General features: G+C 35.4%; 58 protein-coding genes and 1 riboswitch (1 of these 59 running past the window's edge). Of the genes, 48 read left to right on the top strand and 10 right to left on the bottom strand.

All coding sequences use genetic code 11. From position 1 onward, the window contains the following. From ACSVDA_RS04775 to ACSVDA_RS04730, 10 genes are all read left to right on the top strand, one after another. Positions 1-573, top strand: the final stretch of a protein-coding gene (locus ACSVDA_RS04775) for a sugar phosphate nucleotidyltransferase (protein WP_485881289.1). Its footprint begins 789 nt before the window's first position; the window shows 573 of its 1,362 coding nt (coding positions 790-1,362); the start codon falls outside the window, past its left edge; its stop codon occupies positions 571-573. Beyond that, a complete protein-coding gene (locus tag ACSVDA_RS04770; RefSeq protein WP_485881407.1) occupies positions 542-1,531 on the top strand; it encodes an ATP-grasp domain-containing protein in 990 nt (329 codons plus the stop codon). The genes ACSVDA_RS04775 and ACSVDA_RS04770 overlap by 32 nt, the downstream gene beginning before the upstream one ends. A 16-nt stretch (positions 1,532-1,547) precedes the next feature. Then, positions 1,548-2,273: a cytidylyltransferase domain-containing protein gene (locus tag ACSVDA_RS04765; protein ID WP_485881287.1), complete on the top strand. Its 726-nt coding sequence runs from the start codon at positions 1,548-1,550 to the stop codon at positions 2,271-2,273. Positions 2,274-2,305: 32 nt separating this feature from the next. Further along, positions 2,306-3,367, top strand: a complete 1,062-nt coding sequence (gene pseG, locus ACSVDA_RS04760; protein WP_485881286.1) for a UDP-2,4-diacetamido-2,4,6-trideoxy-beta-L-altropyranose hydrolase — start codon at positions 2,306-2,308, stop codon at positions 3,365-3,367. Beyond that, complete coding sequence (pseI, locus tag ACSVDA_RS04755; protein WP_485881285.1) at positions 3,368-4,417, top strand: pseudaminic acid synthase; 1,050 nt, start codon at positions 3,368-3,370, stop codon at positions 4,415-4,417. It begins immediately after the preceding gene. 102 nt (positions 4,418-4,519) lie between these two features. Further along, the gene (locus tag ACSVDA_RS04750; protein ID WP_485881405.1) at positions 4,520-5,548 is read left to right on the top strand and encodes a polysaccharide biosynthesis protein; all 1,029 of its coding nucleotides are present in this window, start codon (positions 4,520-4,522) and stop codon (positions 5,546-5,548) included. 14 nt (positions 5,549-5,562) lie between these two features. After that, positions 5,563-6,756 (top strand): UDP-4-amino-4,6-dideoxy-N-acetyl-beta-L-altrosamine transaminase, encoded by a 1,194-nt coding sequence (gene pseC, locus ACSVDA_RS04745; protein ID WP_485881283.1) that lies wholly within the window; start codon positions 5,563-5,565, stop codon positions 6,754-6,756. A 42-nt stretch (positions 6,757-6,798) separates the two neighbouring features. Beyond that, complete coding sequence (locus ACSVDA_RS04740; RefSeq protein ID WP_485881281.1) at positions 6,799-7,101, top strand: hypothetical protein; 303 nt, start codon at positions 6,799-6,801, stop codon at positions 7,099-7,101. Further along, positions 7,091-9,271 (top strand): motility associated factor glycosyltransferase family protein, encoded by a 2,181-nt coding sequence (locus ACSVDA_RS04735; RefSeq protein ID WP_485881279.1) that lies wholly within the window; start codon positions 7,091-7,093, stop codon positions 9,269-9,271. The genes ACSVDA_RS04740 and ACSVDA_RS04735 overlap by 11 nt, the downstream gene beginning before the upstream one ends. 78 nt (positions 9,272-9,349) lie before the next feature. Next, positions 9,350-9,673, top strand: a complete 324-nt coding sequence (locus ACSVDA_RS04730; protein ID WP_485881277.1) for a hypothetical protein — start codon at positions 9,350-9,352, stop codon at positions 9,671-9,673. A gap of 47 nt (positions 9,674-9,720) precedes the next feature. Here ACSVDA_RS04730 and ACSVDA_RS04725 read toward each other — a convergent pair whose 3' ends face one another. From ACSVDA_RS04725 to ACSVDA_RS04715, 3 genes are all read right to left on the bottom strand, one after another. Then, entirely contained in the window at positions 9,721-10,872 is a 1,152-nt protein-coding gene (locus ACSVDA_RS04725; RefSeq protein ID WP_485881275.1) for a C45 family autoproteolytic acyltransferase/hydrolase, read from the bottom strand. Positions 10,873-11,036: 164 nt separating this feature from the next. Beyond that, positions 11,037-12,311, bottom strand: a complete 1,275-nt coding sequence (locus tag ACSVDA_RS04720; RefSeq protein WP_485881273.1) for an MFS transporter — start codon at positions 12,309-12,311, stop codon at positions 11,037-11,039. 31 nt (positions 12,312-12,342) lie between these two features. Then, complete coding sequence (locus ACSVDA_RS04715) at positions 12,343-12,978, bottom strand: TetR/AcrR family transcriptional regulator (RefSeq protein WP_485881271.1); 636 nt, start codon at positions 12,976-12,978, stop codon at positions 12,343-12,345. Between the two features lie 425 nt (positions 12,979-13,403). Between ACSVDA_RS04715 and ACSVDA_RS04710 the strand changes: the two genes are divergently transcribed. Together ACSVDA_RS04710 and ACSVDA_RS04705 are read left to right on the top strand one after the other, a co-directional pair. Further along, a complete protein-coding gene (locus ACSVDA_RS04710) occupies positions 13,404-14,663 on the top strand; it encodes a Y-family DNA polymerase (RefSeq protein ID WP_485881269.1) in 1,260 nt (419 codons plus the stop codon). A gap of 202 nt (positions 14,664-14,865) precedes the next feature. Continuing rightward, positions 14,866-15,204, top strand: a complete 339-nt coding sequence (locus tag ACSVDA_RS04705) for a YolD-like family protein (protein ID WP_485881267.1) — start codon at positions 14,866-14,868, stop codon at positions 15,202-15,204. A gap of 77 nt (positions 15,205-15,281) precedes the next feature. Here ACSVDA_RS04705 and ACSVDA_RS04700 read toward each other — a convergent pair whose 3' ends face one another. Together ACSVDA_RS04700 and ACSVDA_RS04695 are read right to left on the bottom strand one after the other, a co-directional pair. Continuing rightward, positions 15,282-16,340, bottom strand: coding sequence for an oxidoreductase (locus ACSVDA_RS04700; protein ID WP_485881265.1), 1,059 nt, complete (start codon positions 16,338-16,340; stop codon positions 15,282-15,284). Between the two features lie 495 nt (positions 16,341-16,835). Next, a complete protein-coding gene (locus ACSVDA_RS04695; protein WP_485881263.1) occupies positions 16,836-17,033 on the bottom strand; it encodes a CDGSH iron-sulfur domain-containing protein in 198 nt (65 codons plus the stop codon). Positions 17,034-17,193: 160 nt separating this feature from the next. Between ACSVDA_RS04695 and ACSVDA_RS04690 the strand changes: the two genes are divergently transcribed. Continuing rightward, a complete protein-coding gene (locus ACSVDA_RS04690; protein ID WP_485881261.1) occupies positions 17,194-17,517 on the top strand; it encodes an iron-sulfur cluster biosynthesis family protein in 324 nt (107 codons plus the stop codon). Between the two features lie 27 nt (positions 17,518-17,544). On the opposite strand, the gene ACSVDA_RS04685 is transcribed toward ACSVDA_RS04690, so the two are convergent. The 3 genes from ACSVDA_RS04685 to ACSVDA_RS04675 form a co-directional block, all read right to left on the bottom strand. Further along, a complete protein-coding gene (locus ACSVDA_RS04685; protein WP_485881259.1) occupies positions 17,545-18,456 on the bottom strand; it encodes an alpha/beta hydrolase in 912 nt (303 codons plus the stop codon). Positions 18,457-18,693: 237 nt separating this feature from the next. Next, positions 18,694-18,822 (bottom strand): hypothetical protein, encoded by a 129-nt coding sequence (locus tag ACSVDA_RS04680; protein ID WP_485881257.1) that lies wholly within the window; start codon positions 18,820-18,822, stop codon positions 18,694-18,696. Positions 18,823-18,912: 90 nt separating this feature from the next. Then, a complete protein-coding gene (locus ACSVDA_RS04675) occupies positions 18,913-19,815 on the bottom strand; it encodes a hydroxymethylglutaryl-CoA lyase (RefSeq protein WP_485881255.1) in 903 nt (300 codons plus the stop codon). 148 nt (positions 19,816-19,963) lie between these two features. Between ACSVDA_RS04675 and ACSVDA_RS04670 the strand changes: the two genes are divergently transcribed. Beyond that, a complete protein-coding gene (locus ACSVDA_RS04670; protein ID WP_214480436.1) occupies positions 19,964-20,221 on the top strand; it encodes a YqkE family protein in 258 nt (85 codons plus the stop codon). A gap of 55 nt (positions 20,222-20,276) precedes the next feature. Further along, positions 20,277-20,795, top strand: a complete 519-nt coding sequence (locus tag ACSVDA_RS04665; protein WP_485881253.1) for a GrpB family protein — start codon at positions 20,277-20,279, stop codon at positions 20,793-20,795. A 106-nt stretch (positions 20,796-20,901) separates the two neighbouring features. On the opposite strand, the gene ACSVDA_RS04660 is transcribed toward ACSVDA_RS04665, so the two are convergent. Beyond that, positions 20,902-21,819, bottom strand: coding sequence for an aldo/keto reductase (locus ACSVDA_RS04660; protein ID WP_485881252.1), 918 nt, complete (start codon positions 21,817-21,819; stop codon positions 20,902-20,904). A 229-nt stretch (positions 21,820-22,048) separates the two neighbouring features. On the opposite strand from ACSVDA_RS04660, the gene ACSVDA_RS04655 reads away from it, so the two are divergent. From ACSVDA_RS04655 to sigF, 20 genes are all read left to right on the top strand, one after another. Further along, positions 22,049-22,588 (top strand): cysteine hydrolase family protein, encoded by a 540-nt coding sequence (locus ACSVDA_RS04655; protein WP_485881250.1) that lies wholly within the window; start codon positions 22,049-22,051, stop codon positions 22,586-22,588. An 11-nt stretch (positions 22,589-22,599) separates the two neighbouring features. Next, the gene (locus ACSVDA_RS04650) at positions 22,600-23,160 is read left to right on the top strand and encodes an NUDIX hydrolase (RefSeq protein WP_214480137.1); all 561 of its coding nucleotides are present in this window, start codon (positions 22,600-22,602) and stop codon (positions 23,158-23,160) included. Positions 23,161-23,184: 24 nt separating this feature from the next. Beyond that, positions 23,185-24,345 (top strand): endonuclease Q family protein, encoded by a 1,161-nt coding sequence (locus tag ACSVDA_RS04645; RefSeq protein WP_485881248.1) that lies wholly within the window; start codon positions 23,185-23,187, stop codon positions 24,343-24,345. A 100-nt stretch (positions 24,346-24,445) separates the two neighbouring features. Further along, a complete protein-coding gene (locus tag ACSVDA_RS04640) occupies positions 24,446-25,009 on the top strand; it encodes a hypothetical protein (RefSeq protein ID WP_485881246.1) in 564 nt (187 codons plus the stop codon). Positions 25,010-25,300: 291 nt separating this feature from the next. Continuing rightward, entirely contained in the window at positions 25,301-26,749 is a 1,449-nt protein-coding gene (locus ACSVDA_RS04635; RefSeq protein ID WP_485881244.1) for a NarK family nitrate/nitrite MFS transporter, read from the top strand. A gap of 321 nt (positions 26,750-27,070) precedes the next feature. Next, positions 27,071-29,494, top strand: coding sequence for a nitrite reductase large subunit NirB (nirB, locus tag ACSVDA_RS04630; protein WP_485881402.1), 2,424 nt, complete (start codon positions 27,071-27,073; stop codon positions 29,492-29,494). A gap of 11 nt (positions 29,495-29,505) precedes the next feature. Next, positions 29,506-29,811: a nitrite reductase small subunit NirD gene (nirD, locus tag ACSVDA_RS04625; protein WP_214480133.1), complete on the top strand. Its 306-nt coding sequence runs from the start codon at positions 29,506-29,508 to the stop codon at positions 29,809-29,811. Positions 29,812-29,821: 10 nt separating this feature from the next. Beyond that, positions 29,822-31,948: an assimilatory nitrate reductase catalytic subunit NasC gene (gene nasC / locus ACSVDA_RS04620; RefSeq protein ID WP_485881242.1), complete on the top strand. Its 2,127-nt coding sequence runs from the start codon at positions 29,822-29,824 to the stop codon at positions 31,946-31,948. A gap of 314 nt (positions 31,949-32,262) precedes the next feature. Beyond that, a complete protein-coding gene (locus ACSVDA_RS04615; protein ID WP_410628341.1) occupies positions 32,263-33,300 on the top strand; it encodes an anthranilate phosphoribosyltransferase in 1,038 nt (345 codons plus the stop codon). A 232-nt stretch (positions 33,301-33,532) separates the two neighbouring features. After that, positions 33,533-34,177, top strand: coding sequence for a stage II sporulation protein M (gene spoIIM, locus ACSVDA_RS04610; protein WP_485881240.1), 645 nt, complete (start codon positions 33,533-33,535; stop codon positions 34,175-34,177). Positions 34,178-34,286: 109 nt separating this feature from the next. Next, the gene (fur, locus tag ACSVDA_RS04605) at positions 34,287-34,736 is read left to right on the top strand and encodes a ferric iron uptake transcriptional regulator (RefSeq protein ID WP_485881238.1); all 450 of its coding nucleotides are present in this window, start codon (positions 34,287-34,289) and stop codon (positions 34,734-34,736) included. Positions 34,737-35,098: 362 nt separating this feature from the next. Continuing rightward, positions 35,099-35,323, top strand: a complete 225-nt coding sequence (locus ACSVDA_RS04600) for a YqzK family protein (protein WP_485881236.1) — start codon at positions 35,099-35,101, stop codon at positions 35,321-35,323. A gap of 6 nt (positions 35,324-35,329) precedes the next feature. Then, a complete protein-coding gene (gene xerD / locus ACSVDA_RS04595) occupies positions 35,330-36,223 on the top strand; it encodes a site-specific tyrosine recombinase XerD (RefSeq protein WP_485881234.1) in 894 nt (297 codons plus the stop codon). Between the two features lie 406 nt (positions 36,224-36,629). Next, the gene (deoB, locus tag ACSVDA_RS04590) at positions 36,630-37,814 is read left to right on the top strand and encodes a phosphopentomutase (RefSeq protein ID WP_485881232.1); all 1,185 of its coding nucleotides are present in this window, start codon (positions 36,630-36,632) and stop codon (positions 37,812-37,814) included. Between the two features lie 14 nt (positions 37,815-37,828). Next, positions 37,829-38,650 carry a purine-nucleoside phosphorylase gene (locus tag ACSVDA_RS04585; RefSeq protein WP_485881230.1) on the top strand — a complete coding sequence of 274 codons (822 nt, stop codon included), beginning with the start codon at positions 37,829-37,831 and terminating at the stop codon, positions 38,648-38,650. Positions 38,651-38,828: 178 nt separating this feature from the next. Further along, the gene (locus tag ACSVDA_RS04580) at positions 38,829-40,133 is read left to right on the top strand and encodes a pyrimidine-nucleoside phosphorylase (protein WP_485881228.1); all 1,305 of its coding nucleotides are present in this window, start codon (positions 38,829-38,831) and stop codon (positions 40,131-40,133) included. A 190-nt stretch (positions 40,134-40,323) separates the two neighbouring features. Beyond that, positions 40,324-41,502 carry a D-alanyl-D-alanine carboxypeptidase family protein gene (locus ACSVDA_RS04575; RefSeq protein WP_485881226.1) on the top strand — a complete coding sequence of 393 codons (1,179 nt, stop codon included), beginning with the start codon at positions 40,324-40,326 and terminating at the stop codon, positions 41,500-41,502. 104 nt (positions 41,503-41,606) lie between these two features. Further along, positions 41,607-41,957 carry an anti-sigma F factor antagonist gene (gene spoIIAA / locus ACSVDA_RS04570; protein ID WP_214480123.1) on the top strand — a complete coding sequence of 117 codons (351 nt, stop codon included), beginning with the start codon at positions 41,607-41,609 and terminating at the stop codon, positions 41,955-41,957. Next, positions 41,957-42,397, top strand: coding sequence for an anti-sigma F factor (gene spoIIAB, locus ACSVDA_RS04565; RefSeq protein WP_485881224.1), 441 nt, complete (start codon positions 41,957-41,959; stop codon positions 42,395-42,397). Before spoIIAA ends, spoIIAB begins: the two co-directional genes overlap by 1 nt. Before the next feature lie 13 nt (positions 42,398-42,410). Further along, positions 42,411-43,169 carry an RNA polymerase sporulation sigma factor SigF gene (gene sigF, locus ACSVDA_RS04560; protein WP_320256945.1) on the top strand — a complete coding sequence of 253 codons (759 nt, stop codon included), beginning with the start codon at positions 42,411-42,413 and terminating at the stop codon, positions 43,167-43,169. Between the two features lie 353 nt (positions 43,170-43,522). Here sigF and ACSVDA_RS04555 read toward each other — a convergent pair whose 3' ends face one another. After that, complete coding sequence (locus ACSVDA_RS04555; protein ID WP_485881222.1) at positions 43,523-45,463, bottom strand: AMP-binding protein; 1,941 nt, start codon at positions 45,461-45,463, stop codon at positions 43,523-43,525. Positions 45,464-45,678: 215 nt separating this feature from the next. Here ACSVDA_RS04555 and ACSVDA_RS04550 point away from each other — a divergent pair, with 215 nt between their 5' ends. The 13 genes from ACSVDA_RS04550 to ACSVDA_RS04490 all read left to right on the top strand — a co-directional run. After that, the gene (locus ACSVDA_RS04550; protein ID WP_214480118.1) at positions 45,679-46,299 is read left to right on the top strand and encodes a stage V sporulation protein AA; all 621 of its coding nucleotides are present in this window, start codon (positions 45,679-45,681) and stop codon (positions 46,297-46,299) included. Next, positions 46,289-46,714 (top strand): stage V sporulation protein AB, encoded by a 426-nt coding sequence (locus ACSVDA_RS04545; RefSeq protein ID WP_214480117.1) that lies wholly within the window; start codon positions 46,289-46,291, stop codon positions 46,712-46,714. The genes ACSVDA_RS04550 and ACSVDA_RS04545 overlap by 11 nt, the downstream gene beginning before the upstream one ends. 195 nt (positions 46,715-46,909) lie before the next feature. Then, positions 46,910-47,515, top strand: a complete 606-nt coding sequence (gene spoVAEA, locus ACSVDA_RS04540; RefSeq protein ID WP_485881220.1) for a stage V sporulation protein SpoVABEA — start codon at positions 46,910-46,912, stop codon at positions 47,513-47,515. Next, positions 47,493-48,968 (top strand): spore germination protein, encoded by a 1,476-nt coding sequence (locus ACSVDA_RS04535; RefSeq protein ID WP_214480116.1) that lies wholly within the window; start codon positions 47,493-47,495, stop codon positions 48,966-48,968. The genes spoVAEA and ACSVDA_RS04535 overlap by 23 nt, the downstream gene beginning before the upstream one ends. A 185-nt stretch (positions 48,969-49,153) precedes the next feature. Continuing rightward, positions 49,154-50,473, top strand: coding sequence for a diaminopimelate decarboxylase (gene lysA / locus ACSVDA_RS04530; RefSeq protein WP_485881218.1), 1,320 nt, complete (start codon positions 49,154-49,156; stop codon positions 50,471-50,473). A gap of 97 nt (positions 50,474-50,570) precedes the next feature. After that, positions 50,571-51,092 carry a histone H1-like repetitive region-containing protein gene (locus tag ACSVDA_RS04525; RefSeq protein WP_485881401.1) on the top strand — a complete coding sequence of 174 codons (522 nt, stop codon included), beginning with the start codon at positions 50,571-50,573 and terminating at the stop codon, positions 51,090-51,092. 663 nt (positions 51,093-51,755) lie between these two features. Continuing rightward, entirely contained in the window at positions 51,756-52,196 is a 441-nt protein-coding gene (locus ACSVDA_RS04520; protein ID WP_485881216.1) for a peptidylprolyl isomerase, read from the top strand. Positions 52,197-52,352: 156 nt separating this feature from the next. Beyond that, positions 52,353-52,504, top strand: a riboswitch (FMN riboswitch). Between the two features lie 275 nt (positions 52,505-52,779). Continuing rightward, positions 52,780-53,871, top strand: coding sequence for a bifunctional diaminohydroxyphosphoribosylaminopyrimidine deaminase/5-amino-6-(5-phosphoribosylamino)uracil reductase RibD (ribD, locus tag ACSVDA_RS04515; RefSeq protein ID WP_485881215.1), 1,092 nt, complete (start codon positions 52,780-52,782; stop codon positions 53,869-53,871). Between the two features lie 15 nt (positions 53,872-53,886). Further along, positions 53,887-54,546 (top strand): riboflavin synthase, encoded by a 660-nt coding sequence (gene ribE, locus ACSVDA_RS04510; RefSeq protein WP_485881213.1) that lies wholly within the window; start codon positions 53,887-53,889, stop codon positions 54,544-54,546. Positions 54,547-54,685: 139 nt separating this feature from the next. Next, positions 54,686-55,879, top strand: a complete 1,194-nt coding sequence (locus tag ACSVDA_RS04505; protein WP_485881211.1) for a bifunctional 3,4-dihydroxy-2-butanone-4-phosphate synthase/GTP cyclohydrolase II — start codon at positions 54,686-54,688, stop codon at positions 55,877-55,879. A gap of 127 nt (positions 55,880-56,006) precedes the next feature. Continuing rightward, positions 56,007-56,483 carry a 6,7-dimethyl-8-ribityllumazine synthase gene (gene ribH, locus ACSVDA_RS04500; RefSeq protein ID WP_485881209.1) on the top strand — a complete coding sequence of 159 codons (477 nt, stop codon included), beginning with the start codon at positions 56,007-56,009 and terminating at the stop codon, positions 56,481-56,483. A 260-nt stretch (positions 56,484-56,743) separates the two neighbouring features. After that, positions 56,744-57,094, top strand: a complete 351-nt coding sequence (locus tag ACSVDA_RS04495; protein WP_485881208.1) for a GNAT family N-acetyltransferase — start codon at positions 56,744-56,746, stop codon at positions 57,092-57,094. Between the two features lie 392 nt (positions 57,095-57,486). Further along, positions 57,487-57,671: transposase (locus ACSVDA_RS04490; protein ID WP_485881206.1), on the top strand; the 185-nt coding region annotated here is incomplete at its 3' end.

Genomic DNA, 57,671 nt, shown 5'->3' with positions numbered 1-57,671 from the left:
ACAGATGAAATGTCTAATAATATTGTAGGAAATGGGAAAATAAGTGAAGATTCAACGAATATACATCTAATAAATGAACTAGAGATTCCTACATATGTATTAGGAGTGTCGGATGCAGTTGTTGCAGCAAGTCCAGACGGGATTTTAGTAAGTAGCAAAAGAGCTAGTCCTCGATTAAAAGACTTATTAGATGGATTCGAACAACGACCTATGTATGAAGAGCGTCGTTGGGGGTGGTATCGGGTTCTTGATTATTTTAAGTTCGCAACTGGTATTGAAGTACTAACAAAAAGAATCTGTATTTATAAAGGGAAAAATTTAAGTTATCAATTTCATAAAAAACGAAATGAAACGTGGAAGATTATTTCAGGTAATGGAATATGTATATTAAATAATAAGGAGTTTCATGTAAAGGCTGGAGATATTGTTAATATTCAAATTGGTGATAAACATACGATAAAAGGGTTAACAAATATTGAATTTATTGAAATACAAATGGGCAGTGAGCTTGTTGAAGAAGATATTATTCGATTGTATATAGATTGGAACACGATTCAAAAGCATATTTTTTAGGGGGAAAGTAATAATTAATATACTTGTAACAAGTATTTCTAAAAAAGTACCGCTGCTAAAAGCAGTGAAATTAGCAACTGGAAAAATCGATAGTAACATGAAAGTGTTTGGAGCAGATAGCGATAATCATTGTATCGGTCGATATTTCGTTGATCGATTTTGGAAAATCCCTAAGCTTAATGAACTTGCAATTGATTACTTTCTTCAATATTGTCTAGAAAACCACATTACTTCAATTATTCCTACTCGTGATGGAGAATTAATATTTTTTGCTAAGCATAAAAATACATTAAATGAAAATGGTATCTATGTAATGGTTGCAACAGAAAAAGCTGTAACTATATGTTTAGATAAATACCTTTTTAGTAAATTTGGAATGAAGTATGGTTACCCTGTCGTTCAAACAGAAACGAGTTTCACAGACTTACGAGAAGCTAACCAATATGTAGTAAAAGAAAGGTATGGAGCTGGATCGAAAAATATTGGCTTGAAGTTAACAAAAGATCAGGCATTAACATATTCCGAAATAATAGCTACGCCTATTTTTCAACCTTATATTGCAGGGGAAGAGATTTCGGCAGATTTGTATGTAACGAGAAGTCGAGAAGTGAAAGGTATTATTACTAGAAAGCGTGAACAGATAGTTGATGGTGAATCACAAATAACGACTACATTTCGTAATGAACAATTAGAAAGGCTTTGTACAAATATGGTCATTGATTTAGAGCTATATGGTCATATCGTTTTACAAGTGGTAGTTGATGAGAATGGTTACTTTCATATTCTTGAATGTAATAGTCGTTTTGGTGGTGCTTCAACATTAAGTATAGCGGCAGGCTTAGATAGCTTTTACTGGTTTATATTAGAAGTAAGTGGGGATGATTTACACAAACACCCTTTTGTTCGCTCTAATAAGGAAATGATGCTTGTAAGGTATCCTGAAGATTTAATATTTTGAGCTAGGTGGTGAGCATTTGGAAACTCTAATAATTATCCAAGCTCGAATGGGCTCGACACGATTACCTGGTAAAGTATTAAAACCATTAGGTGAGAGTACGGTATTAAACTATGTTGTTGCTAGATGTCAGCAGATTAAAAATACTTTGGGTATCATTGTAGCAACTTCGACCCAAAAGCACGATGATCAAATTGAAGACTGGTGTAAAAAACTTGATATTATTTGTTATCGAGGAAGTGAAAGTGATGTATTAAGTCGTTACTATCATTGTGCAAAACAGTATAATCCCGACTATATTATTCGTGTTACTGCTGACTGTCCCTTTGTGGATTATGACTTTGCAAACCAAATCATAAATCGTATGGAAAAGAATCCGGGAGATATTGTAATTGTTCATGGGCATTTACCTCGCGGACTAGTTGTTGAAATGATTGCATTTACTGCCCTGGAGTTTTTTTATAGATATGGTCATGAAACCCGTCATCGTGAACATGTTACTTACTATGCTTATGAACATCCATCGAAGTTCAAGCATACAAAAGTAATCGCACCTAGTTTTCTGAATCATCCTGAGCTGAGGATTACCTTAGATACAATAGAGGATTATCAGTTGTGCTGTGTGGTAGCTGATTATTTTAAGGGAGAAATTCTAATCCCTTCTCAAGATGTGGTGGAATATTTAGTTACACATGCTAATGTAGCAAATATGAATGCTCATATCACTCAAAAACCTGTTGAATAAATCGTAAGGCTGAGCTCAAATGGAGGATATCTATGAACACTGTCTTTAGAGTAGACGCATCTACGCTAATAGGTACTGGTCATGTTATGCGTTGTTTAGTGCTTGCTGAACAATTAAGAGAAGAAGGATATCGTGTTGTTTTTATATCAAGGGAGCTTGAAGGGAATCTTAACTCATATATTGAATTACAGGGATTTCGTGTGATCCGTCTTTATAAGCAAATTCATTCAGAGCAAGAAGATGCAGATGAAACTTTGCAAGAACTACAAGTGATTTCTAACCAAATAGAATGGCTTATCGTTGATCACTATCATATTAGCGAAAAATGGGAGAGTATAGTGAGTAATCGCGTTTCTAAATTGATGGTAATTGATGATTTAGCTAACAGATGTCATCAGTGTGATATATTACTTGATCACAATCTTATTAGGAGCTACCAAACTCGTTATGACCTACTCGTTCCACCTCATTGTAAAAAAATCCTCGGACCAAAGCATCTACTCATTAGAAAAGAATTTATCCATGGAAGAATGCAAGTAAAAGCAAGAGATGGTCATGTCCGTCGGCTACTTATTTTCTTCGGAGGTAGCGATCCAACAGAAGAAACTGAAAAAGCTCTAAAAGCCGTGAAAAAAATTGATTTTGATTTACATCATGTAGATGTCGTCGTTGGGACTTCAAATCGGAAACAAGATGTGATTTATATGATATGTGAACAACAAGGTTATCAATACCATAGACAGATAACCGATTTTGCAAGATTGCTATCAAAGGTGGATCTCGTAATTGGAGCAGGCGGTATATCGATGTGGGAAAGATGTTATTTAGGTGTCCCATCTATCACTGCAATTGTTGCAAAAAATCAACAACAATCAGTTTGTGCTGCTCATCAATATGGGGCTGTATGGAAAATCGGTTGGCATGAGGATGTCAAAGTAAATGATTACGTTGCAAAAATTAACGATGCTTTAAGGTCACCTCAAAAGTTAATTAATATGAGTCAACGAGCGTTAGCTATTACAAATAGGTGTACGAATAATCAACAACATAGCGTTGTCAAAACAATATTACAAATGAAGGGAGGAGAAAAGTAGATGTATAAATGCAAAATAGCTAACCGTTACGTTGGTAAGGATCATCAACCGTTTATTATTGCGGAAATGTCCGGGAATCATAATCAATCATTAGATCATGCGTTAACAATTGTAGAGGCTGCAGCTAGAGTTGGTGTCGACGCTATAAAACTACAAACATATACAGCAGATACGATGACAATAAATATGAATAAAGAGGAATTTTTTATTAACGATTCAAATAGCTTATGGCAAGGTCAGTCATTGTATGAATTGTATAAGAAGGCGTATACACCATGGGAATGGCATGAAACGATATTTAAAAGGTGTGAGGAGCTCGGCATGGTTGGGTTTAGTTCCCCCTTTGATGCGACTGCTGTAGATTTTTTAGAAGCATTAAATGTTCCAGCTTATAAAATTGCTTCATTTGAAAATGTAGATATCCCGTTAATTAGAAAAGTAGCTGCAACCGAGAAACCTGTCTTCATTTCTACCGGCATGGCAACAGTCGCCGTGCTTGATGAAGCAGTTCAAACAGCGAGAGGTGTGGGGTGTGAAAATATAATTTTATTAAAATGTACGAGTTCCTATCCTGCATCAGAAATCCATTCAAATATTGCGACAATCCCCCATTTGGCTGAGCTATTCAATTGTGAGGTAGGGTTATCAGATCATACTATGGGGATAGGTGTTCCAATAGCTAGTGTTGCTTTAGGAGCAACAGTTATTGAAAAACATTTCACAATGTCTAGAACTGATGATGGGATAGATTCACCATTTTCTATGGAACCTGATGAGATGAAAATGCTCGTTACCGAGGTAAGAAAGGCTTGGAGATCAATAGGAAAGGTAAGCTATGGTCCAACAGAAGGAGAAAATTCATCATTATTACATCGTCGATCTATATATTTTACTGAAGACATATATGCAGGAGGAGTGATATCAACAAAAAACATAAGAATCATTCGGCCAGGTTATGGTCTTGAGCCAAAATATTATGACATGTTATTAGGAAAACGTGTAAAAGAAAGTGTTAAGAAAGGTACTCCTGTGTCATGGAAGATGTTTTAACTTAATTTAGATGTCCGTGTTCAAACAGTGGAAACAAGCACCTAATTTTATTCCAATTGTAGTGTGAAGTAAAAGTGAAATCTGTTAGGGGAAGTAGGTGTTATTTTGTTTGAAGGAAAAAAAATTTTAGTTACAGGAGGAACAGGAAGTATCGGTAAAGCACTTGTAAATATTTTGCTAACCTTTAATCCTACTGTTATAAGGGTTTTTAGTCGGGATGAAAATAAGCAATTTGAAATGCAAGAAGAGTGGAAGGCTCAAAAACAATTGCGCTTTTTACTTGGTGATGTTAGAGATAAAGAGCGCCTTATTTATGCGATGAAAGATATCGATTATGTGTTTCATTTAGCAGCGTTAAAACATGTCCCTGCTTGTGAATATAACCCATTTGAAGCTGTCAGAACAAATGTAATTGGTACACAAAATGTCATTGAAGCAGCTCTAGAAAACAAAGTGAAGAAAGTGTTATTTTCTAGCAGTGATAAAGCAATTAGTCCTACTAATACAATGGGAGCATCCAAGTTAATTGCAGAAAAGCTGTTTGTTTCTGCCAATTCATATAAAGGAAATCATAAAACTGTTTTTGCATCAGTCAGGTTTGGCAATGTAATTGGTTCGAGAGGATCAGTTATTCCTTTATTTTTGAAGAAAATAATGAAAGAAAGAAAAATAACAGTTACCGATTTAAATATGAAGAGATTTATGATGTCGCAAACTGAGGCTTGCTCGTTAATGCTAGATGCACTTCGAATTGCCAATGGTGGAGAAATATTCGTTTTAAAAATGCCTGTAGTTCAACTGAATGATCTAGTGGAAGCACTCATATCAATTGTTGAGGATAAATTTAATATATTAAAGGATGAGATTTATATTGAAGAAATTGGCTTACGACCTGGGGAAAAGGTTGTTGAAGAACTTTTAATGAATGAAGAAATCCCACTTGTTTATGAGAAAGATAACATGTTTATTATTTCAAGTGATTATCCAAAAGTTGAAGAAGTGAGTAATTCTGTTAAAAGTAATCATTTTCGAGCTGACTGTTGTGAGTGTAATCAGTTAACTGTGAAAGATATAAAGGACATTATATTAAAAGAGGTAAATCTATTAGACCATATATGGTCTGATAGATGATAAGGGAGGATGTTGTGATAAATAAATTAGCCATTCACGGTGGAAACCCAGTTCGAAGTAAATTTCTCCCTTACGGACAGCAATGGATTGATGACCAAGATATTAACATAGTTATCGATGTTTTGAAAAGTGAATATTTAACTACCGGACCTATTCTTAAAAAGTTTGAGAAAGAGATTTCAACATATGTAAATAGTAAATATGCTGTTGCTTTTTCAAGTGGAACTGCTGCACTTCATGCTGCTGTTTTTGCTGCGGGTATTTCTGAGGGAGATGAAGTAATAACAACGCCAATAACGTTTGTAGCAACCTCGAATTGTATTTTATATCAAAGAGGCTCTCCAGTTTTTGCTGATATTAATCTTAATACGAATAATATTGCATCTGAAAATATAGAGGCGTTAATAACATCACGAACAAAGGCAATTATCCCTGTAGATTTTGGTGGTCTGCCTGCTGACCTGGATGACATTATGAATATTGCTAGGAAATACGATTTAATCATTATTGAAGATGCAGCTCATGCACTAGGTGCTAAGTATAAGGGAAGACAGATAGGGTCAATTAGTGATATGACAATGTTTAGCTTCCATCCAGTAAAGCACATTACTACTGGTGAAGGTGGGGTTATTACAACAAATAATTCAGACTATTATGATAAGCTCATCCAATTCCGTAATCATGGAATTACTAGAAACTGTGAAAAGATGGGGGAGAATGAAGGAGCGTGGTATTATGAAATGCAATTTCTAGGTTTTAATTATCGTATGACTGATATTCAGGCTGCGCTAGGAATAAGTCAACTCAAAAAAATTGATTCGTTTATAAGTCGTAGGAAGGCAATAGTAGGAAAATATAATAATGCTTTTCATAAGCTAAATCAACTTATCCTACCTTATGAAAAGAATGATCGGCTTTCAAGTTATCATTTATATGTCATTAAATTGGACCTGCATAAATTATACGGGGCTCGTAAGGAAATATATGAGGCTTTAATAAATGAAAATATTGGAGTTAATGTTCATTATATACCTGTATATTTACAACCTTATTACGAGAAGCTTGGTTATCCAAGGGGCCTTTGTCCGGTAGCGGAAAAGTTTTACGGCGATGCTATTACCTTACCGCTATTTCCGAAAATGACTGATGAAGATGTTGAGAGTGTAATAAAAGCAGTCCAAAAAGTCATTCTTCACTTTGCCAAATAAGAAATATTTCATTGAATATGATAAAAAATGCGAGGTGTTTTAATGGACATTCACAATGAAAAAATGCATGTTAATGAAGATAATAAGAGCCCTGAAGCCAGTAAGGAAAGTGACTATAAAAAAGCTGTTATCGAATTAACAACATTATTAGTTGAATTAAAAGAAATGTCCAATCAATCATTATCTAATTATTGGACTGAAGAGGATATTAAAGAGGTTCAGGCTGGAATGAATAAGCATGATTATGAGTCGCTTCAATACAAGAAAGGAATTCTTAAAAACCTTGAAGATTTTCAACGAGGAAAATGGAAAAAACTATTAGAAAGGGAAGATGATGATAAATGATGATTTGTACAATCATATAGTAGAGTCGGAAAAAATACTTCTTTTAACAGTACAGAGCATAAAAGAAGGGAATGACAAATATGCTCTCGAGCATTTTATCGTTTTTCTAGAGAAATTAGAGTTTGTTATAAAAAATTATTCTTCTAACATGATGGTAAGCTATGATGAAGTAAGAGCTATAATTTTACTACTTCACCCGTTACGTAAGATATTAAGTGAAAAAGATATCATCGGTCTTAGAAGTGTACTTGAATGTGAGGGGTTGCAGTTACTAAAAAAATGGAAAGGAAGGTTGATTTTAAAAACTACACTATTAGAAATAGGTTTGCAGAAAAACTTTAACCTTCTTCCAGAGCGTATCAAAAAACAAGTGAGAAAGGTAAATAAAGACGATCTTTGGAGAAAAATTCACGTGTCGGTTAATGATAAAGGAATGCCGACTTGTAAGTATATCGGAACAGAAGGGTCTTTTTATTTAAATGGCACGACGCCAATAGATGAAGGTGAAGTATTATTTAAAGAAAATGCTATAATTGATGCCACATCTTTATTTATTTATGGCTGTGACGTTGGATATTCCCTGTTTACTCTTGATGCAAAAAGACACCAGAATACTTTTGTTGTTATATTTGAACAAAATATATATATTTTTTTGGCGATGTTATATTTGTTTGACCTTGAAAAATTGTTGAAAGATCCGAAAGTTATTTTTTTTGTGGGAGATTTTCATGACATTTCACAAGAATTCCAGCAATTTTTACTTACTGGTGGGTTGCTAAGATGCACGATGCCTACGTGTGTCTTTACTAATAGCGCAAAAAGATATTTTAAAAAGAAATACTTGCACCTTCATCAATCAATTATGCAGCTTATTACTTTTTGTACGATAAATATAGGTAACGATCCTTACGATAATTTAATAGGTTTTCATAATTTAATTAACAATGTGAATGAAATTATTCAAAATCCGTATGTTAGTAGTTTGAAAAATCAATTTTATAATAAACCAGTGTTTATTGTTGCGAATGGACCATCACTGGACAAAAATATCGAAATATTAAAAAAGATTAAGGATAAAGGTCTTATCATAGCAGCGGGCTCTGCGGTAATACCTTTATTAAAGGAAGAAATTAAACCTGATGCAATGTGTATATTAGAACGAACCGAGCAAGCTTTTTTACATCATTTTAGAGGCATAGAATATCCAGAGGAATTAGTCTTACTTGGTTTAGCAATAATTGATAAGCGAAATTATCAAACTTTTCAAGGACCAAGGATTCCAATATTTCGCTCAAGGGAAGCAATGAATAGATGGGTTAACCGTTTAATTGGAGATGAATCTTGTCTAAGCGGTGGTTCTAACGTATCACATCTTGCGTACGAGGCTGCTATATACATGGGTGCCAATCCTGTAATATTTGTAGGTCAAGATTTTGCCTTTGCTCCAGATGGAGCTCACCATAGTAAAAGGTCACGTTATTACGAAGGAAGTTCCCAAAGCTATTATGACAAAAATAAGGTAGTGAATGTTGACAGTAATGACGGTAAATCAATTGCTTCAACACCTTTGTGGACGTTCTTTAGAAAAGGCCTTGAAGAAATGATAATGAATACCCCCCACATAACAGTCATTAATGCAACAGAAGGTGGTGCGCAGATTAACGGTACAACTTGTATGCCACTTATGGAAGCTATTGAAATATATTGTAAAAAGCCGTTGAAAAAGAAACTCTATACAATTGTTTCTGAAAGTAAAGAAACAATCAACTTAAAAGACAGAATGATTAGATTACATGATCTGGCTGATGAACTATATAAATATACAAATGAAATGAAGAGTTTATTACATTCAACTCAAAAAGGAATGAAAAGATGCCACGAAATTTTAAACTTATGTAAAAAAGAGACTAGAATTCCTTTAAAAGAGCTTGAAGAGGTATTGGATAAAAACCATATAGATCTTCAGCAGTTTTTTTCAAATGATTTGTTCGTTTATTTTTTTCAACAGATAATGTATACCGGTTACGATGATTTAAATAGGCTAGGCAATATTCAAACTGTAGAAGGTGCAGTAAAAGCTCTGAAAGTACAATCTAACTGGTTCAAGAGATTAGAGATCATAGCAGAAAGCCTTGTTGAGAGCTTTAGAGAAGCACAAAAGAAGTTATAAATATAAATATATTTTAGCTTAATTTAGAAGGGTAGCTCAAAAAGCGGTTGGAGAGATTCTATCTACTGTATAAACGCAATGCTGTCTTATATACAAGATATAAAGAGTGTGAGGTTTGCTCTTTTAGGTTATCTTTACAATAAGGATAAGGGGACAAATTTAAACTATGAAGGACTGCGGTATGGGGTGTTTTCGCCGATTACTGATTTGCTCATATGCCCTGCCCAAGAAAATGGAAGGAAGATATTTAAATCGTTGAACTTACCTATTCAGCATTGTCGTGCTGATATTATCAGTAGCCCAAGTCAATCACAATTCACTACTGTAACTTCACCCTCAATAATAAATGAGGGTGAAGGATTAAACTATAAGTTGTGTACTGGAAACCATCAATGGAAATAGAAATAACTCAATTAGGATTCACCCTTTTGAAAATTATGACTTCTTTTTCATAGGGAAAAGTGGATATATCCGGATCTTTTTATCGTCTCATTTTCTTCACCTAAGTAAAAATCTATTAATATAGTGCGATCTTCAATGTTATATATGCTATGCCATAATGTTCGTGTAGGACATTGTGATTCTCTTAAGTGAGAATGGTCATGAAAAGAGACTTGTTGATTTACATTTTTAATAAAATCTATGGAATAAGGGGCTTTATTTCTCTTGACATTTTCTTTTATATTACAGAATCGGTTATACATAGATAATCGATCATCAGTATCGGGAAATTGTGACTCGGACTGATACTTGTACAATGGGAAATTAGTAACTACTTGGGGATGGTTCTTATCACCATCAAATGTAAATTCTTTATTACGTCCGTGAGATTGTTCCCAAACAAATGAGTTGCCATGTTTATCAGCGATGAGGAAGTGCAAGGGATAGAGAGTATAATAGTGTTTATTCATATACAGTGCTTTCTTTGCCTCTTCAATGTTGGCACATGTATCTAACAACAGTCTTAGTATTTGTAATTCATTCAAACCAACTTGAGGTTGATAGGTTGGCTCTATAGGGTAATGAGAAATCGCATCATCATCAGCTAATAACGTAACAACAAGACCTTCTGAGTTTATTCCATCAAGTACTCCACTTAACATATCATATCCCGACACACATAAAGAAGAATAGCCTTCGTCTGGATGCAGTTCAAGAATGTAAGGGTTTGCGAAAGCTGGTTTTTCGTCATCAGCTGGTATTTCCCCAGATATAGTTCCAGTTGCAAAGTCGAAGTTACGACTTACGATTGGGCTTCCATTTTCCGTAGTTGTTGGAGGATAAAATACAACTGAACAGCCAGGTAATCCAGACGAATAAACGAAGGAAGAAAAATCATAGCTATTGTCTTCAACGTTTACATTACTGAAATAATCAGTCGCTCCTTGTATTCGGTCAAGTAAGATAGGATAATTATTTTTAAAATATTCTAGCTGATATTTGTATTTTGTAGTTGCGGGATAAGGTAGGGCACGATGATTATTATACCCAATCTCAGCTAGCTTCTTTCCAATATAAAAATTTGAACCTTTTATCTTTACATGACGAACTTCCATAAACTCACTTAGACTTCCTGTAATTACTTTTTCCTCGAAAAACATGACTATCCCTCCTGTTAAAATATGATGTAATTTTTTTCAAAAAGGTTGTTGATTTTTAATAAAACAATTTACATGCAGATAACTAAAATTCATGTCATCTTTTATTCTTTATAATCTTATAAAACCACTTCTAGCTGATCTAATTTGGTATGAAAAGTCTTTAGTTATGAATGAGCCTTGGTTCGTGAAGCACTTATACTTGTTGTTTGTTGGCCCCGCAAGGAGAAGCTTACAATTCCTCCAAGTAAAATCATTGCAATTCCAGCTATTAAAAATACACCTCCAACTCCTATCATACTTGCTATTAAAGCTCCCAATGCTGGAGAAATGACGATAAATGCATTAATGATGGCGTTACCTATACTGGAAACCCGGCCCATGACATGCTGTGGGGTCGTTTTTTGAAGTAAGTAGCCATAACATATGGTAATCACTGCTACACATATTCCAATCATTAGCCATATCAACAGCCAAAACAGTAATGAAGGGGGGATATAACCTATACCGCCCACTCCGTTTAGTGTAATTAACACACCTAACAACACAGCAGAGGAACACATCAATACTTTCTCATTGATTTTTTTACCTAGACGACTAATGATAATTGAACCAATGATACTTCCAAGTCCGATAACACTGCTAAAAATAGCATAAATTGATTCACTGAAGCCGAAGCTTTTTGCTAACAGAACACCTATACTATCGAATAGGAAAATGATGAAAAATACAGCTCCGTTAAAAGAGATTAAGAATATTAATAATTTGTTTGTAACGACATATTGCAGACCTTCTTTTAACTCGTTAATCAAAATTTGTATTGAATTCACCGTTTGTTTTTCATGAACCTTTTCTTCTACTCGGCTGTGCCTCATTTTAGGTAGTTTTAGTAAAAATATTGCTGAAAGCAAAAATGTAATTGAATCAAGTACAAATGCAGTTTGTGGAGTTGAAACAGCTAAAACAATCGCACCAAGAGAAGGACCAATCACCCTAGAAAGATTGAGTGACAGCTGACTTAGCGCATTTGCTTGAAGAAGCATATCATCTGGAACAATTTGTTTAATCGCACTTTGTCTTGCTGGATCAAATAATGCATTAAAAAAGCCTTTTATAGCTACTAGAATAATGACGACATAAGCATTCGGGGCAAATACTAAGCAAAAAACAACTAAGGCTCGGATGAGGTCACTAGTAATCATGACTAATTTCTGAGGAAGTCGATCAGCAAACACTCCAGCGACTGGACCGAATAAAACCCACGGTAAGCCAAATGCAATTGACAATAATGCGAGATAATAAGGACCTAGCTCCCAATGGTAGGCAAACAAAGCGAAAAGTGCAGTTAAATCGAATAATGTTCCTAAATCTGATACGACTTGAGCAGAAAATAACGCTCTAAACTGCTTGTTTTTAAGTGGGCTGAATAAGTTTGTTTTCATCTTTCAATCTCCTCCCTTTAAAATTAGCATTTTATTCATTGAGGGTGCTATCGTAAATATCCTTTGAATTTACTGGTGCAAAAAGGAGCAATGCCTGTGGGATAAGAGCCTTCCATATAATGCCGTCAGGGGGATCAATAATTGTTACACGAATCCCATTTAAAAATTGGAAATAAGATGTTGCTACGATTTCAGGATTCAACGTATGTAGCTCACCTTGTTTTTGTCCTTCTATAATGATTGGCTCCAGTGCGTCGATGACGTCATGGAAAAAAGAATCTAATTGCTCGAATATTTTTGGAAACCTTTCATGTTGCCCTAATACATACTGAACTAAGCGTAAATGGGTTTCCTTTTGAGAAAAGGTAATAACATGCTCTTTAACCATTTGTTTAAGATGTTCTAAGGGAGTTTGATCTTTGTTAATTTGACATAAAAACAGCGGCTTGATTTCATTTAACGGTTCTAATACCGCGGCCTCAAATAGTTGCTCCTTATTTGGAAAATATGTAAATACAGTTCCGAAACTCACTTCCGAACCTTTGGCGACAGCTGCAATTGTTGTTTCTGAATAGCCATTTTTCGAGAAGAGGGTGATAGCTGCATTTAAAATTCTTTGTCGTTTTTCTTCACGTAGTTGTTCCTTCTTAGATAATTGTTTAGACATAATTAGACCTCACATTCATTGATTGATTAATCAATCAAAATTATAACATGTATACTTTAGTAATAAAAGAATAATTTGTAAAAAATATTTATGTAGAATAAATCCCTTTTTAATAGGGTATTTTCACACTAATTGCTGCATGTAATAAGTAGCATCTTTTCTCCTCTAAAAACTATACACATCAGTTACTTAAATTTAAGTGAAAAAAGCAACAAAGTTTAAGCAAAGGGTCTTCTGAGATATCTAACAATAGCGCCTTTCAAACAATAAAACACCTTCATTGTGTGGCTTCAGTGTTTGTCACCGAACATCGGGTATCATTAGCATATCTTATTGGAAACAATTTGCAATTGATAACGAACGTATATTCGGTTAAGATATTGAATATAATAATACGAACATATATTCCTTTAGGGGTGTTATATTTGATCGATTATAGCAAAATGCCTCACCATAACATCTTATGTATTGATATGAAAAGCTTTTTTGCAAGTTGTGCAGCAGTACTATTGAATTTAGATCCACTTACATGCTACTTAGCGGTTGTTGGTGATACAGAAAGACAGGGGAGTGTTGTTTTAGCAGCTTCACCACGCTTGAAGAAGGAATTTGGTATTAGAACAGGGTCGCGTTTATTTGAAATTCCTAAGGACCCGCGAATTGTAATCGTCAATCCAAAGATGCGCACATACTTACGTATATCAATGGAACTTACTAAGTTATTTCAGCGCTATGTGCCGGGAGAAGCAGTCCATACGTATAGCGTTGATGAGAGTTTTTTACAAGTGGATGGTACTGAGAAGCTATGGGGTGATGCAGAAACGACAGCTCAAAAATTAAAAAAAGATATAGAGAGAGAATATGAAGTTCCGTGTGCAATTGGTATAGGACCAAATATGCTTATGGCAAAATTATGCTTGGATTTAGAGGCGAAAAAAACAGGGATTTCCCGATGGACGTATGATGATGTGAAAACAAAACTTTGGCCGCTTTCACCACTTAGTCAAATGTGGGGAATTGGTGGAAAAATGGAAAAAAAATTAAACAGGATAGGAATATTCTCAGTAGGGCAGCTTGCTAATTATTCCCTCAAGCAACTTGAACAAAAGTTTGGCATTATGGGAAATCAGCTATATTATCACGCGTGGGGTGTTGACTTTTCAGAACTTGGCGCACCCTTCCTGCAAGGACAAATTAGCTTTGGAAAAAGTCAAATTTTATTACGAGATTATCCAGATCCGACAGATGTAAAGCGAGTAATATTAGAAATGTGTGAGGAGGTGGCAAGAAGAACTCGCACAGCTAAAAAGGTCGGAAGAACGGTTAGTCTAGGTATTGGATATAGTAAAGATGAATTTGGTGGCGGATTTTATCGTTCAAAAACAATTGAAGAACCAACAAATATTACAATGGACATATACAATGTTTGTGTTGAGCTATTTCAAAAGCATTATACAAATAAAACAGTACGAAAAATCTCAATTGCACTGTCCAATATTGAGGATGATCTAAATATGCAACTATCACTGTTTGAAATGAATAAACCGAAGCAGCAAGCACTCGGCTACTGTATGGATGAAATCAGGAGGAAATATGGCTCAAATGCAATTTTGCGAGCAGTTTCATATACGAATGCAGGGACAGCACGTCACCGCAGCACACTAGTAGGAGGCCATAAGCAATAGGAAAAGCGAGCCGACTGTTCAGTCTCGACAAGCACAGGAAGCATTACATATGAAGGCGCTTTTTGCCTTCGAATGTAATGGTGAAGTGACTCGAGGGACTAGGAGGCGCAGCTGGACAATAGGAAAAGCGAGCCGACTGTTCAGTCTCGACAAGCACAGGAAGCATTACAAATGAAGGCGCTGTAACTAGTTTAAAAGGAGAGTGATAAAAGTGATTCGAGACCGTGGAACAATTAAATGGGTATCAATGATGCTCCCTGAACATACAAAGCTGTTAAGGGAGTTAGAAAAAAATCAGCATAGAGCATCAAAGCCGTTGCTAGATGAGCAACGGCTAGAGGAGTTGAATGAAATGATTCATATCGGTATAGCTGGAAATCAAACATTATCTTTTTCCTATTATCAAAATCATGTGATAAATACTGTTGAAGGTAATATTCATTTTATAGACCACATTAACAAAACCGTACGCATCATGGATATGGTTGAAAAAATCCATGATGTACAGTTTGTTAATATTGTAGACATTCAGCCTTTGTAAATGAAAAATACTAAAAAAGAAAGTATAGAAAAAAATTTCGAGAATAAACGATAAATAGTTCTATAGAGGGAATGGAATTAAACTAATTGAGGTGTAAAAGGTATACTTCTACCCTCTTCGGAGCTTTGCATGGCTAACTCAATTATGCGGATAGTATTACATGCTTGCTCACCGGTTACGATTAGTGGCATGTCATTTACAATTGAATCATAAATATTGTTGTAGAAATTCATGTAATTTCCCTTCATTGTTTCAATTTTCCCTTTGTAATGCAGCTCGTTAAGATCAGTGTTTAGGGTGCCCCAATGATCTTCCTTTTCTATTCCATACATCATATTTGTAGGCATCATGCCATTTTTTAATTGTTCCTCTTGTGGGTCCATCTCATATTTAACAAAAGAACCGTTTGTGCCGTGAATGATAAAACGAGGCCCTGGTTCTCTTACTAACATGCCAGCTTTTAGTAAAATCTTGAGGTTATCGTAATCTAATTTGAGATCAAAAGAATCAATTGTTTGAGAAATAGGTCGTTGAATTCGGACGTCAGCGGTCACAGTATGAGGATACCCGAATAATGTGATTGCTTGGTCGATTAAGTGAGAGCCTAAATCATACAAAATACCTGATCCTGGTCTATTGTCTTCTCGCCAGGAGCCTTTTAAAAAATTTCGGTAACGATCGTAGTGTGACTCAAATTCGACAACATGACCAAGTAGATTTTGTTGAATGATTTGGTTTATAGTTAAAAAATCACCATCAAAGCGGCGATTGTGATATACACTTAACACTCGATTTTGTTTGTTTGCTAGTTTAGCTAATTGTGTTGCTTCTTCAGAGGAAATTGTAAAAGGTTTTTCGACAACCACGTGTTTATTTTTCAGTAATGCTTTCTTTACCATAGGATAGTGGAGCTCATTAGCCGTAGTAATGATAACAAGATCAATTGCTTTGTCTTCAAGCAGTTCATCGAAGTCACGAACAACTTCTGTGTATGGGTACAGTTCCTTTGAATGACTTTTCGTTCGTTCAACGACTTTTGTTAATTGCAGGTTTGGGTGAGAATGAACAAATGGGGCATGAAATACTTGTCCAGAAAACCCAAAACCAACGAGACCAACATGTATGGTTTTGTTCATTATTTTTCCTTCTTTCTTTTGGAATGGTTGTAGTATACACATTTTATGTGTGGTCGTAAAGGAGTAATGGAAAGCTAACATGACTGGGAATTAACTTTCCATCTCTTTTGAGGTTCAACTATGTTATTTAAGTCCCTTTTCGTAAGGTTGTTTTCGCATTGATTGTTGCTATACGTTCTAAGGTTTAAGCACGTATACATCTAGTATTCGTGGCAGCTTTACTACTTTTACATTATTAAGCTCTAAAAAAACTCATCATATTATCCATTTTTTTAATAAAAATAGCAACAAAGTTTACGAAAAGAGCCTTTCGTACTTTGTTGGTTATCATGTCGTTTTACTCATAAGTCATCGTTAAATAGAAGAAATGATGCCACGAAATCTAGCGTTCGTGGCATTTTTCTACTTTTACAATTATTATGCTTTCATAATACTCATCATTCTGGCCATTTGTAGTAAACAATGTTTATAAAAATAGCCTTTACTGTTGTAAGTTTACTCAGCTCGAACAGAAGATTCGAACTTATCTTTATGAGATCCGTCACAATATGGAGCCTTACTCGATAAGCCGCACCGGCATAAAGAATAAGCTTGCTTCGTTTCAAAACTGTTACCATCCCCATCAATTAATTCAATGTTACCAGTTACTCGTAATGGTCCATTATCTAACACTTTAATTCGAACATCAGACATGTTTTTCTCTCCTTTAATTGGATATTTTTAATAAAGATCAAAAAAACTCAACTTCATTACTATGAGAATATGCAAATAAATGAGCTTGTATACAAAATATGAGTATATCGTATGGTAATATGCTAAAATGATAGGAAAACTTATAGGGAGTAGGATCAATTTGAAAATTACATTTACAAAAAAAGCAATAGATCATATAGAAACTAAAATGGAACAAAGTAAATTGTTAAAGCTTGCTTATGACACAGAAGGGTGTGGCTGTGTAGTTAGTGGTGTATCGGCATTGTGGATTGTTGATAAAGCAAATGATGATGAGATAAAAGTCGATACGAATTTTATACCATTGCTAATTGATCAATCAAAAACAGTTTTTTTTGATGAGGAGATGACGATTGATTTTACAGAGAATGCAAACTGTTTCATGCTCAAAAGTCCAAGCCAAATCTTAAATCCACGGATGAGCTTAGTAGAGATGGATGAATAGCAAAGCTATAATGATTCATGGCGCTTTTTAATTATCGAGTTTATACTGCGCTAAAAATTCGTCAAGAACTTGTTCGTAAGCTGTTTTATTCTCTGCTAAAGACAATGCATGTGATCCATTTTGAGCTAGAAATAGCTTTTTGGGTCCTTTTTTTTGTTTGTATAGACTTTTAGTCATTTCAGGTAAAATATAGTCATCCTTTTGACTATGAATAAACAGAATTGGTTGTGTAATATTTTCTACGATAGAAATGGGGGATATGTTCTTTAAGGAGTACCCCTCTCGCCATTGTAAAAATAGGTTTGTCAAAGGTATAAACAGCTGTTTAGGAAGGTTAACCGACTTTTTTACACGGTAGACTAACTGTTTCTCGAAATCAGAGAAAGGACAATCTGCTATGTAGAAATCTGCTCCATCCTTAACCATGTCAGCATATAATAGTACCGTTACTGCGCCCATTGATTCTCCGTGTATACCAATCATACTATTATGGTCGACACGCTGTTTTAACCAGTTAACAACTTCAGCGAGGTCATGCTTTTCGTAATACCCGTAGCTTGTTGTTTTTCCACCGGATTCACCGTGACGGCGATGATCATATGCAAGAACATTCCAACCTCTCTCTAAAAATACATCCATATATTTAATAGAATTCACTTTATTCACGGTTACTCCGTGACAAAATATCATATACTTATTTGCTTGGTGTGGTGCAATAAGCCAACCGTGGATTTTGTAGTTGTATTTTGATTGTATCTCAATCTTTTGACAAGGCAGTTGTGCGAAAGCTTCAGGTTTAAAGCGACCTTCATTTACTTCGCGGTTATATAGCTCATCATCATCTTTCTTTTGAATATAGATAATTTGATTAGTTAGTATAAATCCAGTAATTACGATAATGGTAAATAACGCTCCAATAAAAATGAATAGTGTTATCATAAAGTGCTTTCCCCTTAAAGAGTTATTTATTTTCATTATACCATTAGGTCATAAACATCTGGATGGAAAGATGGTCGGGGAGTATGTGTTAATTGAATTTAGGTCACTTCACCATTTCAGCAGGTGACAAATACTTCTTTATAGGTGATTCAAGAGCTTGTTGGCATATTGATGAAGGAACCTCACCGTAGCTTAGCTTACAAGGCGTTGACTACGGTGGATTTTAAGTTGCTTGTCTTATGATTTGGAATTTTGGCGGTTCGTAGGGTGTGTTGCTTTTTCCATCTCTTCGACAGACATCACAGCATTCGTTGTGTCAGAACTTTGCTTACCTTTTTGGCCACGTGTTTTTGGTTGTTTTGGCATAGATAGAAAAGTCTCCTTTACTAAATTTATTATTCAAATAGTATGGTGAGAAAAATATCAAGATCTTATACCAATATAGTAGTAAAAAAATTATAGCAGTGTTTTTTGTACAATATCGTCATAGTTGCTGTTTAAGGATTTCGTTAAAAATGGGCGAATAACATTGAGGGATTCAGTTAGTTTAGTTAGCTCAATGTTCGTATTAATGCCCATTTGATGCATCATAAATACGACATCTTCTGTAGCTACATTGCCAGTTGCCCCCTTAGCAAACGGACATCCTCCTAACCCACCTACAGATGTATCGAAACGTATAGTACCAGCTTGGAGTGCTGCATAAATATTTGCTATCGCCATTCCGCGTGTGTCATGAAAATGACCGGTGAGTAGTACATGAGGAAATCTTGCTTTCAATTTGGTAAACAATGAAAAAACTTGTTGTGGATTAGCCATTCCAATCGTATCGGCAACACTTAATTCATCTACTCCAGCATTGACAAAATGACCACATAATGACATGACATCCGCCTCAGAAATTTTCCCTTCATAAGGGCAATAAAATGAAGTGGATATACATGCACGTACAAAATAGCCTTTTTCTTTTAACTCATGAATAAGCGGAATTAACTCTGTGACGCTTTCAGCTGTCGTTTTATTAATATTTTTTTTGTTAAACGTGTTACTGATCCCGACAAAAACGGCAACATGTTTACATGAAGTTTTGTAAAGCCGGTCAACCCCTTTTTTATTTGGGGCTAACACAAAGTGCCGTTTCGTTGTATCTAAGCAAGATGAAATTATGTCCTCGGCATCTTTCATTTGTGGTACCCATTTTGGTGAGACGAACGAAGTTAGTTCCATTTCATGAATACCAGCCTCCATTAAGCTATGAATAAACTGAATTTTTTTTTCAGTAGGAATGAGGGCATTTTCATTTTGTAGCCCATCACGTGGACCGACCTCAATGATTGTGACTTGATCAGGTAATTGCATAATCATATCCTCCTTCATTTAATAGAAGAAAACGCTTACCTATATTCTATTAAATATTTGAATATTTCGGCAACAATTAAACTAATTTCTAGTAAGATTGCGAATGTCCATATGCTATAATATTGACACACAATGAAGAACGGGAGTGATCAAAATGAAGAAAAATAAACATAAAAAACAGCATAAACAAAAGAGTCATGATGATGCATTAAGTGTAAAAGACCGACTTAATTCTTCACTTTTTCAACAATTACAAGAAAAAAAGAATGAATTAGCGATGGAAGAGAAAAAAAGACAAGAAGATGAAGAAAACAGAAAACGAGAAGAACGTCGTCAACGTGAAAAGAACAAATCCTTTGAAGAACTATTAAATGAAAGTAATTTAAATTGGGATGACTATAAATAGATGAATTGGTAGACGTTTCTTTACTCATAATCTACCAAATTTATAGGAGGCTAAGGTGAGAAAGGTTGAAGTACATTGCTATAATTCAGACTGGAGTCGGCAATTTGACTTGGAGAAACAAGCATTAATACATATTTATCAAACCCTAGCTGCTAGTTATCATCATATCGGCAGTACATCAATTCCAAATATGTCGGCTAAGCCAATTATCGATATAATGATTGAAGTCGACGACCTAGGATTGGTAGATAGTTTAAATGGTTTAATGGAAAAGATTGGATATGAAGCAAGAGGAGAAAATGGCGTTGAGGACCGTCGTTACTTCCAAAAAGGCGGTAACCATCGAACACACCACGTACATGTATTTCCAACTGGCCACCCACAAGTTTTACGTCATATTATCTTTCGAGATTATCTTATTAACCACTCGGATGAGGCAATGGAATACGCAACTTTAAAGGAGCGACTAGCAACACAATACGCAAACGATATTGCTAGTTATATTGCTGGGAAGGATGCCTTTATTAAAGAAATTGATCGTAAAGCAGCGAAATGGTACAGCAATAATCGATAAGAGATTGTCTAATATAGTTGTTTACAGTAAAGCAGGCAAAGATGGTTTATACGTATTTCTTTGCCTGCTTTTCGCATGTTAATTTGTGTAAGAAAATTGTACCAACTTATCGATGTAGCTCATATTTGTTAGTTTTAGTAACCTCTTGTATTTTTGAATACTGTGAATTTGTTAATCCTATTGTTTTTGCACCTTCAACATTTTCAATAAGTTGTTCGATTCTACTCGCGCCTGGTATAACAGTTGCTACTTCAGAGCTATGTAAACAATATTGAAGCGCAATTTCAGTTAAGCTGCGGTTGTTACAAATAGCCGTTACTTCACTTCGAACATGACTTAGTTCTTCATACGTATAATGAAGGTATCCTTTCTCTAAAACTTTTTTCCCTGCGTTCATAAGCGGTTTTTCAGTTAAGATTCCTTTTGCAAGTGGACCGCGTGCAATGACATGAATATTGTTTTTCTGCAACATTGGGAATAATTCTTCAGGACGGCGGTCTAGTACGCTGTATTGCATCATTACACTAACGATTGATGACTTATTGACGAATTCTCGAATAACATTTGGTCGGATCGAGGATATCCCATATTGACGAATGACTCCTTCCCGCTTCAACTGTTCGAAGGCGTCGATTGTATCATCAATATGATCTTCTATCGTCCCACCATGTAACTGATATAAATCAATATAATCTGTTTGAAGTCTACGTAAGCTGTCTTTCACAGTCTCTATAATATATTGTTTAGAAGCATCCCAGTACCAGCCATCTTTGTTATCAGTCCAACGGTTTCCGACTTTCGTTGCGAGAATAATATCATGCCGCCTATTTTTTAATGCTTTACCGACTATTTCTTCATTTACTCCAAAATCATATAAATCAGCTGTGTCAAAAAAATTGATACCAAGATCGAGTGCGTGATCAACAATTGATTTTGCGTGCTTTTCATCTGTACCCAATGACATACAACCTAGGCCAATTTCACTAATGAATAAATCTGAATAACCTACTTGTCTTTTGTTCAATTGCTTTTCCCCCTTGAACTATATGCTTAATCGACTGAATGTTACGTGACGTACTACTTCTTATTGAACTTTTCATACCACGTCCAAGAATTTAGCCCTTTTAAACAGTCTAACAATATTGTAACTTGACAGAATGGGTAAGCTCAAATATGTTGAAACTATATATATTTAATGAGTTTGTTCAATATTTTTCTGAACTTTTGAACAACATCTTAAAGGGGGAATAGAAATGAATCGAGAAGCACTACTCATTATTGATATGAGTAATGATTTTGTGTCAGATAAAGGAAATTTAACAGTTGGTAAGCCTGCACAACAAATCGTTGCAAATATAATTAAGGCGGCTGATGATTTTATTGCTAATGATCAAGTAGTTGCAATTTGTATGGATGCACATGAAGAAAATGATGCACATTTTGAATTGTGGCCAACGCATAATGTGAAGGGTACATGGGGGCAGGAACTATTTGGTGATTTAGCCGAATGGTTTGAGGAAAATAAAAATCATCCAAATGTTGTATACATCCCGAAGCCTGAATATGATGCATTTTATGACACAGGACTGCATGAAGAGTTGCAAAACAGAAATGTAAAAAAAGTGCACGTCACAGGTGTCTGTACAGATATTTGTAATTTTTTAACTGCTTACGGTGCATATGCACGAGGATATCAAACGGTTGCACATCGTGATAAAATGGCAACTTTTACAGAGAATGAAGATACGTTTGTAACACATATGGAAACAGTGTTTAAGACTGAAATAAGGTAAAGGGAGAAATCATGAATCATTTAAAGGAAAAAACAATAAAAAAAAATAAACTGTTTACTGGGAAAATTATTGATTTATACGTAGAGGATGTAGAATTACCGAACGGTAAAACGAGTAAGAGAGAAATAGTAAAACACCCTGGAGCCGTTGCTGTAATTGCTGTAACGAGTGAAAATAAGATTGTCATGGTACAGCAATATCGGAAACCATTAGAACGTGTTCTTGTAGAAATACCGGCAGGCAAATTGGAACAAGGGGAAGAACCAATTGAAACAGCCAAAAGAGAATTAGAAGAAGAGACAGGTTATACTGCTCACAAGTTAACTCATTTAACATCATTTTACACTTCACCGGGTTTTGCAGATGAACTTGTTCACCTTTATGTTGCAGAAGGTTTAATAAAATTAGAGATAAAAGCACAATTAGATGAAGATGAATTCGTTGATGTAATTGAGTTAACGTTAGATGAAGCATTAGCTTATATGTCGGAAAAACGAATATATGATGCGAAAACAGCCTATGCTGTTCAACATCTACAAATGAAGCAATTAGCTGAAAATAGTAACAACTAATGGAAGGAATGTGACTCCTACACGATGCAACAATATTATGTCGATTTACATATTCATCTCGGAAGGACAAACTCAGGTAAGCCTGTAAAGATCACTGCATCAAAAACAATGACGTTACCAACTATATTACATGAAGCCTTAAACCGTAAAGGACTTGATATGGTTGGTATCATTGATTGCCACGTTCCAGAAGTACAAAATGAGCTTGACGACCTTTTAAGTGAAGGAGAAATGACTGAACATGTAGAAGGGGGGCTTTGCTATAAAAATCTTACAGTAATACTTGGGTGTGAAATTGAAGTGTTTGATGAACATTGTAAAGGACCAGTTCATGTTTTAGTGTATTTTCCAACATTAGCAAAGATAAAAGAATTTACACGTTGGTTAAAGTGTAGATTGAGAAATATTACGCTAAGTACACAAAGAATGTATGGAACGGCTGTTGAATTACAGCAAAAAGTTAAATCAATGTCGGGGTTATTTATTCCAGCACATATTTTTACTCCCTATAAAAGCTTGTTCGGAAAAGGTGTAGCTTCTTCTTTAACGGAAATTTTCGATCCAAAATTAATAGATGCTGTAGAGCTTGGTTTAAGTGCAGATTCGTACATGGCAGATCAAATAATTGAGTTACATAACTATACGTATTTATCTAATTCAGACGCCCATTCTGTAGGGAAAATTGCTCGAGAGTACCAAGTGATTCAGATGAAAGCACCAACTTTTCTAGAATTGAGAAAAGCCCTACACAATGATAACAATCGTGCGGTTGTTGCTAATTACGGGCTTGATCCAAAGCTAGGAAAATATTATCACGCAGTATGTGAAAAGTGCTTCGCAACTATAGGGCTTGGAGAGGGATGTTGTGTGAAATGCGGGCATAAGAAGATAATTAAGGGTGTTTATTATCGTTTAAAGGAACTAAAAAACACAAATTCAAAGCGAGAAAATAGACCTAGCTATATCCACCAAGTTCCACTTGAGTTTATACCTGGAATTGGCAAGAAGACATTGCAAAATTTACTTGATCATTTTCAAACTGAAATGGCGATTATACATCAAATTCCAGAGAAATCATTGCTTCGTGTTGTCAATCGATCAATTGTTAATTCTATTATGAATGCAAGGAACGGTACTCTTTCTGTAGAAACAGGCGGTGGAGGAAAATACGGCAGAGTAAAATAAGGAGAGATTGACGTTAGCTAAAATGTCAAGATATGTGAATCATAGTAGCTAGTGCCACGTATGTTTATATTATACTAGCTTTTCAAGGAGGCACATATCTATGAATCACATAAGCACAAAAACATCTAATACTTTACTCGTATTATCATTAATAATAATATTCTCGAGCTTTATTATCCCTATACTAATTGTTGGGATTATCCAACCGTTACTGATTAATTACGATCAAGGGTATTGGTATTACTCGCCAAATATAACAGCTTATTTATGGATATTTATAGCAGCGATCTTCTTAGGTCTCGGCCTTATCTTATATTACACTTTAGAGAGAAAACTTGGGGATACAATTAAAATAAAAATAATATCATCACTTATTGTACTTAGTTCAATTCCTTGTTATTTATTTGGTATGAATGATTACACATATATGACTCACGATACTATAAAATTTAATGCACCACTGTCAATGAAAGAAACAGAATATAAGTGGGATGAAGTAACGAAAGCACAAGTAATTTACAATAATGATGGCGTAAGGGTATTACACTTAGAATATGAAAATGACTTAGAATTTGAGATAGATGCAAGAAAGTACTATAAAAATGGTATTCTTATTAGAAAGATACTTGATCGTAACGGGATCAAGGTAGAGTATCCAAGTTAGTATACATGTTAATGATTAATTAAAAAAACAATCCTTTTAGTGAGAAAGGATTGTTTTTTTATTTGTAAATCATGTTATAAAATATAACATACATTGTAATATTTAATTGCTTTTTAAAAGTATGATTTCAAATTATGTTATAAAATGTGACATAAAAATAGTGACAACGATCATAAATTATGGCATAATTACAATTATTAAAAAAACACTGAAAATTAAATGTTGTAAATGTTATAAAATGTAACATAGATTTACAGTGTCTAAATAGATATTAAATCAAGGAGTGATAAAATGAACGAAAATATTTACGAAGGAAACAAAAAGATTTTACTTATGACTACCTTTGCCTTTTTCTTATCATTTGTTGTTTGGTTTAATATGGCCCCCTTTAATACGACCTTAATGAAGGTGCTACAGTTAACAAAAGAACAGATTACAGTTTTAATGACAATTAATGTAGCATTAACTATTCCAGCAAGAATCATTATTGGCATGTTAGTCGATCGTTTCGGACCAAGGAAAGTATACTCTTCACTACTAATTGTTATGAGTATACCGTGTTTTGTGTTTGCCTTTGGTACTTCTTTTTGGCAGTTATTTATAGCTCGTGCCTTTTTAGGAATTATCGGAGCTGGCTTTGTTATAGGAATAAGAATGGTTTCTGAATGGTTCCCCCAAAAACAACTAGGCCTAGTAGAAGGGATATACGGAGGATGGGGAAATTTTGGTTCAGCAGCTGCAGCATTTAGTTTACCGATCATTGCTTTATGGATTGGTGGAGATGACGGCTGGAGATATGCGATTGGGTTAACTGGGTTACTTAGTTTAATATACGGGTTTATCTATTATCGATCGGTGCAAGATACACCTGCAAAAAAGGTATACCAGATTCCAAAGAGGTCTGGTGCGATGGAAGTAACTAGCTATAAGAGTATGATTGGACTCATAGTGATGACTCTACCGTTGTATGGAGTACTTGGTTTGTTAACGTGGAAACTCAAAAATGTGAATTTTATAGGTGCAAATATTGCCTTAGTAATATATATCGTTTTAGCTGTTTTATATTTATTTAATGTCTATAAAATATGGAGTGTAAACAAACACCATTTAAAAACTGGGGTACCTAAAGAAGAACAGTATTCTTTTAAACAAGTAGCCATATTAGATTTTGCCTACTTAATTACATTTGGTTCTGAATTAGCTGTCGTTTCGATGCTCCCGATGTTCTTTGAAGAAACATTTAATTTAACTGTTGCACAGGCTGGAATGATTGGTGGGAGCTTTGCTTTCATGAATTTAGTGGCACGTCCAGGTGGAGGTTGGCTTAGCGATAAATTTGGCAGAAAAAAAACATTAATGGTCTTGCTTCTATGTCTTGGAGCAGCTTATATTGCTATGTCACAAATCTCTTCAAGTTGGTCACTTGTAGCCGCTGTTCTCTTAACGATGGTATGCTCATTCTTCGTTCAAGCTGGAGAAGGATCTGTATTCTCAATGGTGCCATTAGTAAAAAAGCGAATTACAGGTCAAGTAGCTGGGATGGTAGGCGCATATGGTAATGTCGGTTCGGTTATCTTCTTGACAGTTTTGAGCTTTCTCAACCCATCATTATTTTTTATGATTATCGGCATAGGTGCCTTCGCTTGTTTTATCGCAGCTTTCTTTCTTGTTGAACCTAAATTGGAAAATGAAGCAGTTGTTGGAGCGATGGAACCGAAACAAGAGGAGCTCGTTGGATAAGTTAATATTTCTATTGCTGTACAGTTTGCTTAGCTCCAGGTGCCTACGAATCGTGGTCGCTTAGACATTACACATGAAGGAAAAAAACTTCATGTACAATGTCTCCAGCGCTTGTCGGAAAGGTGCATACGCTTTTCTTAATGTTTTCGCTTTGATTGTAATTAACACATACACAACTAGAGTTTGTGACATTTTTTCTTATATAAAATGATGACTAAAATATAAAGTCACTTCTATAAGGTGTCTATTTGTTGGTAACAACAACAAAGTTTACAAAAAGAGCCTTTCTTAAAAAATAAAAACATCGGAGGGATACTTGTGCTGAATAAAAAGAAATTAGTTCTTATAGGTAATGGTATGGCAGGTGTTCGTTGTATTGAAGAGGTTATTAAGCTGAACCCTAATCAATTTGAAATTACGGTTATCGGTGAAGAACCACACCCTAATTATAATAGAATTTTACTTTCAACTGTGCTAGCAGGAGATACATCACTTGAAGACATTACGATTAATGACTGGCAATGGTATAAAGAAAACAATATAGAATTGTTTACCGGTCAAAAAGTACAAGAAATTAACACGGCAACAAAATCAGTTATAACTGATAAGTTAATAGAAATTAATTATGATGAATTAATCATTGCTACAGGGTCTGTACCATTTATTCTTCCTCTTCCAGGCGCTGATAAAGAAGGAGTAACTGCATTCCGTGATATTAAAGATTGTGAAAGAATGATTAATGCTTCAAAAAATTATAAAAAAGCAGCCGTAATAGGTGGAGGCTTATTAGGCTTAGAGGCTGCAAGAGGTTTGTTGAATTTAGGTATGGAAGTTGATGTCATTCATATAGAAAAGTATTTGATGGAAAGGCAGCTTGATCCAAAAGCATCCAAACTACTTGAAGAAGAGCTTACGAAGCAAGGGATGAATTTTTTATTAGAGAAGCAAACGAAAGAGATCATTGGTGGAGATCGGGTAGAAGGGCTGCGCTTTGCTGACGGGACAGAAATTACTGCTGATTTAGTTGTGATGGCGGTGGGGATACGTCCGAATGTTGAACTAGCAAAAATAAGCGGTATAGAAACAAATAGAGGCATTGTCGTAAATGATTACATGCAAACGTCAATACCACATGTCTATGCTGTTGGAGAATGTGCTGAGCATCGAGAAGTTGCATATGGATTAGTTGCTCCACTATATGAACAAGGCCAAGTATTAGCTAATAAATTGCATGAGCTTGATGATAAAAAATATGAAGGTTCTGTCGTCTCAACAAAACTAAAAGTATCAGGTGTAGATGTTTTTTCTGCCGGAGAGTTCCAAGAAGATGTAAATGACAAGAGTATGCAAATTTACGATGAGTATAACAATATTTATAAAAAGGTCGTTATACGTGATAGCAAAGTAGTTGGCGCGGTATTATATGGTGATATTAATGATGGAACTAAGCTCCTTCAGATGATGCAAAAACAAACATTGATAAGTGAAATGGCTCCTTTATCATTTGTACAAGGACAAAGTAATGGAAGTGGAGAACAGTCAATCGTTGCATCTATGGAGATGGATGATCAAGTTTGTGGGTGTAATGGTATAACAAAAGGAATGATTGTTGAAGCAATAAAGTCAAATGGTTTAAGTTCTGTTTCAGAAGTTAAATCATGTACGAAAGCTGGAACTTCGTGTGGAGGTTGTTCACCTCTTGTTAGTGAGTTAGTGAAGGAAACGTTAGGAGAAAGCTTTGAGGAAACTGAACAAATACAGTCAATTTGTGAATGTACATCATTAAGTAGAGATGAGATTGTTGAAAATATACGGATGATGGGCTTAACTCATATCCGTGAAGTAATGAACGTGTTAGGCTGGCAATCCGATGAAGGGTGTTCGAAGTGTCGACCAGCTATAAACTATTATTTAGGGATGGTGCATCCAACGGAGTATGTAGACGAACTAGAATCTAGATTTGTAAACGAAAGAATGCATGCAAACATTCAAAAAGATGGAACATATTCTGTCGTTCCGCGAATGTATGGTGGTGTAACTAATGCAGAAGAGTTAAGGCGTATTGCAGACGTTGCAGAGAAATATGAAGTTCCGATGGTGAAGTTAACAGGTGGTCAACGAATTGATTTACTTGGGATTAAGAAAGAAGACTTGCCAAAGGTATGGGAAGAGTTGGATATGCCTTCTGGTTATGCATATGGGAAAGCGATCCGTACTGTTAAAACTTGTGTAGGTTCAGAGTTTTGTAGATTTGGAACACAGAACTCAACGCAGATGGGTATAGATCTTGAGAAAAAATTTGAAAGATTAAATACACCTGCCAAAGTGAAGATGAGCGTCTCAGCTTGTCCGAGGAATTGTGCAGAGAGTGCGATAAAAGATATTGGGATTGTTGGAGTAAGTGATGGTTGGGAGTTATATATCGGTGGTAATGGAGGTACTAACTTGCGTGCAGGTGACCTGTTATGTAAAGTGAAAACAGCCGATGAGGTTATACAATGGAGTGGAGCTATACTTCAATACTATCGTGAAACAGGGGAGTATGGGGAGAGAACTTCTGCTTGGGTTGAGAGAGTGGGTTTGACAGCGATTGGTGATGTATTGGCAAGTGAGGAAGTGCGTTCGTCATTAAATGAACGAATTGAGGTAGCTTTAGCTACACTAAAAGATCCATGGAAAGATGTCGTTAATGATGAAGATAAACAACATAAATTATATAACAGTTATTCGTTAACAACAGTTTAGGGGTGATATAAATGAATAAATTAGAGATCGCAAAATATAGTGAGTTGCCTCAAAGGGTAGGAAAATCAGTAAAGCTAAATAATACAGAAATCGCATTGTTTCGTTTATCTAATGGAGAAGTTTATGCTGTTGAAAATAAATGTCCCCATAACGGTGGCACATTAGCAGAAGGAATAGTGAGTGGTAATGTTGTCTACTGTCCTTTGCATGAGTGGAAAATATGTTTGGAAGATGGAAAAGTACAGCAACCAGATACAGGTTGCGTAAAAGTTTATGATGTTGAAGTGAAGAATGACAAAATTTTACTTACTGTGTAGGGTGGAATAAATGAACGATTTACTGAAACATTTTCGTGAAAAACAAAAACAACTAAATAATGAAAAAATAATGAATACCCAATGTCCGTATTGCAGTATGCAGTGTAGTATGCAATTGATTGAGGAACGTATCATTGAACGCATGAAATACAAGGTTGTTCCTAATAAAATGGATCCTACTTCACAAGGAAAGCTATGTATAAAAGGATTAAATGCACATCAACATGTGATTAATGATAAGCGAATTACGTCTCCAATGCTAAAGATAGATGGTGAATTTGTAAAAATCACATGGGACATGGCTTTAGAAATTATTAAGGAAAAATTCAAGAGTATTCAAGAAGAAGATGGGTTCGATGCTCTATCTGTGTATGGCGGAGGGTCATTAACGAATGAAGAAGCATATATGTTAGGAAAATTTGCTAGAGTGGCCTTGAAAACTAGACATATAGACTATAACGGAAGGTATTGCATGTCTTCGGCAGCAACTGCTGCTAACGATGCTTTTGGTATTGATCGTGGTATGACGAACCCCTTGTCAGATATTCCAATGACTAAATGCATCATTTTAGCGGGAACAAATATCGCTGAATGTCAACCTACGATCATGCCATATTTTCTAAAAGCCAAAAAGAATGGTGCGTTTATTATTGCTATTGACCCAAGGGAAACGGCTACAACCAAAATAGCAGATATACATTTACAATTAAAGCCAGGGACTGATTGGAGTTTAGTCAATGGGATGTTAAAGGTGTTGGTTGAAGAAGGATATGACAACGAGGATTTTATTGAAAATAGAACACATGGCTATAACGACCTACAACAATTTCTTCGTAATATAAAATTAACAGATATAGTTGAGCAAACGGGTATTCCTGAAAAACAAATACGCCTAGCAGCAGAAATGTATGGTAAAGCAAATTCAGCGATGGTTTTCACTGCTAGAGGTGTCGAACAACATGTAAATGGTAATGAAACTGTTAGAAACTTTATTAATCTATGTTTAATTACTGGGAAAATTGGTAGAGAAGGTTGTGGCTATGGTGCAATCACTGGACAGGGGAATGGTCAGGGTGGTAGAGAGCATGGTCAAAAAGCGGATCAATTACCGGGCTACCGATCTATAGATAATATGGAGCATCGAAAGCATATTGCTTCTGTCTGGGGTGTGAATGAATTCGATCTTCCTTCCAAAGGGGTTTCCGCTTATGAAATGATAGAGAAAATTGATAGAAAGGAGATTACAGGGTTATTAGTAGTAGGGTCAAATCCAGTTGTGTCTAATCCAAATGCGATTTTTGTAGAAAAATCATTAAAAAAATTAAAATTTCTTGTCGTTGTAGATTTGTTCATCTCAGAAACTGCCCAACTAGCAGATTTACTTTTACCGTCTTCTTCTTATTTAGAAAATGAAGGAACGATGACGAATTTAGAAGGTAGAATAACGTTAAGAAATGGTGAAAGAAAAAAACCGGGTGAAGTTAAACATGATTGGGAAATTCTTCGTGATATTGCAACAATACTTGGAGAAGGAGAATATTTTAATTACGATAACTCTGAAGACATATTTAATGAGCTTAGAGTAGCAAGCCAAGGAGGAAGGGCTGATTATGCTGGTGTTACTTATGAAAGGTTAAATAATAAAGAAAAGCTGTTTTGGCCTTGTCCAAATAGTGACCATCCAGGAACAGAGAGGCTTTTTAGTGATCAGTTTGCACATATAGATGGGCGAGCAGTGATCAAAGTCATAGCAACTACACCTAACCGTGAAGCAATTTCAGAAGATTACCCTCTATACTTGACGACAGGTAGAGTATTAGCACATTATTTATCAGGAACTCAAACTAGACGTAGTTCATCACTCAACTCGCGTTATCCTGAATCACATATTGAAATTCACCCGTTAGCCGCAAAGAAGTTTGGGGTTAAAGATAAAAGTTTTGTTAAGCTGGAGTCAAAAAGAGGAAGTGTCGTCGTACGATGCAAAATAACACAGAAAATTAGACGCGATACAGTCTTTGTACCATTTCACTGGGGAGATATACAAAATATTAATCGAATTACTGATCCCTCCTTTGATCCATCATGTAAAATGCCAAGCTTTAAGCTATGCGCTGTAAAGATAAGTCCGTTTTAGCATGTTTTCAAAATATATCAAGCAGATGTAGTCAAGTGTTTTCTCGTTGGTTGTTTGTTTTTGTACTTAGATTTAAATATATACACAACTAGAGTTCATAGCATCCTCTCTTTTCTATAACGATGACCAACGTATAAAACCACATATTTCGGTTTGGTAATAATGACAGCAAAAAAGAGTTTTCTCAAAGATAATTGAACATCTACTATTAAGGAAATTGATTGTTTAATAATACATTCTCCTTTTCATAGATAAAAAAAAGCGATATAGTATTGACAATCACACTTAGCTAATTACTGAAAAGGGGGATTTATGTGCAACAGTGGATTAAAGAAGTTGGTAGAGGAAAGAAGGGTTCAAAAGATTTAACTTATGAGGAAATGCGTGAGGCTGCACGCTTAATTTCAAGTGGTAAGGCGACCGACTCACAGATTAGTGCTTTTTTAATAGCAGAGCGAATGAAGGGAGAAACATACAATGAAGTACTTGGCTTTATCGATGAACTTAAGAGGTGTTCAAAGAAGCTAAACCTTCCATCTACCATTTCAGATAACTTAATCGATTTTGCTGGTCCGTATGATGGTAGGAAAGGTTTTGTTACAACTGTTCCTACTTCATTATTATTAGCGGAAGCTGGTGTGCCAGTTTTATTACATAGTAGTGACACCTTACCTCCTAAACATGGTATGACAATCAAAGATATCCTCTCAGAATTATCGGTTAAGACAAATGCAACGCCAAAACAAATTGAGGACTCAATTATGAGCAATCAAATCGGCTTTGTTTGGACAGAAAATCTATGTGAGCCATTGGGAAAAATAAGACATATTCGAGAAGGTATTGGCGTTCGTTCAATTATTAATACAGTTGAGAAAATGCTTAATCTTGGAAATGCCAAAAAAATGATGGTAGGTGTATTTCATAAAACGGCAGTAGATAAGCTCATTCCTATTATCCAACAATCTAGTTATGATGTTGGCTATGTTGTCCAAGGTGAAGACGGATCAGAGGACTTACCTACCCATCGTAATAGTTTTGTTTACAAGGTAACGAATAGTCATGCAGAATCATTTTTATTAAACCCAGAGCAGTATGGGTTAAAGTATGAGAAAGATGATGAGGTTCTTACAAAACAAGAGCAGGCAACGATCATGAAAAGAATATTAACCGGTGAACAAGCTCCAGAGTTATTACCGTTTCGAGCAAAAGTTATTTACAACACCGCGGTTAGGTATTTCTTATTTAATATAACAGCTACAATTGAAGAAGGGATTGAAAAAGCGACAGAGCAACTAAATGAGGGTAAAGGTATTTCTCAATTAAACCAGTGGCAGCAATCGCTCTATTCTTAATTTTGGTGTTGTAAACCCACCTATACAGGTGGGTTTTTGAGCCCTATGCTGGATCGAACATATCACTTAATTTTGCAAAAATGACCGTACTATTATTTTAAGCCTTGAACATAAGTATTTGTAATATGATTAGCTAATCTTATACTATCATTCTTTTCTAGTTAATAGTTTGTCATAGTTTTAAATTAAAATCATACAATCTATTAATACTGTTCCGTTAAGGAGGAGAATGATGAAAAAACAATCGTATCAGAAAATATTACAATTACACATTCAAGAGCATTCTTCAATCTATTTATTTATTACTGTGCTCTTTTTTATGGGAGTAATTTTTGGATCCATCGTTGTCAACAGTCTGAGCTTTAGTCAAAAACAAGATCTTTTCTACTATTTAAGTAGATTCTTCGAACAAGTTTCCGAAGGTAAATTTGCATCCTCAAAAGATAAGTTTATTGAAAGTTATCTTCAAAACATAAAATATATAGGATTAATATGGTTACTAGGTGTGTCGATTATTGGGTTGCCGCTTATACTCGTTTTACTTTTTTTAAAAGGAGTTGTTGTGAGCTTTACTGTTGGGTTCCTAGTAAATCAAATGGAGGCTAAAGGGTTACTGTTGTCCTTCATATCAATTTTCCCACAAAATTTGTTAGTAATTCCGTCCTTTATTATTATAAGCACGCTTGCAGTCACATTTTCTTTGAAAATGATCCGACAGCAATTTATTAAAAGATTTAATCAGCAAATTTTTCCACTATTTATGCGGTACTCTCTTGTTATGGTAGTTATAATGATAGTATTATTAGTAGCTTCAGCATTTGAGGCATTTATTTCTCCAGTTTTAATGAAAAGTGTATTAGAGGTTATTACAAAATAATAATTATTAAATAATATAGGGTTAAATTACTTATTTATAATCATTTTATTTTGACAGTTCCCATATCTTTGCTATAATTATGTAATGAACGGCGAGGGAGGGAATATTAATGGAAAATCGGATAGAACGGATAAAAAAACAATTGCACTCCTCAAGCTATAAACTAACCCCTCAGAGAGAGGCGACTGTCCGGGTGTTACTTGAGAATGAAGAGGATCATTTAAGTGCTGAAGATGTATACCTCCTCGTTAAGGAGAAGTCCCCCGAAATTGGTTTAGCTACTGTTTATCGTACATTAGAATTACTAACTGAACTTAAAATAGTTGATAAAATTAACTTTGGTGATGGTGTGTCACGCTACGATCTTCGTAAGGAAGGGGCAGCTCATTTTCATCATCATCTAGTTTGTATGGAATGTGGATCTGTAGAAGAAATAGAAGAAGATCTTTTAGAAGATGTTGAGAAAATAGTTGAAGCTGACTGGAATTTTAAAATTATGGATCATAGACTGACTTTTCATGGTATATGCAGAAAATGTCAAAATAAGGATAGTGAGTAATTTACTATTACTACTTAGGGGAAATTCATTTATATAATTTAACGACATAAAATGGTTATATGGTATTGCACAATGGGGAACTGTGAACAATCATTTTAAATTTTGTAAAACAAGCGTTAAAAAGTCTAAATAATAAAATGACTAAAGGGTCTAACCAAACACTCTGTATATCTTAAGACAATTTATAGAGACTGTTTGATTTGACCCTTTGATTATACAATAGAAAGCTATATATCGCTCTGCTACTTTTTTATTAAGTAGTTTAAAATGAACTTACTAATGAAATATTTAGTGCTTTTACGTATAAAGTTTGTCCTTTTTGTCATATCTTCTAATATGATGATTGTAATGGAGGATAAACGATGAAATGGTTTACGGTTTTTTATGATATTTTAAAAGTATTTATTCTTTTTACAGGCTGTACAATATTATTTTATTTTTGTATATTGTGGATAAATCAAGAATACCAAGAATATCACCGCTATGATCAACCAGAAGGGAATGCGGTCAAAGTAGTGAAAATGATAGAAAATAAAGATGAAAGCTGGTTTGAACGATTAAAGTTCTTTTATCTTAATGGGGAGTAGAAGAATGTGGAAGATCATTTAAAAGACTTTATACATTATTTAGTAGTTGAGCGGGGGTTAGCTGAAAATACAATTAAGTCTTATGAACGTGATCTTAAGGAATATCACAAATATTTAGCAAAAGTGGAACGAGTATCGAACTGTGATGATATTACTAGGGTTCACATCATTCACTTTTTAGGCCAATTGAAGAACCAAGGGAAGTCTCCGAAAACACTTGCTCGACATGTTGCATCTGTCAGATCATATCATCAATTTTGTCTTCGTGAAAAAATTGCAAACCATGACCCCTCAGTTCATATTGAATCACCTCAAACTGAGAGAAAACTACCGAAAGTGCTCACTGCTGGTGAGATTGAAGCATTATTGGCTATTCCAAGTGTTACTACTTCATTTGGATTAAGGGATAAAGCAATGCTCGAATTACTATATGCTACGGGTATAAGAGTAAGTGAGCTTATTCATCTTAACATGTCTGATGTTCATTTAACGATGGGCTTTATTCGCTGTATTGGAAAAGGAAATAAAGAAAGGATTATTCCTTTAGGAAAATTAGCTACAGATGCGATACATAACTATATTAATCAAGGTAGAGGAGTATTAGCAAATAAGAAGAGAACGACAGAATCACTTTTCTTAAATCATCATGGAAATCGCTTAACACGCCAGGGATTTTGGAAGATTCTTAAAAATTTAGCTAAGAAAGCAAATATAGAGAAAGAATTAACTCCTCATACATTACGCCATTCGTTTGCAACACATTTACTTGAGAACGGTGCTGACTTACGTGCAGTGCAAGAAATGTTAGGTCATGCAGATATTTCAACTACACAAATATATACACATGTAACGAAAGCAAGATTAAAAGATGTTTATAATATGTATCATCCAAGAGCATAAACAGAAGAGAAGAAGTGTAACTAGCTATTTTAAACAGGAGCCCATTCAAAAGTAGGCTTTGAGGGGTTGATGAACATTCCTTCAACTCGAGAGGCTAGAAGATATAGCTACACAATGCAGCAAAGCCGCTATAAAGAGAAAAGACTTTATGGTGGCTTTTTTCTTTTTCCTGTAATACGTTAGATCAAGTACCTCAGAACTTGTTGGATAATTGGTTGTTTTCGTATTATTATTTTATTCATGAAATGTTCATTTTTTATTGTTTGCAATATGAGTATGAAAAGGCTTATACTAGGGTTGTCAGACCTCAGACAAGTGTTGCTTGTTAAAGGTTTTTATTGGTTAATATGAACGTTAATGGGAATGATATCTTTTATTGAAAAAGATAGATTTAGGAGGTTATTTTATGTCAGCGCATTCATATAAGCGAATTTTTTTAGTTGTAATGGATTCAGTTGGAATTGGTGAAGCTCCAGATGCAGAGGAATTTGGAGATAAAGGTGCTAATACTTTAGGACATATTGCAGAGCATCGCGGAGGCTTAAATATGCCTCATATGGCAAAGCTAGGGTTAAGTAATATCGAGGTTATAAAAGGAATTGACAAAGCAAAGTCGCCTTTAGCTTGCTATACAAAAATGCAAGAGTCATCAAATGGAAAAGATACAATGACTGGGCATTGGGAAATAATGGGTTTAAATATAGAAACGCCATTCCAAGTATTTCCTGATGGGTTTCCGAAAGAGCTTATAGATGAGCTAGAGAGTAGAACGGGACGTAAAGTAATTGGTAATAAACCTGCAAGTGGTACAGGTATTTTAGATGAATTAGGGCAAGAGCACATGGAAACGGGTGCTTTAATAGTTTATACATCAGCAGATTCTGTGTTACAAATTGCTGCGCATGAAGAGATCATTCCAATCGAGGAACAATATAAAATATGTAAAATTGCTCGTGAACTAACACTCGATGAAAAATATATGGTAGGTCGCGTTATCGCTCGTCCGTTTATTGGTGAACCAGGAAATTTTGAAAGAACTGCTAATCGTCATGATTATGCGTTAAAGCCTTTCGGTAGAACGGTAATGAATGAATTAAAGGATAATAACTTTGATGTCATTGCAATTGGAAAAATTTCTGACATTTATGATGGCGAAGGGGTAACAAAATCACTAAGAACGAAGTCAAATATGGATGGAATGGATAAGTTAGTTGATTCGTTAAAGATGGATTTTACCGGAATCAGCTTCGTAAATTTAGTTGATTTTGATGCATTATTTGGGCATCGCCGAGATCCACAAGGGTATGGTGATGCTTTGGAAGAATTTGACGCTAGACTCCCTAAAGTATTAGAGAATCTTAAAGAAGATGATTTACTCATTATTACTGCAGACCATGGGAATGATCCGATACATCATGGTACTGACCATACGAGAGAATATGTACCTTTATTAGCCTATAGTCCAAGTATGAAAGAAGGAAATCAATTATCAATAAGAGAGACGTTTGCTGATATTGGTGCAACAATTGCTCATAATTTCGATATTAATATGCCAAAATACGGGAAAAGCTTTTTATCAGAAATGAAATAGAGGAGGAGACTTGAATGAATTTGGAAGCTATTAACAAAGCGACTAACTATTTAAAGGAAAAATTTCCTACAACCCCTGAAATAGGTCTTGTGTTAGGTTCAGGACTAGGTGTATTAGCTGATGAAATTGAATCAGCTGTGAAAATCCCATATGAAGAGATACCTGAATTCCCTGTTTCAACTGTAGAAGGTCATGCTGGGCAATTAGTTTTTGGACAATTGCAAGGGAAAACAGTTGTAGCAATGCAAGGGAGATTTCACTTTTACGAGGGCTATTCCTTTGATAAAGTGACTTTTCCAATTAGAGTTTTAAACCAACTAGGTATAAAAAAGATGATAGTAACAAATGCCGCAGGCGGTGTAAACGAATCATTTAAGCCAGGAGATTTAATGCTCATCACTGATCATGTTAATTTCATGGGCACAAATCCTTTAATTGGCCCAAATGATGCAGAATTAGGAGTAAGGTTCCCGGATATGTCTGAGCCTTATAATAAAAAATTACAGCAACTAGCAAAAGATATTGCAAATAAACTTTCTATCGATATTCAAGAAGGTGTTTATGTAGGTGCTACAGGACCTTCTTATGAAACACCTGCAGAGATACGGATGTTCAGAACTCTTGGAGGAGATGCAGTAGGAATGTCCACAGTTCCTGAAGTAATCGTTGCACGTCATTCAGGTATGGATGTAATCGGAATCTCATGTATATCCAATATGGCGTCAGGAATATTAGATCAGCCTTTAACACATGATGAAGTAATTGAAACAACTGAAATGGTAAAAGCGAACTTTCTAGCTTTTGTTAAAACGATCGTGAAAGAAATGTCTAGTTAAGTGAACAGAGAACTTATTACATCATTAGCCTTTTGAATAATCTTATATAACAACGTGTAAATGTGTGGAAAAAGCCTATAGAAGTAATATAACAATTACTGTAGGGTTTCTGACACATTAAGAGCAGCTTGATAAATGAAAAATAACAACACCTATTGGAGAACGGAGATGTTTGATTATGAGAATGGTGGACTTGATTCAAAAGAAAAAACATGGTGAAGTATTAACAACAGAAGAAATTAAATTTATTGTTGAAGGTTATGGAAACGGTGACATTCCTGATTACCAAATCTCTTCTCTTTGTATGGCAATATACTTTAAAGGTATGAACGAACAAGAAATTTCAGATCTAACAATGGCGATGGTTAATTCTGGTGATGTGGTCGATTTATCTGCAATTGATGGAGTCAAGGTGGACAAGCATTCTACCGGTGGGGTTGGTGATAAAATTAGTTTAATAGTTGCTCCTCTAGTAGCGGCAGTAGGTGTTCCTGTAGCAAAAATGTCTGGAAGAGGACTAGGGCATACAGGTGGTACTCTTGACAAACTAGAATCCATTGAAGGCTTCCAAATAGAGTTAACTAGTGAACAATTTATCGAAAATGTAAATAATAATAAGATAGCTATTGTAGGTCAAAGTGCCAACCTTGCGCCAGTTGATAAAAAATTGTATGCGCTAAGAGATGTGACTGCAACTGTAGATAGTATTCCAATGATTGCAAGCTCAGTGATGAGTAAGAAAATTGCCTCTGGTGCTGAAAGTATTGTTCTTGATGTAAAGACAGGCTCTGGTGCGTTTATGAAGTCAACTGAAGATGCTATATCGTTAGCTCAAACAATGGTTGATATCGGTAAGAATACAGGCAGAAAAACAGTTGCTGTTATTAGTGATATGAACCAACCGCTCGGTTATGAAGTAGGTAATGCAAACGAGATTAGGGAGGCTATCGAAGTATTACAAGGTAGTAGAGTGGATGATCTAAGAGAAATCGCCTTAACGATATCTTCGCATATGACAGTATTAGGTGGAATTTATGAAGATTTTGAGGAAGCGTTTAAAAGTTTGGAAGAAGTGATAAGTTCAGGCAAAGCAATTGAAACTCTTAAACGATTTATCGAATCTCAAGGTGGAAATTCGGCAGTTGTTGATGATACATCTAAATTGCCACAAGCGAAATATCACAAAGAAATTAAGGCTATCTCAAGTGGCTATGTAAGTGAAATCAATGCAGAACTTGTTGGAGTTTCAGCAATGATGCTTGGAGCAGGTAGAAAGAAAAAAGACGATGTAATTGATCATTCCGCTGGTATTTCGTTAAAGAAAAAAGTAGGAGATCAAATTAACGAAGGTGATACATTGTGTGTATTCCATAGCAACATACAAGACGTAACAGAAGCAGAAAATACATTATTATCTGCGTACACGATTATACAAGAACAAGTTCCTAAAAAGACAACATACATTCATCATGTTATTGCTTAAGATGTACATTAAATAACCACCCAAAGGGTGGTTATTTTTTTGTGTAATTTTATAGATTAAAAACACTTTTAATGTATAAAAAAATATCACATGGAAAAAATGATATGTATTGTATAATATTTCAATATAAAAATATTCTACCTTTAAAATTCTCTTAATATCGAATTAATGGCGTAAAAATTAGATAAGAATGGAGGACTTGACTTTGTCTAAAATTTTCTGCTCTATGACAACAATAGTTTTTTTTATGATGTCGATATCTTCATATGCTTCAGCAGAAGAAACAACTGTACAGTTAGTTGAAGATGCTAAATCAGGTATTTTAATTGAAAGAGACACAGGTAATATACTATATGAAATGAATGCACATGAAAGACTACCACCTGCAAGTATGACTAAAATTATGACTATGTTACTCATTATGGAGGCGATAGATAAGGGAACAGTTACATTAGATGAAAAAATTCGAACTAGTGAATATGCGGCTTCAATGGGAGGGTCACAAATTTTTCTTTCTCCGGGAGAAGAGATGACTGTCCAAGAGATGCTAAAAGGGATTGCAATCGGTTCAGGGAATGATGCATCAGTTGCAATGGCTGAACGTATTGCAGGGTCTGAAGAGGCATTTGTAGCTATGATGAATAATAAAGCGAAGCAGTTAAAGCTGGAAAATACAGTATTCCAAAATTCAACGGGTTTACCTGCCAATGAACATTTTAGTACATCTTATGATATGGCGATCATTGCGAAAGAATTATTGAAATATGAAGAAATAACAAAATATACAGGGAAATATGATGACTATTTAAGGGAAAACACTGATAAAAAATTTTGGTTAGTTAACACAAATAGACTTGTTAAGTTTTATGAGGGCGTAGATGGTGTGAAGACAGGTTATACAAATGAAGCAAAGTATTGCTTAACTGCAACAGCGAAAAAAAATGATATGAGGGTGATAGCAGTAGTCTTTGGAGCTCCATCATCAAAGTCTAGAAATGCCCAAGTATCTAAAATGTTAGACTACGCATTTGCGCATTATGAAACGACGCCTAAATATAAACGTAATGAATTAGTATCGACAGCAAAGATCAATAAAGGGATGAAAGAAGAAGTTGATGTAGTGACAACAGAACCCATTTCACTTCTTATGAAAAAAGGAGAATCGCAAGATAACGTTACTGAAGAAGTCGTATTAAAAGACAAAATTATTGCACCAGTAAAAAAAGGTGATCAGCTCGGAACTATAATTTTGAAAAAGGATAATGAAGTTCTTATAAAAAGTGACCTAATTGCTAATGAAGATGTTAAGGCTGCTAATTTGTGGCAACTGATGAAGCGATCTGTAGAAATGATGACTAAAACAGAATAGTTTTGCCGAATCTTCACTAGTTTTGTCATGATGAAGGATTATCAGGTGAATATAGCGAAATGACTCACTAAGTAAAAGTAGAAAACATAAAGGAGGATAACATAGTGAGTCTATCTATTACTCTTGAAGTAATGAAGGACGTTTTACTTATTCGTCTACATGGGGAACTCGATCATCATACAGCTGAAGAGCTGAGAGAACAAGTGAATAAAGCGATTAGTAGTAAAAATATTCATCACATCGTCTTAAATTTAGAGCAACTTACCTTTATGGACAGCTCGGGATTAGGGGTCATTTTAGGTCGGTACAAACAAATTAAGAATTTAGGTGGGGAAATGGTAGTATGTAATATTTCTCAACCTGTAAAAAGATTGTTTGATATGTCTGGGCTATTCAAAATAGTACGTTTAGAAATGAATGAACAATATGCACTTCAAACGTTGGGGGTGGCATAATGAAAAATGTCATGCACCTCCAATTTTCTGCGCTCAGTCAAAATGAATCATTTGCTAGAGTCACAGTAGCATCATTTATTGCTCAGTTAGATCCAACGTTAGATGAGTTAACTGAAATAAAAACTGTTGTTTCTGAGGCTGTAACAAATTCGATCATTCATGGTTATGAAAATGATCTAAATGGCGTAGTGTACATTTCTGTAATACTTGAGGATGGCTTTGTTCATATAACCATTCGTGATGAAGGAAAAGGTATTATAGATATTGATGAAGCTAGACAACCCCTTTTTACAACTAAACCTGAGTTAGAACGATCAGGAATGGGATTTACCATTATGGAGAACTTCATGGATGAAGTAACGATTGATTCTACCGTCTCAAGTGGTACGGTTGTTAAATTATCGAAGCATTTATCAAAAAGTAAAGCTTTAAGCAATTAAGGGAGACTTGCCTATGGATGTGGAGGTCAAGAAAGAAAAAGGTCAAACATATTTAAAGGATCATGAAGTAAAAGACTTAATCAAACGCAGTCAAAATGGAGAGCAAGAAGCTCGTGATTTGATTATTGAGAAAAACATGAGACTAGTTTGGTCAGTTGTGCAACGTTTTTTAAATCGGGGTTATGAGCCTGATGATTTATTTCAAATCGGATGTATCGGTCTCTTGAAATCAGTTGATAAATTTGATTTAACTTATGATGTTAAGTTTTCTACCTATGCTGTTCCGATGATTATTGGAGAGATTCAGCGATTTATTCGTGACGATGGAACTGTAAAAGTAAGTAGATCCTTAAAAGAGATTGGGAATAAAATTCGAAAAGCTAAGGATGAACTTGCAAAGCAATTTGGTAGGGCTCCAACAGTGAATGAAATCGCAGAGTTCTTATCAATATCTCCAGAAGAAGTTGTTATGGCTCAAGAGGCTAGTCGTACACCTACATCAATACATGAAACTGTGTACGAAAATGATGGAGATCCAATCACTTTGATTGATCAAATTGCAGATCATGCTGAGGCAAAATGGTTTGAAAAAATTGCACTAAAAGAAGCAATACATGAGTTAGATGAACGTGAAAGGTTAATTGTTTATTTACGTTATTATAAAGATCAAACTCAAACTGAAGTAGCATCTAGATTAGGCATTTCTCAAGTACAAGTATCAAGGTTAGAAAAGAAGATATTAAAACAAATGAAAGAAAGGATGGGCAGTTAGCCCATCCTTTCTTGCTAAGGATTTCTTCGTTTTTATTGTTGTTTTTCGTAATAATATATAAACACCGATACAACTATAGTTTCGTGGCATATTTTCTTCTTTAGTATGATTATAATTACAAAAAGCTTTTTTAAAAGTGGTAATTTTGTATAAATGACTACCAAGTTTATGACAAGAGCCTTTGTTAAATAAGTATTCACACTAGAAATACTATTTGAATTTACAGCTACAGACAGCCTCTAGCTCTTTTAGCTACTTCATCAAATTATACGAAGGTGTAAAAAATACCTCATATGTAAAGGTTCCAATGCTTGTCGGGGAGTCAGTATGACGATATTTCACCTTACTTTCTTCTAACTACTCACATTACTTATTGATGATATGGCAGATTGGTTTTCTAATGCTGATAGATCACCTGGATCTTGACCGAGATAAATGGACTTGATGACTCGCCGCATAACTTTGGCGTTTCTCGTCTTTGGCAGCTCAGAGACAGTATAGATGTCATGAGGCTTCAAAGATTTACCAAGATTCTGTTCAACTAATTGATATAGTTCAGAAATTAGTTTTTCCTTGTATTTCACCTTATCTTTTATGACAACAAAGCAAACAGCGACCTCACCTTTTATATTATTAGGAACTCCAATAGTTGCTGCTTCTACCACTTGAGGATGTTCAACTAAAATAGACTCCAGCTCAGCAGGGCCAACTCTTTTTCCAGCAATATTTAATGTATCATCAGATCGACCGGTTATTGTCCAGAAATGATTTTCATCTATACTAACCCAATCACCATGTACCCAAATATTTTCCCAGCGATTCCAATATGATTCAATATATCTGTCAGATTCTTTCCAAAAACCATTGGCCATACCGACCCAAGGTTTTGTTAGCACTAATTCGCCTACCTCTGAATGAACCGTTTCTCCTTTGAGGTTATAGACGTCTGCTGCCATTCCTGGTAATGGTGCATTAAAACTAACAGGTGCGATCGGTTTAAGCAATATATTCCCTAGGATTCCTCCTGATATTTCTGTGCCACCTGAATAATTCATAATGGGTATTTTACTTTTGCCGACTTTATGAAACAACCAGAGCCAAGGTTCTACATTCCAAGGCTCTCCTGTTGAACCGAATACCTTTAGAGATGTTAACTTAATATTATTCAACCATTGTTCTCCTTGCTTCATCAATACACGAATAAGAGTTGGAGAAATACCTAAATGTGTTATTTGGTGTTTTTCAACCAATTTCCATAGCCTATTTACTTCTGGATAATCAGGTGAACCTTCATACAACACCATTGTACTGTTGTTTAACAGTGTGCCAAATACTAAGAAAGGTCCCATCATCCATCCCATGTCTGTAACCCACATCATTCTTTCATGAGCATTTAAATCCATTCCAAATCGTGCATCAAATGCGGCCTTTAATGGGAATCCGCTATGAGTATGTACGATTCCTTTTGGTTGACCAGTTGTACCAGAGGAATATATGAGCATGAATGGGTCAGAGCTATCCATTTCTTCGCTATCAATAAGTTGATCGTTATCTATTACATCTTCCCATCGTAAATCAACTTCTTTATTCCATGGGATTTCTCTTCCAATTCGATTCACGACGATCATTTTTTCAATTGATTCCGCTTGTTTAATGGCTTTATCTGCCTCTTCTTTCATTTGAATCACTTTCCCTCTACGAAGGAATCCATCAGCTGTTATAATAATTTTTGCATCACAACCTACAATCCTTTTTGCCACAGCATTTGCTGCATACCCAGAAAATGCAGGGGTGAAAATTGCACCTATTTTACTTATCGCCAACATGGCAATAACTGTTTCAATAAGCATGGGTAAATATAGTGTAATGCAGTCACCTTTTTTTACTCCTAATTGCTTTAGTCCAGCAGCGAAAGAGTTGACTTGCTGTCCTAATTGTTTGTATGTTATTTTCTGAACTACACCGTCTTCTCCTTCCCATATGATTGCTTCTTTGTTTGCGCTATGCTCATCGTGTAACCATTTGTCGATTGCATTGCTAGTTACATTTAACTTTCCTTCAATATACCATGATGGCCATTGAACACCTCTTGTTACATCAAGGACTTTTGAATATGGCTCATACCATTCAACGTTCATTTCTTTTTCTGCTTCGTGCCAAAACCATTCAATGTTTGTAATCGAGTCTTTATAAAAAGAATCATAATCGCTGTAGCCAAGTTTATTCATCCATAAATATAAATTTGTTTTTTTTATGCTTTCTTCATTTGGAATCCATACTGGATGATTATCCATTTCATAACCTCCTCATCTTGTAAGCGTATTCATTAACATATTCTCTATGTGTATGAATATACCTTCTATTTAGAATTATCAAAATTCCTATTACTAGTTTGTTGGTAATTGATGGTGAACATTGTTCAATAGAATTGCTCATTGTGTGGAAATCCATACTATAACTATAAGCTATTGGCTGAAGGTAGGAGATGTATAAATAGGATGTGAGGTTTGTGACACAGGTAATTTATGTTCGTATGTACAATAAAGTTCAGGCAAAACTAAATGCAGTTATTACAGTTGGTGATATAGCAAAGGTGATTGCTGATGAACACCTTGCAGAAAAGGTCAGGGAAATTAATGTTCATAGAATCAGTTTGCACGACAAAAATTTCCTTGTTGTTGATGTCACACAATTAATCGAGATCATCTTATGTCATCATCCAAAAGTTGAAGTGCAAACTATCGGTCCATCCCAAACGATCATTGAGGTGAATTTAAACCAACGTAAATATCATCCTGTCTTCTTTCTCTTTATATGGCTGTTGTTGTTTGTTGGAGCTGCAATAGCTATTATGAACTTTCATGAAGACGTAAGTATGCAAAAAGTTCATCAACGCCTTTACCTAATTATAACTGGGGAAGAAGTGCTTAAACCATTATTGTTACAAGTTCCTTATTCAATTGGATTGGGTCTAGGAATGATACTCTTTTTTAATCATTTATTTAAAAAACGTATAAATGAAGAACCAAGTCCACTAGAGGTTGAAATGTTTAAATATCAATTAGATTTAGATCATTATGTCATTATAAATGAAAACAAAGAGAGCTTGAAAAAAACTGATGTTGAATGAAATGTTTATCATGATATTTACTGGCTTTGCAGCTGGACTTGCAGTTGGATCAGGGTTCGTTGCATTTCTGACAGTATTAGGTGTAATTCCAAGATTAATGCAACTTTCAAAAACAGAGAAGTATGTTCGAGTGTATGAGTGGGGTGTGATATTAGGTGCTGTTATGGGAGGTTGGATTAGTCTTCATGATAATACGTTTCTCCTACCAATTTTTTTTATCATTCTAATTGGCTTATTAAATGGTGTTTTTGTGGGGCTCTTAGCGGCAGCACTTACTGAAGTACTAAACGTGTTACCGATATTAGCAAAACGTGTGGGAGTTGTTGATCAAATCGTTGTCTTATTAATGGCGATTGCACTAGGAAAGGTAGTTGGTTCCTTATTTCATTGGCTTTATTTTGTTGACTACTGGTAATAGAGCATTGTCTGAATGATGTTATGGATTAATTTTTCAGGTTTTTTCGAAAATAGTAATGTTTAGTCTGTATCCTATTATTTCAAAGTGCAAAGGTGCTACGAATGCTAGTTTTTTAACGTGAATTTCTAGTGCGAAAACAACCACCAAGTGCAATAACACTACATTTATAAAATTGTTATAGCTTTACTATGAATGACGAAAGGAAAGAGTTGGATGAACGGGAGTCGTCATGTAATTATTATCACTGATGGAGACGAATACGCTTTGAGAACAATAGAATACATTGCAACAGAAATTGGCGGTAGGTGTATTTCGAGGTCCTTCGGTAATCCAACCAAGTTATCTGGTCCTGAAATTGTTCATTATATTTTACATGCTAAACATGACCCTGTCTTTGTCATGTTTGATGACAGTGGATACATTGGTGAAGGTAGTGGGGAAACGGCGTTACAATATGTTGTTAATCATAAAAAAATTAATGTATTGGGGATTATCGCAGTTGCTGCTAAAACCAACTTTACTGAATGGACGAAAGTTGATGTGTGCATCGATAATACAGGAGAACTTACACAATTCGGAGTAGACAAATATGGAGTGAAAGAGTGGGAGGTTGGACGAATCAATGGTGACACAGTGTACTGTTTAGATCACTTGAAAGTCCCAATCGTTGTGGGAATAGGAGATATAGGGAAAATGGCGATGCAAGATCATATTAAATATGGATCACCTATTACACGTAAAGCAGTCGCCCTTATTTTAGAAAGGAGTGGATTTTATGACAACTTCAAAAAAGAATAAAATTCCTATATCAGCTTCACCATCAGAAAATGAGGAATTTTTCAAAACACATTTGGGACTAGAAACAACCTATGATATAGGTGTTAAAAAAATCAAAATATTAAACAAGGATGTCCATATTTATTTCGTAGCTGCAATATGTGAAACTGCTACGATTATGCAGCTCTTAACTGTGCTTATTGAAATAAATGATAGAGAAAGGCAATCCTCAAAAATAAAACAAATCATTGAGAATCGTCTAGTTCACCAACAGGTAAAAGAGGTGGACAATCTAGATGAAGCAGTAGATCAATTGTTAGCTGGCTTAATCTTTGTTGTCATTGAAGGCGAAACAAGTGGGTTTATCGTTGATGTTAGAGGTTATCCAGGCAGAACCCCAGAAGAGCCTGATACAGAAAAGGTTGTTCGTGGAGCACGAGATGGCTTTGTAGAGATGATGGTCGTAAATACGGCTTTAATAAGAAGACGTATACGTGATGAGAGGATTCGCTTTGAAGTTATACAAGTGGGCGAACGTTCCAAGACGGATATATGTATTGCGTATATTAAAGACATTGCTGAACCTGGCTTAATAGAGGTTATTAAAAAAGAGATTAATGAGATCGAAATAGATGGATTAACAATGGCAGATAAAACAATCGAAGAGTTTTTAGTCGCACAAGGATTTAATCCTTATCCACGTGTACGTTATACAGAAAGGCCAGATATAGCAGCTACTCACTTACTTGAAGGGCATGTCCTTGTATTGGTAGATACTTCACCTAGTGTGATCATTACACCTACGACATTTTTCCATCATGTTCAACACGTAGAAGAATATCGTCAATCACCAGCAATAGGTACGTTCATCAGGTGGGTGCGTTTTTTAGGGATCGCTGCATCTATTTTTCTATTACCATTATGGTTGCTTTTTGTGCTTGAACCATCGTTAATTCCTGAAAAAATATCCTATATCGGCCCTGAGGAAAAATCGAACATACCAATTATTATTCAAATCATTATCGCTGATCTCGGAATCGAATTCTTAAGGCTAGCTTCCATACATACGCCTACTGCTCTATCAACTGCTATGGCTCTAATTGCAGCGGTTTTAATTGGTCAAATTGCTATAGATGTAGGCTTGTTCGTTCCAGAGGTTATTTTTTATGTTGCAATAGCAACAATTGGATCTTTCGTAACCCCGAGCTATGAATTAAGTATTGCCAATAAATTATCTAGACTAGTTCTCATTGTTGTTGTAGCAATATTTCATTTGCCCGGTCTATTGATTGGTTCGACCGTCTATTTATTATTTCTTATCCAAATGCGTTCGTTAAATACACCTTATTTATGGCCGTTTATCCCGTTTAACCCAGGTGCTTTTCTTCAAATTTTAATTCGGAGATCTGTCCCAGGTTCACGTGTTAGACCAAGTATTGTGCATCCACAAAATAGAATAAAACAGCAGAAATAGTGGATAAAACAGTGATAAAGATAAGATGAATATAAACACCTTCTTGTGATAAGAATCCACCGCTTGGTTTAGATTATTCTGTGTCTATATGCTTTTCTTGTAATCATCTATTGCGTGCTAGTGGAACTTGTGATAATGTAGTTTTAATTATTTTTAGAATGAAGTAGAGAAAATGAGGGAGTGCAATGTTTTTTCACGGTACTAGTCGAGTTAATAATGAGGGGCATCTAGAAATTGGTGGAGTCGATTCAATTGAATTGGCTAAGCAGTATGGTACCCCCCTGTATATTTATGATGTTGATTTAATACGCAAAAGAGCATCAGCATTTAAAGATACATTCACAACTTTAGAAGTCGAAGGTCAAGTTGCATACGCCAGTAAAGCATTTTCTTCGATAGCTATGATACAGTTAGCAGAAGAAGAAGGGTTATCATTAGATGTTGTTTCAGGTGGAGAATTATATACAGCTCTTCAAGCAGGATTTCCTGTTGATCGTATTCATTTTCATGGAAATAATAAAAGTGTACATGAGCTTGAAATGGCAGTACAACATAATATAGGGTGTATCGTCATCGATAATTTTCATGAATTAACGATGTTACAGGAAATTTGTCTAGCCAAAGCAACGAAAATAAACGTTCTTTTGCGAGTAACACCAGGAATTGAAGCACATACACATGATTATATCTTAACTGGGCAAGAGGATTCAAAATTTGGCTTTGATTTACTAAGCGGCCAAGCAGATGAGGCACTAAAACAGGTAACACAATCAGATATGCTTACGATGTTAGGTGTGCATTGTCATATAGGTTCACAAATTTTTGAAACAACTGGCTTTTTACTAGCAGCTAAGAAGTTATTTCAAAAATTACATGATTGGTATAACGAGTATAATTATTCTGCTCAAGTGTTAAATTTAGGTGGTGGCTTTGGAATTAGGTACACAGACGAAGATGATCCTATTCCGGCTGATCAATATGTAAAAGAAATTGTTAAAGAAGTTAAAAAATTGGCTTTGCAGTTTAATATGTCTGTACCAGAAATATGGATCGAACCAGGTAGATCTCTAGTTGGTGATGCTGGGACAACAATTTACTCTATTGGCTCTCAAAAAACTGTGCCAAATGTTCGTCATTATGTAGCAATTGATGGTGGGATGAGTGATAACCTTCGTCCGGCATTATATCAAGCAAAATATGAAGCAGCTATAGCTAATAGAATATTAGCTGAAAATGAAGAGGTCGTATCTATTTCTGGAAAATGTTGTGAAAGTGGAGATATGCTCATTTGGGATATTGATCTTCCAACTATTCAAAACGAAGATTATTTAGCAGTTTTTTGTACAGGTGCATACGGGTATTCGATGGCGAATAATTACAATCGTCTACCTCGCCCGGCGGTTGTTTTTGTAGAGAATGGTGAAGCACAATTAGTTATTAAAAGGGAAAGCTATGAAGATATGGTTAAATTAGATATTCCGATGAAAATGAGGGTTAATAAATAACAATAACAACAAAAGGAGGTATGGCAAATAACTTTTTGCCATACCTCCTTTATTATGGAGTTAATATGATTTATTTATCTGTAGGTAAGGTATTACTATGGGATTAGAGCGTCTACGCATATCTCCAACCACTACCAGGCATACCACTACCAGGCATACCACCACCCGGCATACCGCCACCCGGCATACCACCGCCCGGCATACCACCGCCCGGCATACCACCGCCCGGCATACCACCGCCTGGCATACCACCGCCCGGCATACCACCGCCCGGCATACCACCGCCCGGCATACCACCGCCCGGCATACCGCCACCCGGCATACCACCGCCCGGCATACCACCGCCCGGCATACCACCGCCCGGCATACCGCCACCCGGCATACCGCCACCCGGTATACCACTACCCGGCATACCACCACCCGGTATACCACTACCCGGCATACCACCGCCCGGCATACCACCGCCCGGCATACCACCGCCCGGCATACCACCGCCCGGCATACCGCCACCCGGCATACCACCGCCCGGCATACCACTGCCCGGCATACCACCGCCCGGCATACCACCGCCCGGCATACCACCGCCCGGCATACCGCCACCAGTAATCCAATCATCTAATATTTGACCAATGCCAGGTGGCCATTGGTATTGAGTTGTACCCATTGGGGGATAGGACATTTGACCTCCACTAGGTTGGTATCTATAACGTGGGTGAAAAGCATTAAAGTACATATGTCTCGATCCTTTCTCTTAGTATAGATATTTGTCTCGGTTTAATATATGTATCTTAAATGGTAGTGTATAGGTATGAGTCTACAGCAACTAACATTCTTTATAGATTAATTAATTTGGTTTCACGTAAAATATAGAACAATAAGAAATAGTCCAGCTTTTTTCATAGCTTGTTTTCTCAAAAATTGATTGTTGCTCATCATAAGTAATCTTCCAAACGCATAGAGAGATCGTGACATCTAATCTTCTATGATCCAATAACAATTATTTGAAACTATTTCTAAATGTCCTTTGATAGTAATTGCAACAATGTATATGATAGGCTCTTTTCGAAACTTTGTTGATAATGTTATCAAATTAGCAACATAAAAATGGTTTTATATTGTTAGTCATTATTGTGCACAAGAAAAGATGCCACGAACTTTAGTTTTGTACGTGTTTATTGCTTCGTACGAAAAACAACAATCAATACGAAAACAGCCTTTGTTTTTCATTTGCTGAATGTGATAAGATAGATAATGATTTTACATTTGAAGGAGTGCTTTGATTATGAGTAAAAAAGGTTACATAATAATGAATAGTGGAGAAAAGATTGAATTTGAGCTTTATCCTAATGAAGCTCCTAATACAGTTGAAAATTTTGAAAAATTGGCTAACGAAGGCTTTTATAATGGTCTTACATTCCATCGTGTAATCCCAGGATTTGTTTCACAAGGTGGTTGTCCACAAGGAACTGGAACAGGTGGTCCGGGTTATACGATTAAATGTGAAACTGAAGGCAATCCTCACAAACATGTGCCAGGAGCATTTTCAATGGCTCATGCTGGAAGAGATACAGGAGGAAGTCAATTTTTTATCGTTCATGAAGCTCAACCTCATTTAGATGGCGTTCATACAGTGTTTGGTCAAGTTACAAGTGGCTTAGATACTGTTCTAAATATGAAAAATGGGGATGTAATGAAAACTGTAGAAGTTTTTGATGCGGAGTAATAGATGAAACGTAACAAATGGATTGTGTTTATTATCATACTAATAATGAGCATGATTTGGGGATTGATCTATTGGTTATTTATAGCCTAAGCACGTTTCAATATGCAAAACTAGAAAATGTGTGTTATAATATGTAAAACTATAAAATTGAATAAGATAATCCTTCGGGGTCGGGTGAAATTCCCAACCGGCGGTGATGAAGCAATTGTTGTTTCTAAGCCCGTGAGCTGTATATATAATTGGTTATATATGGCTGATCTGGTGAAAAACCAGAGCCGACAGTATAGTCTGGATGGGAGAAGGATATGGCGTGAAGTATATGATTTGCTGTAATCATATGCTAATTTTGTCCTGTATTAGAACAATGGATAAACACACGAAATATATCGATAACTCTGACCCTAGGTAATTATACCTAGGGTCTATTTGTTAAACATATATTATGAGCTATGAAAAACGTATGGCTTATTTGCTATGGAGTTACGTTCGTAATATTTCGAATTATGACTATATTCAGTTTTATCCCCCATCTATTTTCCCCTTAAGATTTTCTTGTAACCTACGTTGTTGGAGGTATCCCATTTTGAATGACCATGATTATATGAGAGTTGCACTAGAAATGGCTAGAAGTACCTTTGGTCAAACAAGTCCTAACCCAGTAGTGGGAGCTGTTGTAGTTAATAAAGGACAAATTGTTGGTCTTGGGGCACATTTAAAGGCTGGTGAAGCACATGCGGAAGTACATGCTCTAAACATGGCAGGTAATAAAGCAAAAGATGGAACGATTTATGTGACCTTAGAGCCATGTAGCCATTTTGGTCAAACACCACCGTGTGTAGATTTATTGATCAGTAGTGGTGTTAGCCGAGTAGTAATTGCTTGTGAAGACCCAAATCCGAGTGTAGCAGGTAGAGGTATAAGAAAGTTAGAAGAAGCTGGTTTAAAAGTTGATGTTGGAGTTCTGCAGAATGAAGCTGAGAAATTAAATAAGGTATTCTTTCGTTATATTAAAAACAACACCCCTTTTGTGACGTTAAAAACTGCGATTAGCATGGATGGGAAAATTGCTACACAATCAGGCGAGAGCAAGTGGATTACTGGAGAGGTAGCACGCCAAGATGTGCATAAATATCGTCATCGATATGATGCAATTCTTGTTGGGGTGAACACCGTAGTTGCTGATAATCCTTCATTAACGGCAAGGCTTCCGTATGAAACGAATAATCCTATACGTATTATATTAGACACAAATTTACGAACACCTCTCGACTCAAAAGTGATTACTGATGGCTTAGCACCAACATGGATTGTTGTAGGAGAGGACTGTTCTGATGACGAGATAGCTTGTTATACTTTTCAAAAAAATGTTCGAATTATTCAAATGAGGGAAAAACGTATTAATATTAAGGATTTATTACGAGTATTAGGAGGTGAAGGGATAACAAGTCTTTTCGTTGAAGGCGGAGGGAAAGTAAATACGAGCTTTTTAAAAGCTGATGTGGTTCAGCAATATATTACATATATTGCTCCGAAGCTTATTGGAGGTGAGTGTGCACCTACCTCTTTTAATGGAGAAGGATTTGATCGTTTGTACGATGTACCGAAACTACAAATCAAGTCAATTGAGCAGCTGGGAGAAGATATTAAACTGATTGCTATTCCAAAAAATAAATAAAAAGGGGTGATGACTTTGTTTACTGGTATTGTTGAGGAAGTTGGAAAAGTAAATCGATTAACCCATTCAATTGATGCAATTGAACTACAGATTGATGCTAGAAAAATATTATCTGATATCCAGCTAGGAGATAGTATAGCGGTGAATGGGGTGTGTTTAACCGTTACTTCATTTAATGAATTTCGTTTTGCAGTAGACGTTATGCCAGAAACTATAAAAGCAACTTCATTAAAATTATTAAAAAATGGATCTTCAGTTAACTTAGAACGAGCTATGTTGGCGAATGGAAGGTTTGGAGGACACTTTGTATCAGGGCATGTTGATGGAGTAGGTGAAATAATTAGTAAGACTCGAAAGGGCAATGCAATCTATTACGTAATTGCGATAGATGAGAAATTAGCTAAATATGTATTACACAAAGGGTCTGTAGCAGTGGATGGGACAAGCTTAACGATATTTGGCGTTGCCGATAAATTTTTTACTATATCAATTGTTCCGCATACACTCTCTGAGACGATTATTGGTCAAAAGGAGGTAGGTGATATTGTCAATATAGAATGTGACGTTATTGGAAAGTATATTGAGCACTTTCTTTTACGAGGTACACACTCTATGGAAAAAGTTAACCACAGCAGGATAACAAAATCTATATTAACGGAAAACGGATTTATTTAGGGATCTTTTCCGAAGCTTTGCTATTGTTACGATATTAGCATAGCTAGACTCTATTTCTTTAAACAGCGTTATTCTATGATGAAACACGATTAATGGTTCATTTCCTAAATAAACATAACATATAGAAAGGTGTGCAAACATGTTCCATACTATTGAAGATGCGATAAAGGATTTAGCTGATGGAAAAATAATCATAGTCTGTGATGATGAAGATCGTGAAAATGAAGGTGATTTTGTTGCGTTAGCAGAAAGCGTAACGCCTGATACAATCAACTTTATGATAAGACACGGACGTGGATTAGTATGTTCACCCATATCAGAAGAAATTGCTGAAAGGCTTCAATTAAATCCTATGGTGTTAAATAATACTGATCCTCATGGAACAGCTTTTACTGTAAGTATAGATTACAAAACGTCAACTACAGGGATAAGTGCATATGAAAGAGCGGAAACAATTAAGCAGCTTTTAGATGAACATTCTAAAGCGAGTGATTTCAAAAGACCCGGGCATATTTTCCCGCTTATCGCTAAAAAGGGCGGTGTGCTTAGAAGAGCAGGGCATACTGAAGCAGCTGTAGACCTAGCTAACTTAGCTGGATCGTCCTCTGCAGCTGTTATATGTGAAATAATAAAGGAAGATGGCTCAATGGCACGAGTACCTGATCTAGCTATTGTTGCTGATCAATTCAATTTAAAGATGATAACAATTAAAGATTTAATTAAATATCGTAATCAAAAAGAAAAGTTAGTTAATAGAGAGGTAGAGGTTCTACTGCCAACAGAATTTGGTGAATTTAAAACAATTGGATACACCAATGAAATCGATAGCAAAGATCATATTGCATTAGTGAAAGGTAATATTTCTCCAGATCATCCAACTCTCGTTAGAGTGCATTCCGAATGTTTAACAGGTGATGTTTTTGGCTCATTTCGTTGCGATTGTGGTCCACAGTTACATGCCGCACTAACACAAATAGAAAAAGAAGGTAATGGTGTTTTGTTGTACATGCGTCAAGAGGGAAGAGGCATCGGTTTACTTAATAAGCTTCGAGCCTACAAGCTTCAAGAGGCAGGGTATGATACTGTGGAGGCGAATGAAGAGTTAGGTTTTGCCCCAGACCTAAGAGAGTATGGAATCGGTGCACAAATATTAAAGGATTTAGGAATACGTAAAATGAAATTACTTACAAATAATCCGCGAAAAATAGCGGGGCTAGAAGGCTACGACTTGGAAGTGGTTGAACGTGTGCCTATCCAAATGCCGACTAAAAAGCAAAACGAGGCTTATTTAAAAACTAAAAATAACAAGCTAGGACATCTACTAAATATTTAATGAAAGACCATGAAGTAAATGTTGTTACCAAAAAAAGAATTTTTTAATTAAATAATATATTTCCATTTTTATAAAGAAGAAAAAATCAAAAAACTATATTATTATAAATACACGGGAGGTATGTTCTATGATTTATGAAGGGAATTTAATCGGAACTAACTTAAAAATAGGTATTGTTGTTGCGAGGTTTAATGAGTTTATTACAAGTAAACTTCTTGGTGGGGCACTTGATGGACTTAAGCGTCATGGCGTAAATGAAGAACAAATAGATGTTGCGTGGGTGCCAGGTGCCTTTGAAATCCCTTTATTCGCAAGAAAAATGGCTGAAACGAATAAATATGATGCAGTCATTACTTTAGGGGCTGTTATAAGGGGAGCGACCACTCATTATGATTATGTTTGTAATGAAGTAGCAAAAGGAATTTCGGCTGCAGGAATTTCGACAGGTTTACCGATTATTTTTGGTGTGATTACGACAGAAAATATTGAACAAGCAATCGAAAGAGCCGGAACAAAAGCTGGTAATAAAGGGTGGGAAGCAGCATTGGCTGCTATTGAATCTGCAAATTTATCTCGAGAATTTGTTAAAAACTTTGACGAATAGGTTTAAAAACCTATACAAAATGTATATAATGGTTTGTTAGAATGTATATTTACTCTCTTATAAAAAGAAAAGATTCATAATTACAATCGAACTTTACTTTTTTTAGAAGTGTTCAAACTAGGAAAAAGGACTGTGAAAAACTGGTATATATAGCCTAGAGAGGCTAAAATGCGGATCAACGAGGTTATGTGACAGCCCAATTTCCAAAAGTTTTGAACTCCTTCTTTAAGTGAGTGTTCAATAATAATGAGGGATATTATATGTTAATTCGATACAAAAAGAATTATGAAAAAATTGCAATGGGACTTCTTTCATTCATGCCAAATGAAAAAGATTTAAAAAAGTTGCAGCAAACCATTAAACAATATGAAGAAGAAAAGGATAAACAATTATTTCTTTGGAAAGAAGAAGACATTATAGGATTGATTGGTGTTATTCAATCACCAGAAAAAGGAATAGTTGTGCAGCATATTAGTGTTAATCCATCCCATCGCTATCAAGGGCTTGGGAAAAGAATGGTTGAAGATTTAGCTAAACTATTTCCAAATGATCAATTGCAGCCAACCTCTGAAACTGCTTCTTTTATAGAAAAATGTAATATCGATCATTAAATACAGCCTTTGTTGTCTCTTTTCGGGAACTTGATTTTATTGTTCTAATCTAGAAGATAAAGATGTATTTTTACGCAAAAGTCATCGTTTGATAGAAGAAAAGATACCCCGTACACTAATGGTTTTCATGTTTAGCTGTTATTACGAAAAACAACAATCAGTGCTTCTAAAACAGCCTTGTTAAAACAATATTGTTATGTTGGATATTAAACTTAATTCAATGCATAGAGTGAGAAAGAGGCTGGGACAAAACCCACCTCTGAAATGAAAAAGCCGTTGAAATTTTACACTAGTAAAATTTCAACGGCTTTGTTTATTTTTGAATTAACATAAGGACCACTTCTGATAAAATAAAGTTACCACACCAAATTTCATCCGAAAGAAGGGTCCTTATGTTTAAAAATTATATCATGAATCAACTAGTATTGCCTTTAGATTTAGAAGTAAAATTACAAAACAATGATATTGCCTTCCATGTCCATCATTTAGTTGAAAGTATCCCTCATAAAGCGTTCGAATCATTTCTCCGAAATGAGGGTTGTCCTGCCTATCATCCACGCATGATGCTTAAAATTAT

This window comes from Cytobacillus sp. Hm23, from assembly GCF_051842895.1.
In the GTDB taxonomy this organism is placed as follows: domain Bacteria; phylum Bacillota; class Bacilli; order Bacillales; family SM2101; genus Nanhaiella.
This window is presented reverse-complemented; position numbering and strand designations above follow the sequence as displayed.

Excerpts from the sequence above, each read along its gene's own strand:
- ACSVDA_RS04700 (WP_485881265.1), bottom strand. The coding sequence starts at position 16,340 with ATGAACAAAACCATACATGTTGGTCTCGTTGGTTTTGGGTTTTCTGGA.
- spoVAEA (WP_485881220.1), top strand. The coding sequence starts at position 46,910 with ATGACGAAAGGAAAGAGTTGGATGAACGGGAGTCGTCATGTAATTATT.
- ACSVDA_RS04600 (WP_485881236.1), top strand. The coding sequence starts at position 35,099 with ATGAAATGGTTTACGGTTTTTTATGATATTTTAAAAGTATTTATTCTT.
- ribH (WP_485881209.1), top strand. The coding sequence starts at position 56,007 with ATGATTTATGAAGGGAATTTAATCGGAACTAACTTAAAAATAGGTATT.
- ACSVDA_RS04740 (WP_485881281.1), top strand. The coding sequence starts at position 6,799 with ATGGACATTCACAATGAAAAAATGCATGTTAATGAAGATAATAAGAGC.
- ACSVDA_RS04495 (WP_485881208.1), top strand. The coding sequence starts at position 56,744 with ATGTTAATTCGATACAAAAAGAATTATGAAAAAATTGCAATGGGACTT.
- ACSVDA_RS04720 (WP_485881273.1), bottom strand. The coding sequence starts at position 12,311 with ATGAAAACAAACTTATTCAGCCCACTTAAAAACAAGCAGTTTAGAGCG.
- ACSVDA_RS04640 (WP_485881246.1), top strand. The coding sequence starts at position 24,446 with ATGAATCACATAAGCACAAAAACATCTAATACTTTACTCGTATTATCA.
- ACSVDA_RS04695 (WP_485881263.1), bottom strand. The coding sequence starts at position 17,033 with ATGTCTGATGTTCGAATTAAAGTGTTAGATAATGGACCATTACGAGTA.
- ACSVDA_RS04545 (WP_214480117.1), top strand. The coding sequence starts at position 46,289 with ATGTTGAATGAAATGTTTATCATGATATTTACTGGCTTTGCAGCTGGA.
- sigF (WP_320256945.1), top strand. The coding sequence starts at position 42,411 with ATGGATGTGGAGGTCAAGAAAGAAAAAGGTCAAACATATTTAAAGGAT.
- ACSVDA_RS04735 (WP_485881279.1), top strand. The coding sequence starts at position 7,091 with ATGATAAATGATGATTTGTACAATCATATAGTAGAGTCGGAAAAAATA.
- ACSVDA_RS04685 (WP_485881259.1), bottom strand. The coding sequence starts at position 18,456 with ATGATAACACTATTCATTTTTATTGGAGCGTTATTTACCATTATCGTA.
- nirD (WP_214480133.1), top strand. The coding sequence starts at position 29,506 with ATGAATAAATTAGAGATCGCAAAATATAGTGAGTTGCCTCAAAGGGTA.
- ACSVDA_RS04535 (WP_214480116.1), top strand. The coding sequence starts at position 47,493 with ATGACAACTTCAAAAAAGAATAAAATTCCTATATCAGCTTCACCATCA.
- ACSVDA_RS04555 (WP_485881222.1), bottom strand. The coding sequence starts at position 45,463 with ATGGATAATCATCCAGTATGGATTCCAAATGAAGAAAGCATAAAAAAA.
- ACSVDA_RS04655 (WP_485881250.1), top strand. The coding sequence starts at position 22,049 with ATGAATCGAGAAGCACTACTCATTATTGATATGAGTAATGATTTTGTG.
- ACSVDA_RS04635 (WP_485881244.1), top strand. The coding sequence starts at position 25,301 with ATGAACGAAAATATTTACGAAGGAAACAAAAAGATTTTACTTATGACT.
- deoB (WP_485881232.1), top strand. The coding sequence starts at position 36,630 with ATGTCAGCGCATTCATATAAGCGAATTTTTTTAGTTGTAATGGATTCA.
- ACSVDA_RS04520 (WP_485881216.1), top strand. The coding sequence starts at position 51,756 with ATGAGTAAAAAAGGTTACATAATAATGAATAGTGGAGAAAAGATTGAA.
- pseI (WP_485881285.1), top strand. The coding sequence starts at position 3,368 with ATGTATAAATGCAAAATAGCTAACCGTTACGTTGGTAAGGATCATCAA.
- ACSVDA_RS04650 (WP_214480137.1), top strand. The coding sequence starts at position 22,600 with ATGAATCATTTAAAGGAAAAAACAATAAAAAAAAATAAACTGTTTACT.
- ACSVDA_RS04715 (WP_485881271.1), bottom strand. The coding sequence starts at position 12,978 with ATGTCTAAACAATTATCTAAGAAGGAACAACTACGTGAAGAAAAACGA.
- spoIIM (WP_485881240.1), top strand. The coding sequence starts at position 33,533 with ATGAAAAAACAATCGTATCAGAAAATATTACAATTACACATTCAAGAG.
- ACSVDA_RS04525 (WP_485881401.1), top strand. The coding sequence starts at position 50,571 with ATGGGATTAGAGCGTCTACGCATATCTCCAACCACTACCAGGCATACC.
- ACSVDA_RS04645 (WP_485881248.1), top strand. The coding sequence starts at position 23,185 with ATGCAACAATATTATGTCGATTTACATATTCATCTCGGAAGGACAAAC.
- ACSVDA_RS04675 (WP_485881255.1), bottom strand. The coding sequence starts at position 19,815 with ATGCAATTACCTGATCAAGTCACAATCATTGAGGTCGGTCCACGTGAT.
- spoIIAB (WP_485881224.1), top strand. The coding sequence starts at position 41,957 with ATGAAAAATGTCATGCACCTCCAATTTTCTGCGCTCAGTCAAAATGAA.
- ACSVDA_RS04585 (WP_485881230.1), top strand. The coding sequence starts at position 37,829 with ATGAATTTGGAAGCTATTAACAAAGCGACTAACTATTTAAAGGAAAAA.
- fur (WP_485881238.1), top strand. The coding sequence starts at position 34,287 with ATGGAAAATCGGATAGAACGGATAAAAAAACAATTGCACTCCTCAAGC.
- ACSVDA_RS04580 (WP_485881228.1), top strand. The coding sequence starts at position 38,829 with ATGAGAATGGTGGACTTGATTCAAAAGAAAAAACATGGTGAAGTATTA.
- lysA (WP_485881218.1), top strand. The coding sequence starts at position 49,154 with ATGTTTTTTCACGGTACTAGTCGAGTTAATAATGAGGGGCATCTAGAA.
- ACSVDA_RS04725 (WP_485881275.1), bottom strand. The coding sequence starts at position 10,872 with ATGTTTTTCGAGGAAAAAGTAATTACAGGAAGTCTAAGTGAGTTTATG.
- ACSVDA_RS04730 (WP_485881277.1), top strand. The coding sequence starts at position 9,350 with ATGCTGTCTTATATACAAGATATAAAGAGTGTGAGGTTTGCTCTTTTA.
- ACSVDA_RS04505 (WP_485881211.1), top strand. The coding sequence starts at position 54,686 with ATGTTCCATACTATTGAAGATGCGATAAAGGATTTAGCTGATGGAAAA.
- ACSVDA_RS04575 (WP_485881226.1), top strand. The coding sequence starts at position 40,324 with ATGGAGGACTTGACTTTGTCTAAAATTTTCTGCTCTATGACAACAATA.
- pseG (WP_485881286.1), top strand. The coding sequence starts at position 2,306 with ATGAACACTGTCTTTAGAGTAGACGCATCTACGCTAATAGGTACTGGT.
- nasC (WP_485881242.1), top strand. The coding sequence starts at position 29,822 with ATGAACGATTTACTGAAACATTTTCGTGAAAAACAAAAACAACTAAAT.
- ACSVDA_RS04680 (WP_485881257.1), bottom strand. The coding sequence starts at position 18,822 with ATGCCAAAACAACCAAAAACACGTGGCCAAAAAGGTAAGCAAAGTTCT.